This is a genomic window from Microvirga yunnanensis (genome assembly GCF_025460875.1).
The window spans coordinates 567-47213 of the sequence record NZ_JAMXFI010000060.1; the positions used below are offsets into that span (position 1 = coordinate 567).

Below are 46647 nucleotides of genomic sequence, written 5' to 3' on the forward strand. Positions count from 1 at the left end.
ATCGTCTTATCCTCGGGTTCGGATGCGCGAGCGACGGGAAAGCGGATATGATCGGCGAGAAAACGGGGCGGATGGAGGCGATGGACGATCGGCGGACTACCGCATTCGAGGCGCAGCGCAGCCGCCTGACACGCCTGGCCTATCGGATGACGGGCTCGCTCACCGAGGCGGAGGACGTCGTGCAGGACGCATGGCTGCGGTGGGTCGGGGTGGAGGGTGGCATCGATTCGCCTCCCGCCTATCTCACCCGCATCGTCACACGCCTGTGCCTCGACCGCCGCCGCTCGGCGCGGGCGCGGCGGGAAACCTACGTCGGACCCTGGCTGCCAGATCCTCTCGTGGGATCCGTGGAGCCGGACGAGACGGTCGCCGACGACGTGACGGTCACGTTGATGCTGGCCCTCGAGCGTCTGTCGCCTCTGGAGCGGGCCGCTTTCCTTCTCCATGACGTCTTCGACGTGCCGCTGACCGAAGTGGCCATCACCCTCGGCCGCGAGCCGGCCGCGGTTCGTCAGCTCGCGGCGCGTGCCCGCAAGCACGTGCAGGCGGCACGTCCCCGCTTTACCGTCGCACCTGCGGATGCGGACCGGATCACCCGTGCCTTCTTCGCCGCGGCGCGCGACGGGGACGTGGCGGCGCTATCAGTGCTGCTGGCACGGAATGTCGAGATCCACACCGATGGCGGCGGCAAGGTCCTTGCCTTCCGCAATGTCATCCGGGGCGTCGAGCGGGTCCTGCGCCTTTTTGCCGGGCAGCGGCGCAAGGATGCCGTGCCGCCGACGCTGCTTCGTGTCATCACCATCGACGGCCTGCCAGGCTATGTCAGCCTCGATGGAGGCGGCGTGCTTCAGACAACCGCGCTCGACATCCGCGAGGACGGGATCGCCGCGATCTACATCGTCAAGAACCCGGACAAGCTGTCTCACTTGGCGGCAGAAGTGCACCTTCCAAGACGCATCGCGCCGATACCACCAGCCTGATGAGCCGTCTGTGTGACTGCGGAAGTTTGGCTTTCGTCTGCCTCGTGCCATTAACCTACCTTCCTGGTTCAGATGTGTAATCCCGCGGAAGGCTATATGGAATCGCTGCTTCGGATGACGAACGCTCAGTGAGGAGCCTTCTTTTGCGCAGCGACCTTTTCGTATGCGGCCTGAAGCTCATGCAGCACCGAGCGCTTCGGAGCGGTCGCGCCGAGATGCAGCGCACGGAGCTCCGCCATAAAAGCACCCCACAGCGACGGACCGCCCTCCTCCAGCAATTGAGCGCGGATCGACAGCTCTTCCGAGACCGGCCTGTGGCGCCGCCCCCAGGTTCCCATCTGCACGAGCAGGGGCACGAGCTGAATGGCGGGCTCGGTCAGGCTATAGATGGCCTTCTGCTGGTGGGTCGGATCGTCGGTTTTCGTGAGCAGTCCGGCCTCCATCAACCGCTTGAGCCGAGCGGCCAGAATATTGGAGGCAATCCCCTCCTCCGAAAGGTTCAGCAACTCGCGGAAGTGGCGCCGATTCCCGAACATGATGTCCCGGATGACGATCAGGCTCCATCGGTCGCCCAGAACTTCGAGAGTCAGGTTAATCGGGCAACCGGAGCGGTGCGCATCGTCCATGGCGCGGTCCTCATCAGAGACTGCTTGCAAAATAGGATCGGTCGAGCTACCAATCAACCAGTTGCATTATGCAATCAGATGCTCCGCTCGCGAGGTGACGATGACGTTGACGCTCTATGCCCACCCCTTTTCGTCCTACTGTCAGAAGGCCCTGATCGCGCTCTACGAGAATGGCACCCCATTCGAGTACCGGATGCTCGACAACGAGCAGGCGAACTCGGAATTGGCAGCGCTCTGGCCGATCAGGCGGTTTCCGGTCCTGGTGGACGACGGCTGCCCAATCGTCGAGACGAGCGTCATCATCGAGCATTTGGACCTCCATCACCCGGGATCGACGCGCCTCGTTCCTGAGGACGCCCGAGCCGCTCTCGACGTGCGCATGATAGACCGCTTCTTTGACAACTACATCATGACTCCGGTGCAGCGGATTGTGTCCGACAGCCTGCGATCCGCGGAGTCGCGAGATCCGCAGGGGGTGGCTGAGGCCCGGGCGATGCTCGATAGATCGTATGCGTGGCTTGATAGGGTCATTGATGGCCGAGAATGGGCGACGGGTGAGGCTTTCAGCCTCGCCGATTGTGCGGCAGCCCCCTCTCTCTTCTATGCTGATTGGGTGCACCCGGTCAGCGAAGCGTTCGGCAATGTGCGGGCCTATCGCAGGCGATTGCTGGCGCGGCCGTCATTCGCCCGGGCTGTGGACGAGGCACGGCCGCATCGGCACCTCTTTCCGCTTGGCGCCCCTGATCGGGATTGAACGGGCTTTTGAATTCCTGTCCGCCCACAGAGGCCAAGGGAAGGATGCGATCCGAGCAACAGCGCCACCATCAGTAATGTCGCCACCATGAAGCGCCCCAGCTCTCGCCGACATGAAGCAGCGTAATGTCTGCATCGGGTCGAGCCTGTGTGAAAACTCGAGCAAGCTTATCCTTGGCGCACTATTCGTACAGTTTTATGCCTCTGTACCGAGGAATCCTCGGCCTATCCGAGGCTGTAAGACATAAAATTGCTCAAAGGCGCGGCCCGTCAGTGTTTTCACACACTCTCGGTCGATCTTTCACGTTCCGGCCGTCCCGACGAACGCCGGCACTTGAGTGTCGAAGCCGATCAAACGCTTACGTTTCAGGAGTGCCAGGAGCGACCTTTCGGTAGATCCCGATTGCGTGCCATGGCGGGCTCCGCTGGGCGCATTTCCCAAAGAAGGGCCGTCCAGCGCGCCGGGACACTCCCAGAGTGTAGGATCTAACAAGCGTGGGCTGCGCCTGCCCCATGTTTCGGTTCATCGGAGACTCCGATGAGAACGTTCGTATATTCCCGTTTCCATTCTCCTCCGCGTCGCAGGAAAAAGACTCTGGTGCTGCCCCACGCTTCTTGCTCTCGGCAGCCCCTAGCGGAGGCTCCATGAATTCGTCGAATCCGGAAAAGAAAATCGAACACGTCCTCGTCGCCGGCGGCAGCTCCGGCATGGGGCTGGCTCTGGCACGAAGCCTGCTGGCGGATGGGGCAGAGGTGACCATCGTCGGCCGCTCCGAGACCCGATTGGCGGAGGCACAGAAAAGCCTGTCGGACTTTGCCGGCTTACGGGCGATTGCCGCGGACGTGACCCAGGAGGACCAGGTCGCGCGCCTCTTCGAGAACACTGGCCCTCTCGATCATATCGTCACGACCGCTGCCGACATCGAAGGGGCTTACCAGCTCCTCCCGTCCCTCAAGATCGCAGCAGCGCGACGGGTCGTCGACTCGAAGTTCCTCGGCCCGCTGTTGCTTGCCAAATACGGCGCACCGGTTCTCTCGCCGACAGGCTCGATCACCTTCACCTCCGGGATCGCCGCTTATCGCCCGGCGCCGCGCGGCTCCGTCGTTGCCGCGATCAACGGTGCGCTCGCATCGCTCGCCGCAGCCCTGGCGGTCGAGCTCGGGCCGATCCGCGTCAACGTGGTCTCGCCCGGCTGGGTCGACTCCCCGATCTGGACACATGTCGCAGGGGACGCCAAGGCATCAACCCTGGACGCGATGGCCAAGCGCTTGCCGGTCGGCCGCATCGGTCAACCGGACGACATCGCCGACGCGATCCGGTTCCTCATGCGCAACGGTTTCGTCACAGGAACCGTGCTGCATGTCGAGGGCGGGCATCGTCTGGCCTGATTGCCGCGCTGCCTTGGCGTGCTGTATCGAGGAAGCTGCGAAGGACCGGCGGCTGGACACGCTGCCGGCGCCAAATCATGGAGACCGGAACGGACCTGACATCGCCGCCCCACGGCGATGCCGCAAGGCTGCCGTCGGCCTCGGACGCGACGAGGCGGGGAACGAGCGCGCAGCCGAGGCCGGACTCCACCATGCGCCGGGTCGCCGCGATGCTGCTGAACTCCCCGGCTATGCGGGGGCGGATAGTTCGTCCGGCGGGGAACGCGCTTTCGAACATCTGCCGGTAGATGCAGCCCGTCTCGGTGACCAGGAGAGGTTCGTCGGCAAGATCCTCGGCCTGGATCATCTCCCGTCCAGCAAGCCTGTGCCCAGGCGGTGCGATGACGACGAGGTCTTCCTCGGCGACGGTCTCGTGTTGCAGGTCCGGCTCGAAGGGGCCCGCGCCGAAGGCAAAACACACGTCCATGACGCCGCCCCTCACGCCACTGCGCAACGCGCCACTGCCTGCGGCCTTCACCTGGAGGCGGACGGCCGGGTGCCCCGCTTGATACGAGGTCAGAAGTGGCGGCAGCCAATTGGCGCACAATGTCTCCAGTGCCCCGATGGTAAGCATGCCTGTGCTGAGATTGGCCGCATCTACGACGGCAGCACGTGCCTCATCGGCAAGGGCCAACAGATCGCCGGCATACTCGAGCAGCCTCTGTCCGGCTTCCGTCAATTGCAGCCTGCGTCGTGAGCGGTCGAATAGAGCTGTTCCAAGATCGGCTTCCAGCGCCTGGATCTGCTCGGTCACGCTCGATTGGGCGAGATGAACATGCTCGGCCGCTCGGGTGATGCTGAGGGTCGAGGCCACGGCCATGAAGGTCTTGAGATGGCGGAGTTGCATGATTTCCTATCGCCAGGATGCCACCCTTGACAGGGCAGCCCCGCGCTCACGTTGCGTCAAAGCCGGGGTGAAACACGACTTCGCCCTTCGGAACGACGTCTGTGAAGCACAAGCGCTGAAAATACTCAGGCGGCACATCGCCGTAGCGGAGTTCAGGATCGCTCACGAACCCGAAGCGGCTGTAATAGCTGGGACTACCAAGCACCACACAGCCTTGGGCGTTCAGGTCCGTGAGGCGACTGAGGCCCTCCTGGATCAATGCCTGACCGATGCCTTTCCGCTGCTCGTCGGGCCAGACCGACACCGGGCCAAGGCCATACCAGCCGTTCGTCTCGCCATTGATCGTCACAGGTGAGAAAGCAACATGGCCGACGATCACCCCGTCCTTGGCGGCGACGAGGGAAACCGTCAAGGCGTCCGCGCTCCTCAAAGCGTCGACGATGGCGGCCTCGGTTTGGCTGCTGAAGGGCATGTGCTTGAAGGCAGCCGTGGTCAGGTTCCGGATCGTATCAACATCCCCGGGGCGCTCCGGCCGAATTTGTACGGTGAGCCTCCTCCAGCAGATCAGCTCGCCATCCTCCGGATCCAGCCGCTCACCTGCCTGTAGGAAGCCGTTGCGTTCCAGGGCGCGCTGCGAGGGATGGTTGTGGACCGACGTTTCCGCAGTGATGGCCATAACGCGAGGATCGGAGCACGCCCATTCCACGATAGCCGCGATCGCACTCCTTGCATGGCCGCGACCCTGGCGAGACGGCGCGATCCCATACCCGATGTCGATGACACCTTCAGACGGCATGCGGGTCAACGAGCACAGGCCGACGATTTCGCCACTCTCAACGATCCACCAAGCGGCCGGTGCGAATTCTGTGCGGATGCGTGCAGCAAGCTCACGCAGCATCTGGAGAACCGCCCGGGGTGCGATCTCGCTGTCGGGGAGAACGAGGCCGTGTGGAACCTCGCCATCGAGCAGGGCTGCGAAATCAGCATCTTCGGCGCTAATCAGCATGCTCCATCCGAAGAACTGGCAGAAGAGCTCGTGAGGGGACTTCCCTCCTGCCGGACGGTCCGTAGCCTGCGGTGCGCCTTAGCGGCATAGGGCAGCGCGAACATGTACAGGCCGGAGAACAGAAGCAGGAAGAGCGGGAGCAAGGGCGAATAAACCACCAGGGCGGGAGGCTCTCCCAATCCCATGGCGACGAAGTTGGCGACGACCGTCACCGTAAAGATGATCGACAGCCAGCGGTGCCCCTGCCGAATCCATGCGTTCAAGTGCATTGTGATTTCCTTTCGAAGATGAGCCGGGCGGATCGAGCGCCCCGCCCGGCAGTAGCCTTCAATCGAGGCGCGCCAAAACCTGCTCCAGGTTCGCAAGGAACCCCTGCCACCCCGCCTTGGCGCCGCCATAGGCCTGCTTCTGATCCGGCCGGAAGCCCACCTGCTCCATGCGCAGGAGCGTGCCGGAGCCCGCTGGGATCAGCGTGAAGGTGACCACGCTCTTCAGATCGAAGGCCGCATCCTCGTGCGTAAAATTCCAGGTGTAGGACAGCGTGGTGTGCGGCTCGACGGCGAGAACCTCGCAATCCAGCACGCCGCCCCAGTCGCCGCGAAGATTGAACCGATGCCCCACGACAGGCATGAAGTCGTTCTTCATGAGCCAATCGGCGATCAGGTGGGGTTGCGTGAGCGCGCGCCAGATCTTTTCGGGAGCGTGCGGGATCACCCGCTCGACGACGACGGAGCGCGTTTCGGTCACCATTTCGTTCATTGATCCATCCTTTTCAGCAGGTCTTCGAGGTCATCGAAACGGCCTTGCCAGAAGCCGGCCATTCGGCTCGTCCAGTCGATCAGCGGGGACAAGGCTTTGGGCTGCGCGCTGTAGTGCGTCTGACGTCCCTCGTGGCGGTCGCGCACCAGCCCGGCCTGCCGCAGGACGGCGAGGTGCTTCGAGACGGCCGGTTGCGAGACCCCCGCCCGAGCCGTCAGGGCCGCCACCGTCTGATCCCCATGGCGGCACAGCCGCTCGAAAATCGCCCGTCGCGTCGGATCGGCGAGCGCCCTGAACAGGACATCGTGGGATTGTGCCATTGCAAATGATAACTCGGTGGTTATTGATCCAAACCAATAACCACCGAGTTATGTGTGAGTCAAGCGAGGTCTGCGGGACAGGCGCGACAATCCTCGTGGCCGAAGCCTGCGTCCTCGACCGGGATTCGAGCCATGCGGGCTTTCGCCGTATCAGGCCGCGAGGGCCTGCTGGCGCAAGACCTCGCCCAAAGTGACCTCGCCCCGGAACCCGCCGGTGCTGGTTGCGGGTTCCCCACGTTCGATCGCATGCGCGAACCGGACGGCCGGATCCGCCTCGAGTTTCCCGAACAAGCGCTGCAAGCCCGGATAGTCGCGGCGATCGACAACGTCATGGTACTTGGTCCACCGCGCGATGCCGGCGAAGTAGGCGTCGGCGAACGTGGGCCGATCGCCCAGCAGCCAGTCCTTGTCTCCGAGCATCGCTTCCAGGTCGGCATGGGCCTTGGTCACCTTCGCCGCTCCGTAGGCCCTGAGGGCGTCCTTCTCGGGTCCTTCAAGGCCATGCTCGAAGACGTACCAAAGCGGGCCGAAGGCGGTGAAAAAACTCGTGTTCAGGAACGCCAGGACCCGGTTGAACCGGTCGAACTCCGGCGTGCCCTGGGCGAAGGACAATCCCTTGCCGATCCCACGCGCGCCGAGATGGTGGAGGATCGCCATGCTCTCGCTGATCCGCTCGCCCGTGCCGGTCAGCAGCGTCGGCGTCTCGCCGACAGGGTTGATCCGGCGATAGGCTTCGCTCTGTACATCCGCGGGCATCTCGATGCGGCAGAGCCGGTACGGCTCTCCGAGCCATTCCAGGGCAACGATCGAGCCGAATGAGCATCCCGACGGGACGCCGTACATGAGGGTTTGAACCATCTGTGTCTCCTTGTGTCTGTGACGACATCAAGATGGCGCTATGGACTTTGCGGCTGTAGTCCTTACTTCGAAGACCTAAAGTCCACAAACGTGAACGATGGCGCATGAGATTCAACTTCAACGATCTTCATATCTTCGTCCAGGCGGTGGACAACGGGGGCTTTGCCGCCGCCGCGCGGCATTTGGGTATCCCCAAGTCGACGGTCAGCAAGCGGGTCGCCGAACTCGAGGCTGATCTCGGTACCCGCCTGATCCATCGGACCTCGCGCAGCTTCGTCCTGACCGATGTCGGCCAGGACTTCTACGACCATGCGCGTGCGTCCGTCATCGAGGCGCAGGCTGCCGAGAGCGTGGTGCAGCGCCGGCAGGCGGAACCCGCAGGTACGGTGCGGATCACTGCCTCCGTGCCGGTGGCCCAGTTCCATCTCGCCGATCGCTTGCCGACGCTCGCCCGCGCCTATCCGAAGCTGGGCCTGCAACTCCACGTCACCGACCGCTTCGTCGACTTGGTCCGGGAAGGCTTCGACATCGCGATCCGGAGCCACTTCGCGCCGCTGCCCGATTCCGATCTCATGCAGCGCCGGATGAAGGTCGAGCGGATCACCCTGGTCGCCTCGCCGGACTACCTGGCCCGGCGGGGTACGCCCGGCCGCCCCGAAGACCTTGTCGGCCATGACGCGCTCCTGACGAATGCCACATCGAGGACATGGAAGCTTACGGACGATGAAGGTCGGGAGGTTCAGGTCGCGCCGAAGGCGGGGCTGGTTGCCGATGAATCCGTGGTGCTGCTGAGGGCGGCCGCCGCGGGACTTGGCATCGGCTGCCTTCCCGAGACGATGACAGCGGCCTTGGTCGGAAGCGGGGAATTGGCAACGGTGCTCCCGGACTGGACCGCCGGCATCGTGACCTCCACGATCCTGACGCCTCATCGGCGCAGCCAGCTCCCGGCCGTCAGGGCCGTCATCGATTTCCTGGCCGGTGCCTGACTTCGTGCTATTGATGGTTCCGGCGAGGACCGCTGCGGTGGATGCCGGATGTGTGGGACGGTCAAGGGACTCCCGCCGCCCCGAGTATCCTTGAGGACATCAGTTGGGTGCGTATGGACCCATGAGAACCCTGATTGCGCAGCTACACTGGGTCCGTGAATGCCTCTGTGAAATTCGCCGGGGTGTGTGGCTCAGTGAAACCGCTCGCCACGTTCAAGCTGCGCGAGGATCTGAGCCATTCTTTTCACTCGTGTCTCGGGCCGTTTCGCCGTTTGGAGCCGATAGTAGATCGCGTAAAGGTTCTTGCGGTCGAGCGTCTCGAAGAACGCCTTGGCGTCCGGCATCGTCTCAAGTGCATCAAGGAAGTCTTGAGGGATCACCATCGCCGCCGAACCTGCGTAGGCGCCTTCCCAGCGCCCATCCGCCTTTGCCGCATCGACATGCGCGAGCCCGGCAGGCGTCATCCGCCCTTCCCCGATCAGCCTTGTTGCATGCTCTCGGTTCCTGGCTGACCAGTTTGACTTCGGCTTCCGCGGCGTGAGGCGCTGGAGGAAGGACCTGTCATCGAGGGGTTTCTTCTGGCCGTCGATCCAACCGAACCGGATCGCCTCTACGACACAGTCAGTCCATGTGACGGACGGCCAGCCGGAGCCGGCCTTGAAGATCTGGACCCAAAGCTCGCTGCTGCTGTGGTGATGCTTATCCAGCCAATCACCCAGCTCCCGCGCCTCTCGAAACGCCAATGGCGTGCCTGATTTCTCAACCATGGTCATAGGTAGCAACTGATATCTCTTTTTGGAAGCAGCGAGGCTGCGCCAGAGGCGGATCACTTCCAGAACGGGCTCGCGCACTGGGCGCGAACCCGCGCTTCCCGAAACCTACGTCCGGTTTATGGAAACACCTCCATCGACGACAAAGGCGCTGCCCGTCACGAAACTCGAGGCATCCGACGCCAGGAACAGGACTGCCTTCGCGATTTCCGCCGGGGTCGCAAGCCGCTTGAGGGCATGCAGGCCCTCGACGAAGGTGCGGACTTCCGGAGGCGATCCCGGCGCGTTGACGATGTTCGACGGTGTATCGGTCCCGCCCGGCAAGATGGCGTTCACGCGAACGCCCCTGGCCCCGAACTCGGTCGCGAGAACCTGGGTCAACCCGATGAGACCCGCCTTGCTCGCGGCATAGGCCGCCATTCCGGGCATTCCAGCCGAGTAGCCGACAAAGGTCGAAGTGAAGATCAACGAGCCGCCGCCCCGGTCCAACATTGCGGGCACCTGATACTTTGCGCCAAGGAACGCGCTCGTCAGGTTGGTCTCGAGCGTATCGCGCCAGCCGTCCGCCGACAGGCCCGAGACCGCTCCAGTGTCGCCTACGACACCAGCGTTGTTGAAGGCAATGTCGAGGCCGCCGAAGCACTCGACGGCGGTTCTGACAAGTGTCTCGGCCAGTGATCCGTCCCTTACGTCGCCCGCAACTGCGACGGCAGCACCTCCGGCTTCCCTGATCTCCGCAACCAGCGCTTCCAGTTCATTGGATCGGCGCGCCGTGACGAGCACGTTCGCTCCTTCCTGCGCAAAGAGTTTGGCCGTCGCGTATCCAATGCCGGAGCTGGCCCCGGTTACGATGGCCGTCTTGTTCATGAGCGTCGTCACTGATGGAAATCCTTCTTGAGCCTGATGCCCATGACGGATTTCCCAGATCGGATCGTAAGCGGCGACCCGTTTCCTGCGCCCGATTCCTGTGATGCAGTCGTCCATCGCTCTCAACAGAGCCATCCAAACAGATACTGCTCCAGGCTCTGCTGCGACCACCGAAAGGTGCTCTCGGTCATCGAGGCTGCCGACCCAACGGACTCGGCTGCGCTTCATCAGAGAATTCAGGCCAGCCGGGACATGCGTCACGAACCGCGGGAGAGCCGGATCGTCAGCCGCGATCCCGTGCACGGCTGTGGAGAACTTGATCCGACAGCCGTCATACCGTCATTGTTGCTGTTGCAGGTCACTACCAACGTTCCGTGCGCCAGCGCCGCCTGAACTTATCCTCACCCTGTTCATGCGGGAGCGGTATGCAACGGCAATGATGCAGGTGCTGGCGATATTGGCACACACGCTTGCGACAATCGGCAGTGTGTAGCTTTGGGTGAGATCGAACGCGAATCCGGCAGCGCTCGGCCCGACAAGGGTTCCGAACGCGACGCTGGTATAAAGGATCCCGATGATCCCGCTCACGTTCCGCCCCCCGAACTCGTCCATCACCACGGCCGGGAGCAGGGCTACCCAGCCGCCATAGAAGAGGCCGTAGACGATCGCGAAGGTACCGAGTTGCCACGCCTGCGTGGACAACGCCCAAACCCCCATGGCGAGCGCCATGCCGGCGAACATCGCCACCCCGGCGCGTAAGGATCTGTGACCGAGAAAATCCAAGGAGCGCTTTGCTCCTCGATTCACAGAGAACTGGAATGTTCGCTTCTTGTCCGGTTCCACCCACCCCAGTAGCGGATAATCCGGCATTCGGCAGCAAAGACCACCAAGGGGCAAGCATGCTCCTGGCTGGATGCTTGGGGCATCGGGTCAACCTGGGAAATTTGCTGTCCATCAGGTATGTCTGGTGTTCCCTGCCAGAGCTGACATTCGGTTCAATCCCAAAGCGTACCACCGCAGAAGGCCTGCGGCCGTCCAGGACCGTCAGGGACAGAGATAGCCGCGGTTGCCGTCCGAGACGCACCGTGCCCCGTTGGGGAGGATGATCCCGCCCGTGCCGTCCGGCGGCACCACAACCCCATTCGACAGCGTGAAGCCGCCCCCTGGCTCTGCCGCCACGGTCGTGCCGTCGGGCATGGTGTACCTGCCGTCGTGGTAGGTCACATGTCTTGTGTACCTGGGGGCAGATGTTGGCGCAGGGGCGGCCGGCGCCCCTTGGGTCGCCCCAAGGTTCGCGGGCGGAACGGGCCCGGCCGGCGGCTCGCCGGACGAGACGCACGCGGACACGGCAAGGGACATCAACATCACGGACGGCAGGCGCACGAAGGGTCTCCAGGTTAGATCGGGACCGCGGCACGTCGGTTCGGCGCAGCCGCGGCCAGCAAGGAAGGGACGTCCGGGAGCTCAGCCCGTTCCCGCCGCGGAGTTCGGGCCACCGAACATCGAGAGCTTCCCATATTGCTCGGCCAGCAGGTAGTAGAGGGTGACCCTGTTCTTCGTCCGGTCGCCCTTCATCTTCTCGCCGACCGCCATGATCGCCTTGTCGAGGTCGGCATCGGAATCCGCCAGGCCGAGCTTCTTTTTCAGGAACCCCTCCCGCACACGGGCGACCTCCTCCCTGTCGCTCAGCGAGACCAGGGACGAATCCCGCTTTTGCAAGGAGATGCCACAGTGACGGACAATCCCGGCAATCGCATTCCGGTCCGCGTTCGGGGAGTATTTCTGCACGTCCAACGTCCAGTCTTCAGCCATCTTCTCCTCCCTTGCCTCTCAAGGTGAACATGAACCGGCCAATGGCACTCGCCTTGGATGCCGGATCAGGAACGCGGCGCCTCCGTTGCGTCGGGGAGGCGCCCCTCAGGCGTGTATTTGTCCACAGCCTCGGGCAAGGTCGTCGAGAGCCGTGACAGGAGCTCCTCCCGCGACAACCCCGTCTGTTGGGTCAGGGTCGCCAGCACGTCAGGGCCGATCGCCTGCTCGAGTTGATCGGGAGCGATGGGCTTGTTCGGTCCCGTGCCGACCCAGGACTCGGCAACGTCGCCTTGGCCCTGCTGCTTGAAGCTTTCCATCAACTCGCCGAGTCCGCCGCCAAGGAGACCTCCGAGGCTGCCACCGCCGAGTCCTCCGAGCAGCCCGCCCAGGCCACCCTGCGGATCGCCCGGGCCCGAAGTGCCGGGACTGCCGCCGCCCAAGCTCCCGAGGAGACCTCCCAGGCCACCCTGCTGGCCGGCCTGGTCCGGCGTGCCCGGGGCGCTCGATCCGGCTCCCCTCAGCATCTCGGCAATCTTGTCCCGGTTCTGATAGCCTGCGACAGCCAGCAGGCCCAGCAGGGCGGTCATCGATGGAAATCCGCGACTCATTGCGATGCTCCTTGGGTTGATGTGACGGGAGTGAAGTCAGTCCTTCGACGGGGTTCAGGCCGCTCCCGCTTTCGGACCTGAACGATCCACGACAATGAGGATTCTCACGGTGCCGCTCGTGGCGGTGGCCTAGGGGCCTCTCACCGGCGTGGTGCCGATGCCGGCGGCCCCCTGGCCGGTCGCCAGGAGGTCCCTGATCTCCGACAGCAGCTTCACGTCGGCCGGGATTTCCGGAGCCTCGGCGACATCGACCTTGGCATCCTCCTTCCGCATCATCCTGTTCATGGCGCGGATGACAAGGAACAGGACCCAGGCGACGATGAGGAAGTTCAGGGCGACCGTGATGAACTGTCCGTAACCGAGGACAGCTCCCTGCTTCTTGGCGTCGGCGTAGGAGGCCCCCTCCTGGACAGCCGAGGACAGCGGCAGATAGTAGTTCGAGAAATCCAGCCCGCCCGTGACCGCGCCGATGATCGGCATGATGATGTCCTGCACCAGCGAGGTCACGATGGCCCCGAACGCCACGCCGATGATCACGCCGACCGCGAGGTCGACCACGTTCCCTCGTAGGGCGAACTTCTTGAACTCCTCAAGCATGAGGCTGTCTCCATCCAGTTTGATCGGCGATTGGCTTCGGAATTTCGACCGCCGCAGATGGCGAACTTGCTCCCGAGGGAACCTGCGGTGCCTGTCTCATAGGGGCGTACGCCATCGGCATCACGCCAAGGCAGGTGACGACCGGCAACTCGGACCTGAACCTCATGTCGCGGTTCTCTCAAGGCAGGAACGGCGGTGCAACATAGGTTAAACTAGGGAGTGGGCCCTGTTTCACCATCAGGGGCGCACCGGCTCTTTCGGGGGAGGCTCCCGATCATCCCAAGCGCTGACACCAGCAGGGATGCGTCGCCGCGGGAAACCCGCGGCGTTCCTAGCTTCTCAGGTCGTCGGGGACCTTGCCGCCGCTCGCCGCGAGCTTGGCCATGACCTGCTTGTGCAGCCAGATGTTCATGGAGGCGGAGTCGGAGGTGTCGCCGGTGTAGTTCAGTTCCTTGGCGAGTTCCTTGCGCGCCTCGAGGCTGCTGTCGAGATCGAGCAGCTTCATCAGGTCGACGATGGACTTACGCCAGTCGAGCTTCTGACCCTTCTTCGCGGCGAGGCCGGTCAGCACCGCCTCGACATCGACCTGGGACATCGGCGCAGCGCCCGGTGCCGACGTGCTCGCGGTCCCCTGCGTGGTCGATGCGGTCGTCGACCCGGCAGGGGCTGCGCCAGCTCCCTGGGTGGGCTGTGCCGGGGCGGATGGTGCCTGCGGCGCTTCCTGCGCCGTCGCGGATCCGAAGATGGCGTCCTTGATCCTGCTGAAGATGCTCATCGTGTGTTTTCCTTGAGCCTGCGTCCCGGCAAATTGCCACGCCGTCGGGGAAGTAGAGCCAAGTTCGGGTGGGGCAATGACGACCGTCCAGGCGAGTCCGCAATAGCCCCGCTGCTCGGCAGGAAAGCACAGCGAAAACCACCTTGCTCTCGTCAAACTCGCTTCAGCCAAAGTCTGGATGCGCTTTACGGGTCGGTGAGCTAGAAAGGCCACTCGGACGCTCGAGAGGCGTTCAGGCAGGAGCCCGATCATGATCAAGATGAGCGTCTACTATCCGGCCGACGGCGGCTCGAAGTTCGATCACGACTACTACCGCACCCACCACATGCCACTGATCCAGGAACGGCTCGGCGCTGCCTGCCTGCGCTAAGAGATCGAAAAGGGCCTTGCGGGCCGCGAACCTGGAAGCGCGCCGGAGTTCGTCGCGGCGTGCCACATCTACTCGCCGACGCTGGGGACATTCCAGGAGGCGTTCGATCCCCACCGCGCGGAGATCGTCGCGGACGTCGCCAACTATACGGACATCGCGCCCATCGTGCAGATCAGCGAAATCGTTGGAGGATAGGACGCTTCGGCGCGTCAGGCGTGGCCGTTGAGCTTTCCAGGATCGGCGTAGTGCTGGCGCACCTGATCCATGGTAACGTAGCCGGGGCCGAACCGGTCGACGATCGGGAGCATGTGGTTGCCGTTGAAGCGAAGACCACCTTGCTCCTGTCAAACTCGCGTCAGCCAAAGTCTGACTGCGCTTTACGGGTCGGTCCCCTGATGCCCCAGCAGCGCTCCCGCTCGTGACGAGCCTGAGCCTGTTCAACGGCGTCGAGAACATGGACCCACAGGAGGAACACGGCCTCATCGTGGAGACGTCTCTGCACCGGGATCATCGGACCAACCGGCTTCTCGCCGCGCTGGAGCCGGCTGACTTTGCCGTGCTGGAACCGCATCTCGAGATCGTGGACCTGCGGAAATGCACGGTGCTCTACGAGGCGGGCGAACCCATTCAACACACGTACTTCCCGCACGATGCCATCGTGTCCCTGGTCGAGGACATGGAGGATGGGCGCGTGGCCGAGGTGGCGTTGTTCGGGTGTGAGGCGGTGTTCGGTCTTCTGAGCACTTTCATCAGCGGTGAAGCCCTCGGACGCTACGTGGTGCTGGTCCCGGGCACCGCCTCGCGGATTCCGGTTGAACAGATGCGCAGGGCTCTCGTGTTGCGCTCCAGGCTGCGACGGATGGTGGCCGCTTTCAACGAGGCGCTGCTCGCCCAGGTGTTTCAGGCCGTGGCCTGCAATGCCCTTCACCCGGTCGAGGCCCGGTGCTGCCGCTGGCTTCTCAACACTCATGACCGGATAGACCGGGACACCCTGCCCCTGACCCATGAGACGCTGGCCGAGATGCTCGGGGTCCAGCGCTCGACAGTCAGCACCGTCCTGGGCGCCCTTCAAGCCGCCGGCCTGATCGCACAACGCCGTGGCGGCATCGTCGTGACCGACCGCCTTGCCCTCGAGCAAGCCGCCTGCGAGTGCTACAGCAAAGTTCGCCTCCGCGTCGGGAAGGTACTCCCCGGCACCTATGACCGTCCCGATCCGAACAAGCTGTACCAGCCTGCGAGGCCTGTGCGGCTGCCAAGCTCCACAATCAAACCTCGGCGCTGAGGTTGAGCCGAAACAGTTCGCCGTCGTGGTCGGCCCCGAGGTGCGAGCCGACCGGCATTCGGTAGCAAAAGGCACCAGGTGGCGCTATTGTTTGAAGCCGTGGAAAACAGGCGTTGCGGTTTCTCTGCCGGCCCGGGAGGCAGATATGAGGTGGCCCTGCGCGGTCGCAATGCTCCTTGCCTTTTGCTCCGCCGGACCAGCCGCCTTGCAAGCCAGGCAAGGAGCCAGGGAACGGTCAATCGATGAATTGCCCGTGACGGCGGAGGTGAAACGCACGGGCGACTTCGTGGCCTGGGGCTTCGACGCCCTCTGGATGATGACCGCCGTGACGACGGTGCTGGTGAACGGCGAGCGACAGGTGGTGGGCCCGGCCCTCGTTCGGGTCGATGGCAAGACCGATCAAGCCGAAGACAATCTGATCGAGGAGGCGACGGCAAGCGTGCGAGGCCTGGCCGTTGGCGAAGGCGCGGTTTGGATCCCGAATTCGGGCAGGGAACAGATCTTCAAGTTCGACCCGGTCGAGAAAAAGGTCGTGCTGACGATCCCGGTCCACTTCAGCGGCACCGAGGGAAGCATTGGCGTCGGTGAGGGATCGGTCTGGATCACGGCGCGGGGCAATGTCCTGACCCGTTTCAACGCCATGACCGGGACGGAGGAGGCGGCCATCAAGTTGCCGGGCTTGGCACCCGCGGCCATCGTCGACAATGGCTTCGTCTGGGTGACGGGATTCGAGCGCGGCGAGCTGTACAAGTTCGATGCAAGGGCGAACGCCCTCGTCCGGACGATCCCCCTTCGTCCGGGTCCACGGTTCCTGACAGCGGGCGAAGGCTCCATCTGGGTTCACAATCAGGGCGACAACTCGGTACAGCGGATTGATCCAGCGTCCGGCCAGGTGATCGCCACCATCGAGACAGGTCTCTCGGGACGGGGCGGGGACATCGCCACGGGCGGAGGCTATGTCTGGCTGACCCTGAAGGATACGCCGCTCATCCAGATCGATCCGAAGACTAATACGGTTGCCGCGATCTTCCAAGGCACGGGATGGGGAGACGCCATTCGCTTCGGCGGCGGATCGCTTTGGATCTCAGGACATTCGATCCGGCGTCTCACGCCGCCGGATTGAGTCTTTCCGGCCGCTTAGGAATCTCCTTTCGATGATCGGCGGCGCAGGACTTTCCCGTAGTCGTGATCAGGTGACGACCTTGGTTGGACCGAAAGGGCTCCTCCTTGCGGCAGGCCATTGAGTTCAGCTGGCGGCTGTGCCGCCGAGGGCGACCTTGCACGTGGCCTGGGTCTTGGCCCTGATCTCGTCCACGCTGACGCCGTCAGCGAGTTCGATCAGGGTCATGCCGGTGCCGCCCTTCTTGTCGATGGAGAAGACGCCGAGATCTGTGATCACCAGGTCGACGACGCCGGTCCCCGTCAGCGGCAGATTGCACGCCTTCAGGAGCTTGGGATCCTCGGAGCCATCCTTGGCCTTGGCCACGTGCTCCATCACGACGACGACGCGCTTCACGCCCGCCACCAGGTCCATGGCGCCGCCCATGCCCTTCACCATCTTGCCCGGGATCATCCAGTTGGCGAGGTCGCCGTTCTCGGCCACCTGCATGGCTCCTAAGATCGACAGGTCGATATGCCCGCCGCGGATCATGCCGAAAGAGTCGGCGGACGAGAAATAGCTCGTCGTCGGCAGCTCGGTGATCGTCTGCTTGCCGGCATTGATCAGGTCGGCATCCTCCTCGCCCTCATACGGGAATGGACCCATGCCGAGCATGCCGTTCTCCGACTGCAGCTGCACGCGCATGCCCTTGGGGATGAAGTTGGACACCAGCGTCGGAATGCCGATGCCGAGATTCACGTAAAAGCCGTCGCGCAACTCCTTGGCCGCGCGCGCGGCCATCTGGTCACGGGTCCAGGCCATCAGATTTCCTCCCCTGCGCCCGCGGTGGCGGCCTCGGCGCGCTTGCGGGTCGTGCGTTGCTCGATGTGTTTGACTGGGTTCGGCACATGCACCATGCGCTTGACGAAAATGCCCGGAGTATGAATGCAGTCCGGATCGATCTCGCCGGCCGGCACCTGATGCTCGACCTCGGCGATGGTCATCCGCGAGGCGGTCGCCATCATCGGGTTAAAGTTGCGGGCGGTCTTGCGGTAGACAAGGTTGCCTTCCGTGTCGCCCTTGAAGGCATGGACGATAGAGATGTCGGCAAACAGCCCCGTCTCCATGACGTATTTCTCGCCGTTGAACTCGCGCACTTCCTTGCCCTCGGCAATCAGGGTGCCGACGCCGGTCTTGGTGTAGAAGGCCGGGATACCCGCGCCGCCGGCGCGGATGCGCTCGGCGAGCGTGCCCTGCGGGTTGAATTCCAGCTCCAGCTCGCCGGAGAGGTACTGCTGGGCGAAGAGCTTGTTCTCGCCCACATAGGACGAGATCATCTTGCGGATCTGGCGGGTTTCCAGGAGCCGGCCGAGGCCGACGCCGTCGACGCCCGCATTGTTGGAGATGAAGGTCAGGTCCTTCGCCCCCGAATCACGAATCGCCTCGATCAGCGCCTCCGGAATGCCGCAGAGGCCGAAGCCCCCGGCCATGATGGTCATGCCATCCTTGACCGCGCCAGCCAGCGCTGCCCGCGCATCAACATATACCTTGTTCATGGGTGATCCTCTCCATGGATTCTTGCTCGACGTGCAGGGTGATGATCGGCCAGATGCGGGCCGTCCCCGCGCGATTGGCGATCTTGAAAGCGGCAAACAGCGTGCTCGTGCCGTGGCGCTTGTAGTTGTGAGGTGACCCGTGAGGGCGCAGCCGTTCGACAGTTTGAGATAGCCCTGAGCGTCACTCCGCTTCAAACGGGAGTGAGGTTCAGGATGGCGCGAGCCTCGGCGGGAGTGGCGGGCCGACAGCCGTGGCGGCCGATCACCTCGACCGCCAGGCCGACCAGTTCCGCATTGCCGGTCGTCAGCCGGTCCCTGTTGACACGGATGTTATCCTCCATCCCCGTGCGAATGGCATCCGCGCCCCGGACGAGCGCCCACTCCATGACCCGCATCTGTTCGCGCCCGATGCCAGCGGCCGTCCACGTCGCGCCGGGAATGACCCGCCTCGTTTCGGCTAGCAGGACGTCGAGCAGCACTTCGTCTGCCGGCATCGCATTCTTGACACCCATCACAAACTGAATGTGCGGACTTGGTCCGATCATCCCCTCGTCGATGAGGCGGCGTGCGGCATGAATATGGGAAAGGTCAAAGATCTCGATCTCCGGGGCGATCCGATGCTCCCGCATCCGCGCAGCGAGATCGTTCACCAGGCTCGTCGGATTCTCGTACACGATCGTCGGAAAGTTCACTGAGCCTGTCGAGAGCGAGGCCATGTCGGGGCGATGTACGAGGCTCAGGCCGCGCGCCGCCGGATCCCGTCCACGACCTCCGGTCGAGAACTGGATGATCATGCCCGGACAGACCTCGCGAATGCCGGCCTGCACCTGCGCGAAGCGGTCCGGATCGGACGAGGGGGTCTCGTCGTCATGACGGACATGGATGTGCACGAGGCTGGCGCCGGCCTCGAACGCAGCGCGGGTCGAGGCGATCTGCTCGGACGGCAGAACGGGCAGGTTCGGATTGTCCTTCTTTCGCGGCACGGAGCCGGTGATGGCGACCGCCACCACAACAGGACGAGTGGTCATGGCGCCTGTCATCCCTGGTCTCCGCCGCCGGCCGGAAGCACTGTTCCGTTGATGTAGGACGCATCGTCCGAAGCCAGGAACAGGATGGCGGCCGCGATCTCGTTCAACTGGCCGTAGCGGCCGAGATGCGAGGCACGCAGGGTCTGGTCGACGACCTCCTGCATCCACTGCTTGTCCGCCTCGGTCAGCGGGTCGGTTCCCCGCGGAATCCGGCGGGGCGGAGCATCCACGCCACCCGGTGCCACGGCGTTGACCCGGATGTTCGTCCCCGCGAGTTCGAAGGCGAGCGAGGCCGTGAGCGCGTTCACGCCGCCCTTGGCCGCCGAATAGGGAATGCGGTTGATCCCCTTCGTCGCGACCGAGGAGACGTTGACGATCGCGCCTCGCTTCTGTTCCAGCATATAGGGCAGCACCGCCCGACACCCCCACAGCGTCGGAAAAAGTGAACGGTTGATCTCCGCGACGATCTGGCGTTCGTCGAATTCCTGGAAGGGCCGCATCCAGATCGCGCCGCCTACATTGGTTACCAGCACGTCGATAGAGCCGAAGCTATCTTTCGCGCGCGCCATCACCTTCTCGTTCCCGGCGAAGGTCTCGAGATCTTCCTCCAGCGCGATGACGCGTCCAGGCCCGTGAGCCGAGGTGATCTCCTGCGCGACGTCCTGCACGACGGCCGAGCGGTCGACAATCGTCAGGCTGGCTCCCTCGGCGGCCGCATCCAGCGCCACCTGTTTGCCGACGCCCTGTGCCGCACCTGTGACAACGAGGTTACGTCCTTCGAACCGGCGGCTGCGCGTGGGTTGCTGCGGCATGGCTTGATCTCCGGGATAATTCTGCCGTGAAGGCGGAGGTTGGACGGTTCGGCGCCGTATTCAGTCATGCGGGCAGCAAAGGCCCGCCGCGCCGAGCCGTTCGTTCTTGGGCTCTACAATCGCTAACCGCGCGGTACAAAGAAATCGCCCTTGCGCCGATAACATTTTCCGTCGCAGCCTGCGACGGAGCGCCGTGGTCTGGCGCAGCAAGCAAGCCGTCAGCCGGCGGTGACGTGGGCGCGATTGACCGCCGTCTGGGGCACGCCCTCGCGCTCCTTCGTCAACACGACGTCGAAGGTTGCGCGGGCGAACGGACGGTTCAGCCCCGCATTGCGGATCGCATCGCCGTCAACGACGCGGTCCAGTGTGACGACGAGTTCATCCCGTGTACCGAAGGCGAAGTCCGTATACAGGTATTTGTCGCCCGTGAAGTTGAACTGCGTCGTCAGCTGGCGGTAGCCCGGTGCCGAAATGAAGTAGTGGACATGCGCCGGGCGTTCCGCATGCCGGCCGAGCGCGGTCATCAGCTGGCGCGTCGCGCTTTCGGGCGGGCAGCCATAACCGTTCGGCACAATCGTGCGGGCGCGATAGCGGCCCCGCTCATCCGTTTCGATGCGGCGGCGCAGGTTGTAGGGCGCCTGCTCGCCATCGATGAAGGAATAGCCGCCTTTCGAATTGGCGTGCCAGATGTCGACGATTGCGCCGGCAATCGGGTTGCCATCCTCATCCGAAACCTGACCTTCGATGATGAAGATTTCGCCGGGATCGGTGCCGTCATCCATGCGGGCCTCGCCCTTGCACAGCGGCGCGCCGGGCACATAGAGCGGCCCTTCGATGGTACGCAGGGTGCCACCCTTGAGACCAGCAAGCTTTTCGGCCTCGTCGAGACGCAGGTCGAGGAAATGCTCGAGCGCGATACCGGGGACGAGCAGGCCGAGTTCGTCATTCTTCGCCGCCTGGCCGATGAAGGCGACGGACGCCCAGAACTCGTCCATCGTGACATCGCACTCGTCGATCACCTGCATGATCCGGTAGAGCAGCTGGACCGTGACGGCCTTGACGCGCTCGTCGCCCTTGTCATTGTCCATTCCGGCCGCGCGGGCGGCGAGATCCTTCTTGGCCTCGTCGGAGATCAGGTTGGTAGGCATGTAGTTTCCTCCTTCTTTGGTGATTGGCAGTCATTCGGGAATGGCCGCGACCTCGGTCAGCGGTCGTCGTCATGCACGGACGACGGGTGGCGGCAAAGTGCCGTGACCTTGACGTCCATGAATGGAAACAGGGGCAACTCGGAGAGAATGTCGTGCAGGGCCTGCGAGCTCTCGACATCGAAGATACTGGTGTTCGCATAGCGCCCCGCATGACGCCAGAGATGCCGCCAGAGGCCGGCCCGCTGCAGCTCCTGCGCGCGCTGGCGTTCGGCCGCCTTCAACGCCTTCGCCGTCTCGGCCGGTAGGTCGTGTGGGATCTGCAAATTCATTTCGACTTGGAACAGCATCGCTTCACGATCCCATCTTGGCGCGCGGCAGCACATGGAGCGAACGTTCGGCGCGGTCGCGCCGGAAGCGGTTCAGTTGCGCCTCGGATAGCATCACACCAAGGCCTGGCGCCGTCGGTACGGCGAGGCCGAAGTCGGCATAGTCGAGCGGCGTTTCGAGAACTTCCTCGGTCAGCAGTAGGGGCCCGAACAGCTCCGTGCCCCAATCCAGCTTGCCGATGGTTGAGAAGAGATGGGCCGAGGCGGCGGTGCCGATGCCGCTTTCGAGCATCGTCCCGCCGTAGAGTCCGATACCGGCTGCCTCAGCGATCGCGGCCACCTTGGCCGCAGCGAGAAGCCCGCCCGACTGTTCGATCTTCAGCGCGAACACGTCAGCGCCAGCCTGGGCGGCGATGGCAAATGCGGTTTCCGGACCGTTTAGAGCCTCGTCCGCCATGATCGCAACCGGCGTCTCGCGGGCCAGCCGGGCCAGCGCGCCGAGATTGAGCCGCGCAACCGGCTGTTCGATCAGCTCGACACCCGCAGCCGCCAGGGCCGGCAGCATCGCGGAGGCGGTCGCTTCCGACCAGGCTTGGTTGATGTCGACCCGCACCGAGGCGCGATCGCCGAGCACGCGCTTGATCTCAGCGACATGCGCGACATTCGTGGCGGGGTCGCCCTTGCCGATCTTCAGTTTGAAGATGTTGTGACGGCGGCGCGCCAACATCTCCTCGGCTTCGTTGATGTCGCGTGCAGTGTCACCGCTGGCCAGGGTCCAGGCCACGGGCAGCCGATCATGCTGGCGACCGCCGAGCAGTTCAGAAATCGGCAGGCCGACGCGTTGTCCCAGCGCATCGAGCAGGGCTGTCTCGACGGCGCATTTGGCGAAATGGTTGCCCTGGATCGAACTGGCTATGGTGGCCATCGTCTTGGCGACGCGGCTCGGTACACTGGCAAGCAGGATTGGCGCGAAATAGGTATCGATCGCGAGCTTCATGCCTTCCGGGCTCTCGGGGCCATAGGCAAGGCCGCCGATCGTGGTGCCCTCGCCAGTTCCGACGATGCCATCGGACATGTGCAGCCGCACGATCATCAGTGTCTGCTGATGCATGGTCGTCATCGCCAGCTGGTGTGGGCGAATAGTCGGGAGATCGACCAGAATCGTCTCGACTTTTTGGACACTCGGATCTTTGGACACGTTTCGCTTCCGTATTGACTGAGAGAAAAATTAAGGTGTGCGATCCTGGAAGGACAGGATCAATTGAGTGTATTTTTATACCCGGAGGGTATGAAGTCTGCGGGGCCGCGCAGGCAGGCGCACCCGGCCAGGTGCGCTGCCGAAGGCCCTGGCGATCCGCTCGCGATCGGCTGTTTCGGCCACGAAAAAAGCACGCGGCCGGCCTCTCGGAGGTCGCGTGCCTGATTGCTGTCGCCGCTTCGCCGATGCCGAGCGGCATGTGCCTCATCGGGTGGCGGGGACGGCGGTCGTGGGCAGGCTCGACGCCGGAGCGGCGGCGGTCGTGTTCCGAACCATCAACGTGGCCAGCGCCGCAACCGCAAGCGGAATGGCGAGGGTCATGAAGTAGCCGGACGGCCCCGCGCCGGAAAGGAGCGTTCCCCCAACTGCGGAGCCGATGATAGCTCCCGAGCGACCGACGCCGATACCCCAGCCCGTGGCTGTTGCGCGCAGCTGGGTCGGGTAAGCGTTCGAGATCAGATAGTTCAGCACGAGTTGCTGGCCGCCGATCCCGAAACCGGCAAGGGCGATAAGAGAGAAGACCAGCGGCCAGCGGTCGCCTGCGAAGCCCAGCCCGAGTGCGACTGCGATCCCGACGGCGAACATACCGAGGAGGAGCTTGCGCGGGTCGACCTTCGGCAGGAAGGACGAAAGCGGCAGCGCCATGATGATAAAGGCGGCATTGACGACCACGGTGCCATAGGCGGCCTGGGCCTTCTCCAGCCCGAGCGTGGTGAGCGCGGTCGGCAGCCACTGCAGCAGCAGAAACCAGGCGACCCAGTTGAACAGGTAGATGGCGGAGATCGCGATGGTGGCGCCGCGGTAGCTGGGCTCGAACAAGCCGGCGATGGACCCGCCGTGCGCTACCTTGCCGGCGCTGACGAGGCGCACATGGTCGGGGATCGACCGGCCGGTCATCTGGCGAAGCAGGCGGCGCGCCTTGTCCTGGCTGTCGTTCTGCTTGCGCGAGACAAGATAGGCAGGCGATTCCGGCAGCAGGAAATAGGTGACGACCATCAGCGCGAGAGGCAGGACGCCGCCGAGCAGGAAGATGCCGCGCCATCCCATGACCGGCAGCCAGCTCGCGGCGATCAGGCCGCCGAGCATGGCGCCGGCAGGCAGGCCGAGCAGCACGCCGGTGATCATCATGCCACGCTTGGAGGCGGGGCTGTATTCGCCCGTCAGCGCCAGGAGCGAGGGCGTCGCCCCACCCATTCCGAGGCCAATGAGGAAACGCAAAATGATAATCTGCGTCGGCGAGGTGGCGTAGGCGCCCATGAGGGAGAACACGCCAAACAGGAAAAGCGCGATCAGGATCGCCTTGCGACGGCCATAGCGATCACCGAAGCTGCCGAGGCCGATCGCACCGAGCGTCATGCCGATGGTGCTTGCGGTGATGACCCAGGTCATGTCCGCCGGCTTCATGCCGAAATCCTGCGCGATCGCGGGTCCGATGAAGGCTATGGACTGGGTGTCGAAGCCGTCGAGCAGGGCGATAACGAAGCAGAGCGCGACGACCGCCCAGCGGCGGCCGGTCATCAAACCGTCGTCAATGATAGCCTTGATGTCTTGTGTCGTGGTTGGTGGGATGGACATGGGCGCTCCTTAGGATTGTGATTTTTGCGGGAATGAAACGGAGAGGTCGCGGCGCAGCTCGGCCGTGACCTGCTCGGCCTGCTCGATGGCGAGCAAGTGAGCGGCAGGCGTGAGCACGACGAGGCGTGAGCCGGCGATGCCTGCCCGTAGGGCCTCCGCCATCTCGACGGGCGTCGCGGGATCCTCGCGGCCGGCGATCACGGTCGTCGGAGCACTCACCCGATGCAGCAGAGGGCGCAGATCCATGCGGCCGATCGCCTCGCAGCAGGCTGCGTAGCCGTCCCGGTCGATGGCGGCGAACTCCTCGGCCACCGCTTCGGCGGCCCTGGGATGATTGTCGCGGAAGCCTGTGGTGAACCATCTCTGCATCGTGGCCGCAAGGATGGCCCGAGTGCCTTCGCGCCGCACCAGCCCAGCACGCTCCTCCCAGGCCTCACGCGTCGGCATGTGAGCCGTCGTCGCCATAAGGGTGAGGCCGGCGAGGCGCGCGGGGTACCGCATGGCGAAGGCCTGGCCGGTCATCCCACCCAGCGAGAGGCCGGCGACATGGGCGGGCGCCAAATCGAGGTGGTCAAGCAGCGCAGCGAGATCATCGGCAAGATCGGCGATCTCGAAAGGTGCGGGGCCGCGGTTCGAGCCGCCATGGCCGCGCGTGTCGTAAAGCACGCAACAATATTCCGCAGAAAGTTCGCCGACGATGGCGTCCCACATCCGATGCGTAGTACCGAGCGAATTGGAGAAGACGATCGCAGGTGCGCTGCCGGGGCCGGTGACCGTATAGAAGAGGCGCACGCCCGATTTGCTCTCGACATAAGGCATGATCAGATCCCTACTCTTCGGCCGCGACGCACGAGCAGGGCTGGCGACGCACTTTCCGGAAGCCGTGTTAGCGCGGATCCCAACGGTTCGATGTCAGACATGGCACTCCGACGGCTCTCATGGCCAGTTCAAGTCCGCTGCAGAGCTCAATCCTCCTGCGCGAACGCTTTTTCCCTGCTTGTAGGCTAGGTCTCCACGACGCTGCTGGACAGGATCGTTTTGGTGTAAATTAATACCCATACGGTATGGAAGGGCCACGCCTGCGCTCACACAATGTGGGATCTGGGGCATTCGCCTCGGAGCATGCGGCAACCGTCATGACGGTGGTCTCCGGGATGCAGCCGCCCGCGTAATTGGGGATTGGGAGGAGCAAGCAGCGATGGATCTACGTCATCTGCGCTATTTTACGACCGTGGCCGCCGAAGGCTCGTTCAGCCGCGCAGCCGAGAAGCTCCATATCGCCCAGCCGCCGCTCAGCCGGCAAATTCAGCAGTTGGAGGAGGAGCTTGGCGTGCTATTGCTCGATCGTGGCCGGCCGATCACGATGACAGAGGCCGGGCGCTATCTCTTCGACCAGGCGCTGCAGGTGCTGCAACGCGTCGAAGAGATGAGCGCCATGACCACGCGCATCGGCAAGCGCATGGTGTTACAGTTCAACATTGGTTTCGTCGCCTCGACGCTCTACGACACGCTTCCCGAGTTGATCCGCGATTTTCGCATTCTGGTGCCGGATGTGGAGGTGCAACTCCTCGAGATGACGACGCTAGAGCAGATTTCTGCGTTGAAGGACGGTCGCATCGATGTCGGCTTCGGGCGTCTGCGCTTCGATGATGACGCCCTGGTGCGCCGAGTGCTGCGCGAGGAAGGATTATGTGTGGCGGTCAGTTCGACCCATGCGCTGCTGACGAGGAGCAGGAAGCCAAAGCTGGTCGATCTCGAGGCGGAGCCGCTGATCCTGTATCCGAAGGCACCCCGACCGAGCTATGTCGATCAGGTCCTATCGTTCTATCGCGAGGCCGGGGTTAGGCCGCGCATCGGCATGGAGGTCCGGGACGTGCAGACCGCGCTTGGCCTGGTCGCTTCTGGGGTCGGGATTTGCGTCGTTCCGGGCTCGGTCCGGCGTTTTGGCCGCGACGATGTTGAGTTCCTCGACCTCGATGAGACGTTCTCCAGTCCGGTCATCATCAGTTATCGCAAAAACGATACTTCTGTGCTGTTGCAGCAGATCATTGCCTTGGCAGGCCAAGATCGTCATTGAGGCTTCATGGCCAGTACGCTTTTCGGCGTTTGATCTTGGCGGCAGGATTGGCCGCAGCGAAGAGGCCATGAAGCTCCTCGCGCAGCTCGAGGAATTCACGCTTGGGTGGAGGACGAGTTCAGCCGATGACGCTCCGGATATGATAATACGGCACCGTCATGTCTGGATGGCGCCCGTTTGGCAATGTGATTGTTGATGATGCTTGGGCCTAGCGGGGCGGGTGCGGTCATGTCTCCGGCCTTTGAACGCGGTACTTCATGACCGCTGGCCCTGATGTTTTGCGCTGGAATCTGGTCCCTCTCAACTTATCGCGCTTGGATGACGCAAGACGATGCCACGGGTTTGCCAGTTCCGGCGGTCCATATCCGCTTGGCTTCACATCATCTCATCATCACCGTGCCAACTGGGTTGCCCTGATAGGCGAATGGTCTCAACGGGTCGTCTATGATGCCGCCGATGCGGCAGCTTTCTGGGGCCAGCGCAAGATCTGTGTCCAACGATACGTCGGCATTATCAACCAAACGCAGCTACTTTCGAGAGAAGGTCGATCCCGCCGGCCTTGGTTCGGCGCATCTCGCGTCCCACGGCTGAGCGGAACACGGCTGGGAGCTGCAATGCTGGCGGTATGCGCGCCCACAAGGTCTTGGTTACTGGCCGTCCTTTGCGCGTTCTTCGCGGCGCCTGGCCTGTGACCACCCGCTGTGACCAGCGAAAGCCGATCTCATTGAAGTACAGATCTGCGAGATGTGGGCTGATGTGGTGGAACACACCTGAGACGGTGCGGCGGATGCGATCGTTGAAGCCTTCCGCCGAGTTGATGTGCACCGGCCCGCGGGCATACTCGCGGGCCTTATGGTGGACAGTGTCATGGGCCGCAAAGGCGCTGCCCAGAGAGACAAACGCTTTCCATTCATCGCTCATTAGATGAGCATTGGGCTCGACGGCTTCCGTGAGAACCCGGTCAGCCTCGGACTCCGACAGATCCTCAATCACAGCCGCCCGAACCTCCCCAGACGGCGCCCCAACACTAACATCCGGCGGCCGCTGCACGGCCACAAGCGCCGGTGTTTTCAATGTCTTCGGCTCACCTTTGCGTCCACGCCCGGGTGGAGAATAGTTCCGATCCCGCCGCGGTTTGCCGCCGACGTAGAGGCTGTCGATCTCAACCACACCATCAAGGGCCTGCTCGCGTCCGACCATCAGGCGCAGGGCATGCCCCATTCGCCAAGCCGTCGGCTGGCTGACGCCGAGCGCCTCCGCCAAGCGGATTGAGGAGATGCCCTTGTCCGACTGCAGCATCAGCCAGAGGCCCGATAGCCAGGTCCGTAGGGGCAGCTTCGTTGCATGCAGCGGCGTGCGGGTGGTGACGGTGAACTGATAGCGGCAGGTGCCGCTCGAGCATTGATAGAGCCTGGGTCGGGCCCGCCTCCCGTTCTCCCGGCCCATTAAAGCAATGGAGCGGCGATAGCCGCAGGCCGGGCAAATCCGCCCGTTCGGCCACACCATCGCCTCAAGCAACCGCCGGCAATGATCCTCATCCTGGAAGGCTCGGATCATGTCCGACACTGTAGTGACCCTACTCAGTGTCTCGCCGACAGACAGCTGCATGCTGACCTCCTGATCCGGCCTCGATCATGGGATCAGAATCGCACGCAAAAGCTTAGCTGCAAAGGAAAAGCTGCGTTTGGTTGATAATGCCGTCGTGTCATTGGGAACTGTATCGCGGTAGGGATGCCCATTGCTGGGCACCCCCCGCACAGATCCGGACGAGCGGAATTCCCGCATCCGGCTCTTACCTCGGGTGTTTGACGGCAAAGCGGATGCGCGGCCGGGGATGAAGGATGCGCGGTCGCGGGAGCCAGTCATTGGCCAGCCGGATCATTCGTTCACACATCAAGCGATGGCGCTGGCTTCGCCGCCGAAGCGTCTGGGCCCAGAGCCGGATGATGTGGTCACGAAAGGCACCGAGCGACCGATAGTTGGTCGGCACGGCGTGATACGCATAGTAGCCAGTGAGCACCTGCTTCAGCCATCGTCCCTGCTCGGGGATGGTCCAATACATGCGCCGTCGCAACTCGTTCTTGATCTCCTTCAGCTTTGCCACCCTGCGGTCCCTCCGGCTCTTCCGGAGGATTTGGAACCGGCCCAGCCGGGTCCTCCCGCAGATGTGGGTGAAGCCGAGGAAGTTGAACGTCTCCGGTTTGGCAAGCCCCTTCTTGTGACGGGTCTGAGCCGCATAGCGGCCAAACTCGATCAGTCGGGTCTTGTCCGGATGGAGCTGCAACGCGAACTCCTGCAGCCGGTCTCGCATCATGCTCAGGAAGCGCTGGCCGTCGGCCTCATGGTGGAAGCCCACCACAATAGCGTCGGCATAGCGCACGATGATCATGTCGCCAGTGGCCTCCCGCCGTCGCCAGCGTTCGGCCCAGAGGTCGAACACATAATGCAGGTAGATATTGGCCAGGAGCGGTGAGATCACCGAGCCCTGACCTGTACCCCTGTCACTGACCTGAACGACCCCGTCCTCCAGAACACCCGCCGTGAGCCATTTGCGGATCAGGCGGATGATGCGCGGATCGCCGATGCGGTGCTCCACGAAACGGAGGAGCCATGTCTGGTCCACCGTGTCGAAAAATCCCGCGATGTCGGCGTCCAGGATGAAGCTCACTTTCCGCGGCTCGATCCCGACATGGAGGGCGTCCAGCGCATCGTGCTGGCCGCCTCCGGGCCGGAAGCCATAGCTGAAGCCGACGAAGTCTTCCTCGTAGATCTGGTTCAGCACTGCTGCGGTCGCCCTCTGGACAAGCTTGTCTTCAAGGGCCGCCACACCCCCAGCGAACTGCACCTGGATCCAACCAACCTTTGGGATCGGCTGAGGTCATCCACCCGTTCCATCCGCTGCGCGGACAGCGGTTTGTCGTTCTGAAGGTCCGCCGCGTCTCGGGCGTTGAGACATTGAGCCTGCGCCACGCCGACCTCGGCTCGTTTGCCATGCCGCGGGACTGGACCGACTGGGCACGGCCAGAGGCGCAAGCCTCCGCCACGAACATTCCCTTGCTGATCGATGCGTTCGGCCTCGTCGCACTGGCCGAGCTGATCGACGCTCTCGCACACGACCAATCCGAGGTTGACCGATGACCCATCTTTTGATTCGCTCGGACAGACAGGTGAGTCGGTCCGATGGACATTCAACACCTTTCATCAGCGGCATTGCGCAAACGCCGCCACAAGCTCGCGCGCGGCTTGCCGCCCATCGAGCAGGTGCTGCGAGGCTCGCTGATCGAGACCTACAAACGCTGTGGGCGCCCAAACTGCCACTGCATGAACGGACCAGGTCACGGTCCGAAGCGATATTTGTCCATCCCTCAGCCCGGCGGTCGCCCCCGAAGGGACTACGTTCCCAACAACGCTTATCCGCATGCCGCGCAATTGATCGCCAATTTCCGCAAGCTGCGCGACGCGCTCGACGAGATTGGAGCGATCAACGCAGAACTGTTGCGTCGACGCGAAGAGATTGGATAGACCGCCATGGATCCGGCTCTCGTCGCCCTCGACTTCGCCAAGGCGGGCGCCATCGTGGCCGATATGGTCGTGTCTTATCTCGCCGCGGCCCCGCTCTCCGACTGGGAGGGGCCCGATGATCATGAGTGCGAAGATCGCCACACGACACTTGTCGCGGCAGGCTTGCATCTACATTCGGCAGTCAACGATGGGGCAAGTCCGCCTCCATCAGGAGAGCACGGAGCGCCAGTACAATCTAATGGCCCAGGCAACGTCGCTCGGGTGGCGGCCGGAGCAGATCCGGGTTCTCGACCGCGATCTTGGTCAATCCGGTGCCACGATGACGAACCGGGAGGACTTCAAGGTCCTGGTCGGCGATGTGGCGATGGGCCAGGTCGGGGCCATCTTCTCCTTGGAAGCACCCCGGCTGGCCCGCTCGAACCAGGACTGGCACCGCCTGCTCGAGCTGTGCGCCATCACGAACACCCTCGTGATCGACGAGGATGGCTGCTACGATCCGGCCGAGTTCAACGACTCCCTCGTCCTCGGCATGAAGGGGACCTTCGCCCAGGCGGAATTGCACATCATCCGCGCGCGCCTCCACGGCGGTAAACTCAACAAGGCTGCCAAGGGTGAGCTGCGCTTCGCCTTGCCGGTCGGGCTGGTTTGGGACGGTGATCAGATTGTGATCGACCCCGACCAGGAAGTCAGGGGTGCCGTGCGCATGGTGTTTGATCTGTTCGCCCGCGAGAGCACGGCCTTTGGCGTCGTCCAACGCTTTAACGAACTCGGATTGCGCTTCCCACGCCGGGCGTATGGCGGCGCCTGGGATGGCAACCTGATCTGGGGCCGGCTGACCCATTCGCGGGTGCTCGGCGTCCTGGCCAATCCATCCTATGCCGGCATGTATGTCTTCGGGCGATACCAATCGTCGAAAGAGGTCGAGCCCTCCGGGGAGATCCGCTCGCGGTCGCGCTTGATGCCGCAGGACGCCTGGCGCATCGTGATCCCCGATCATCACGAGGGCTATATCTCCGCCGACCGGTTCGTCGTCAACCGGGAGCGTCTGGCGGCCAATCGCACCAATGGCGAAGAGCTTCCTGGTCCCGTGCGCGAAGGCCTGTGCCTCCTGCAAGGTTTGCTCCTCTGCGGCGTGTGCGGTCGCCGTCTCAGCGTCCGATATACTGGCAATGGCGGCATCTACCCGATTTATCAATGTGTGTGGAAGCACCGCGAGGCTTTGGCACCCCGCGCTTGCCTCAGTGTCCCGTCAGCGCCGCTCGATCAAGCCATCACCGATCGCTTGGTCAGCGCCATCACGCCGGTAACGATCGAGCTCGCCCTCAAAGCGCTGACGAACCTGGAAGAACGGGATCGCGAGGTCGGCGCGCAGTGGCGGATGCGGATCGAGCGGGCGCGCTACGAGGCCGAGCTTGCGGAGCGGCGCTACGAAGCTGTCGATCCCGCCAACCGGCTGATCGCCGCGACGCTCGAAACACGTTGGAACGACGCCCTGCAGCGCCTGCATGATCTCGAAGCCGAACTCACGGCCTTTGAACACGAGACGATGCACGCCGTCACCGCCGAGCAAAAGCGCCATATACTCGCGCTGGCCCAGAACTTTCCTCGCCTGTGGTCGGCGCCAACCACGACGTCACGGGACCGCAAGCGCATCCTGCGCCTGCTAGTGCGCGACATCACCGTGACGCGGGGACCGGAGCCGAAGATCGTCAGATTGCACGTTAGCTGGCAAGGGGGCGAGACGGAAGTCCTGCCACTCCGGCTGCCACAGAACCGGGCTGAGGCAATCCGGTATCCCGAGGCCTTTGTCGCGCGCATTCGCGAGCTGTCAATCGATCACCTTGACGGTGACATTGTCGCCCTGTTGCGCGCGGAGGGTCAGCGCAGTGCGACAGGCAAGCCCTTCACGGTCGGCGCCATAAGATGGATCCGCTACAAGCACCGGATTTCTGCGCCCAAACCGCCGGCCGGCAGCCTCAGCGTGTGCCAAGTGGGGGAACGCTATGGCGTTAGCCTCTGGGTCGTTCATTATTGGATCGCACGCGGTATTATCTCCCCTACGCGAAGCAGGCCGAAAGGCCCGTACGCGATCACGATCGATGCCGCCTTGGACCAACGCCTCCGGACCTGGATTGCCAAATCAGGACACCTTCATCCGACATCCCCAACGCTTACTGCATGAGGTGCATTATGAAGCCTGCATCGCAACGGCCAGCGGGCGCTGCCGTCCATCCGGCTTCGGAATATACCGTCGCCGCGAGGGCAGCGGGCGATACGCCCCTCGGTGAACCCGGTCGTGCAGATCCGCAATCTTGCGATCAAGATCTGCCTCATAAGTTCGCCAGGTCATCCCATCCACCCCGGGAGCGGCCTCTCGCTTGAGGGCATAGAACGCCATTCTGAGGGCTTCCGGGTTGATGTGATGGAAGAGCGCCGTGAACTTCTCCCTCTTTCTGTGCCTTGCGGCTTGCCGTATGCGGTCCAGCGCATGGGACACACTTTCCCGGTCCTGAGCCCGGCATGTGCTGTGCTGATCCGCCTTCCCCTTGGTTCCTGCCCTTGGCTCCCCTTGCTCCGCCGCTGGTGACCCAGCTTTGTTCACAAGGTTCATGGCTACTATGGCAGGATCTGACTCCTCGGGATCGTTCATCATCGGCTTCGGCTCCTCGCCTTCCCGATGCGGACCAGCCGTGGCATGCCACGCTGGCCAATCCCGAGGCCTCCCGGTTCCCGTGCAAGGAGCGTCCATGCATGCCAGGGTCTCTGACCACGTCGGGTCGAGCCGGCCCTCGCGCTGTCGCGCCGGCTCATGTTGCCTTCCGCATACCAGAAGAACGTCGGCACCCGAGAAGCGTCACTTTCGCGGCTCAATGGCTGGCCTACATGCTCCCCTGTCAACGCTTCACGGGCGGCCTCACGACCGTCCGCGCATGACTCGGGGCCAATGTGGATCGCTACTCCTTCATTGCGATTGGACTTGCACCATCTACTCCTTGCCGGTCTCCCGGCGCACTCTTGCGCTGACCCCTACAAGGCGTCGTCCGCGATCTCTAGGATCGAGGCTGGGTCCTTTTTGAACCCCACACTGTCCCGTCCCCGCTGAGTAATCCGGTTGGAATGTTATTGGAGTTCAGGGTCACCCAAGAAAAATGCAGGTGTCTTGGGAACGTCTGCGTCGTCCCGCTTCAGCAGACATTCGACCTACTTCGCAGATGTGCCATCAGGAGGAGGTCCGTCCGCTAGCGCGTTTGCCCCCCGCTGGCGGCAGCGCAGACCAGCGTGGCAGCTCTGGTGAAGCTTTGCGCCGGCCCTAGGGGAGCGTCCGATAGTTGTTGACGTGTCCGGGATACGCGGGCCAACATTGCTTCATGAGTTCTCAAAACCTGCAACACCCTCCTCCGACAGCACAGGGGCACAACCATGCTCATCGAGGATCAAGCCGAAACCATCCGGTTCCTTGAGCAGCTTCTTGGAGAGCACTCGTCCGTGGAGATCCTCACGACCCATGCCTCGATGATCCTCCTGGCGGGGGACAGGATCTACAAGTTGAAACGGGCGGTTCGCTTTCCCTATCTCGACTACTCGACAGCGAAACAGAGGCACGCGGCCTGTCTGGCCGAATTGAACCTGAATCGCCGTACCGCGCCGGAGCTGTACCTCGGAGTCCGCAGCATCACGCGTGAGGCAGATGGGCAGCTTGCCCTCGATGGCGTTGGACCATTGATCGATGCCGTGGTGGAAATGCGTCGCTTCGATCAGGAGTGCCTTCTCGACCGGATGGCGCAACAAGAATCTCTGACACCCGCGATCCTGTCCGACCTGGCCCACCGCATTGCGGTCTTTCATCAGGAGGCGCCCGCCAGTTTGGAGTATGGCGGGGTCAGGGGGATTGCGGCCGTCCTCGACATCAACGAGCGATCGCTGCGCGCCACCAAGCTGGTCACGAATGAGGTGGCAGACGCGTTCGCCGCAAAGTTTCAGCGAACGCTCCACGGCCTTGCGGACGTGCTCGAGCGTCGTCGCCTGTCAGGCAAAGTCAGGCGCTGCCATGGCGACCTCATCCTGCGCAACATTTGCCTGTGGCATGGCGTCCCAACCCTGTTCGATTGCATCGAGTTCGATGAGGGCCTCGCCACCATCGACGTACTGTACGATCTGGCTTTCCTGCTGATGGACCTATGGCACCGCAACCAGCAGGAAGCGGCGAACATCCTGCTGAACCGGTACCTCGACGAAGCTGACGAAACTGATGGACTCGGTCTCATCCCGTTCTTCATGGCGGTTCGTGCGGCGGTCCGTGCCCATGTTACGGCTGCCCAGGCGGAGCATGCACCTGTGGGTGCTGTTGAAAGCCTGCTTGCCGAGGCGCGCCAGTACTTCGCTTTGGCCGAGTCGCTGCTGGAGCCGGCACGGCCCGTCGTTGTCGCCGTCGGAGGGCTCAGCGGAACCGGCAAATCTACGATAGCCTCGCTTGTTGCCCCCCATCTGGGGCCGGCGCCTGGGGCTCGAATTCTGAACAGCGACCGCATCCGGAAGCAGATCCATGGGGTGCCAACCAACACCCGCTTGCCGGATCAAGCCTATCGTCAGGATGTCTCCGATCAGGTCTATGCAACTTTGAGACAGGAAGCAGGGCGGGCGTTGCAGGGCGGGTTTTCCGTCGTTGTCGATGCCGTTTTCTTTCGGCCTCAGGAGCGTGAGAGGATCAAGCAGCTTGCGGTCGGGCGCGGCGTTCCTTTCACGGGCTACTGGCTCCAGGCTCCGATAGAGTTGCTCGTGTTGCGCGTGGCTGCCCGTCGGAACGATCCATCGGATGCGACGGCCGAAGTCGTGCACATGCAAGCCGAGCGGAACTGCGGGGCGATTGATTGGACCCATCTCGACGCGTCGCGGGAACCACTCGTCACCAGGGATGCCATTCTCCAGCATTCGAGCATCGGTCGAGGCGCATCCTGATCCAGGATGACTCAAAGCTGTGAACCGGCATGGCATCTAACCCTCTATCGGCGTGCAAGCATGATCCCGGGCAAAGTCTGAAAAGCAATAGAAGCACAGCGCCTTTGCCCGTCAGAAGGGGGCAGCCGTGCGTGCCGAATGAGAGGGCAAGTGCCACGCCGATGCATATCCCAGGGTGCCGCAACGGCTCTTTCAGCGGCGCTCCGGTCTCCAACAGGGTCCGATTCACACGCGAGCGGGATTACTCTTCCAGCCCCGGAAATCGTGTATAGCTTTGGCTCCCGGGGCGACAGCGACGATCCGTTGGCACGTGGCTAATCCCGTATGAAGGCTTGAATTTCCTCAGGTGTTGCTTTGCCATCCTTGTTGGCATCGACTCTGTCGAAAATCCGCTTGTGAATGGCCGTCACCTCGTCGAAGGAAAGCCCCCCGTCTCCGTTCGCATCGGCGATGGCGAAGAAGATCTTCATCGGCGCGGGTCCGGGCATGCCCATCATCCCAGGCTGCATCATGCCGCCCATCATGGCGGACTGGCTGGGTGGCATGCTGGACTGGCCGGGCTGCGCGCCCATGCTCTGGCCCATCATGCCGGATGGAGGCGTCGCCTGTGCGAGCGTCGTCTCGGGATGGTGCGGATCGGCCGCGATGGTCTGCGCTGTGGCCAGTGCCGTCATGCCGGCGGCGATTATCATGGCCAAGGCGGTTGTGCGTGACAGTGTGGGCAACGTCATGGCTTCCTCCTTGTTTTCAGGCGCTCAACGGAGCGCGTCGGTGACATCGGTGTACGGTTTATTCCAATGGGCTTTCGGCCTCCTCTGGCTTTATCGTGTCACAGCCCTCGCTCAGGCGAATTGCAAACCAGCACAAGCTTGCCTCTCACTGATCCCTGACCGAGCAATTCGTGCGCGCGACGCGCCTCGCTCAGCGGAATCCGCTCGGCGACCATGGGTTTGATTTTCCCGTCACGAAGCAGATCAAGCAATGCACTCAGATCCTCCCGGAACCACGCCGGTTTCCACCGCTTCAGGTTCTGGATGCTGTAGGGCAGGATGCGCCGTCTGCCGGGTGCCAGGAGAGCGCGGAGCGCGTACCACGCCGGCCGCACGATGCCGCGAAACCGGTAGCGCAAGCCACCCGCCAGCTGCCCCTGCTTCAGAAACGACGTAAAGCCATAGACGATGACACGGCCGCCCGGTCTCAGGGCCTGGAAGGAGCGCCAGACATTGGCTTCGCCAACCCCGTCGAACACGACATCCACGCCTTCGCCGGTCAGGCGGCGTATCTCTTCGACAAAGTCGGCTTTCTGGTAGTCGATGGGCGTGGCGCCCAAGTCGGAGACGATCTGATGCGTAGCCTGCGATGCGGTGCCATACATGACCAGGCCCGCCAGGCGGCCGAGTCGCAGCACCGCCGTGCCGACGCCGCCGGCGGCCCCATGAATAAGCCCCCGTTGCCCGGGTGCGACATGCACCGTGCGATGCATCATCTGATAGGCCGTGATGTAATTGAGCACGAGGCTGACGGCCTCGGCGCGATCAACGCCATCCGGAACGGGGGTGAGTTCACTCTCCGGCAGGCAGATGTATTGGGCATAGCCTCCATGAATGGGCAGAGCCGCCATCATCCGGCCGACCAGTGCTTGCGATGTATCCACTCCGACTCTGTCCACGACGCCCACGATGTCCCATCCCGGCGTGAATGGCAGCGGCGTCTTTTCCGGATGCAGCCCTTCCCGCATCAGCAGGTCCGCGAAGGACACGCCGGCAACGAGCACGCGCACGCGTACCTCACCGCGTCCCGGCTCTGGCGCCTCGTCCTCAACGGTCTCTAAGACCTCTGATCCACCGTGGCGGCGAACGATGACCCGGAGCGATTTCATTGACAGGTCTCGCCCTATCGTAACGTGGTCCGCGTCCATGCGGGCGGATCGCTGGCCGGGAACAACTCCAGATCGGCCTCCTCGACAAGGTCGGGAGCCTCCTCCACGTCGTCGGAAACCCTGATCAGATCGGTGTGCCCGAAGCCCTTGGAGTAGTCGAGCACCGAGATGACGGTTGGCGTCACACGGAAGATGCGGACCTCCTCCGGGCTCGGCATCGGCCCGGGCAGGGAGACCTGCTCCGGATACTTCCGCACGAGCATCTGCATTACCTTGCCCGCCTCCGCTCGGTCGGTCACCGCCTGCGCACGCCCCGCCATGGACAGGCCACTGATCGCCATGATGTCGGACGTGTCATGGTCAATCGTCAGCGACACTCGGTCGTCCCGCGCCAAGTTCGCCGCCTTCTGGCTGTTCAGGCCGCACAGGAGGTAAAGGGTAAGCTCCTCGTTCGCGTAGCCGACGGTCGTCGCGTGCGGCCAGCCGTCTGGCCTGAGGGTGGCAACCGTCATGATCCGGTGCTGATCCAGCAGCGTCAGGATCTTGCGTTTGATCTCCTTGTCCATCGGCCACCTCCATGATGGCGCGCAGCCCTCCGCGGAATGCGCGATTATACGCCCACCGACTTGTCCTGTCGCTCAGGGTGGGGCGTGAAACTCCATATTCAGGGCATGTCGGCGGGGGCGTTCGGCGCTTTCCGCCCGCTGGATCCGGATGACCCTGGACGATGGCGATGCGCCTGGTCGCCTACCCTGCCTCGGTCGAGATCAAGCCACGGCGGACTGGCCACACTGCTGCATCCAAAGCCTGTTCAGAAGGTCAACATAGGGTTGGCGTCTCTCGCGATACGCGGTTCTGAGCTTTGCCGTGATGTCCTGCTTGAGCTCTTCGGTAATCGCGCTCTTCTCGACCCGGTCCAGGTCAATCTCATGCTCGCAGTCGATGGTGCGGAGTGTGTGCATGACTTCCTGCATCGTCACGTCGAGGCTCGGGGAGCACATCCGAGCTTGACGGCTGGCATTGGCGGACACGGCTCCCTCCATGGCTTGGAGACCTGCTGATGGGAATGCCTCATCGAGTAGCATCCTTGATTTGGAGCCAAGTGAAAGCCCGTATTTCTACGGAGGCATGGCCCATGGAGTGCCATCTCCCATGCGGGCTGGGCACATCGAGTGGCGGTCTGGAGCCACGGGGGCGGATCGGGAAGCATGGCCAGGAGCAGGCTGGCCGCACGGATCACTGGCGCGGGTCACCCGGTCACCCAGCAACGCGCCGCGGGTCTCGGCCCGGTTCGCATCGGATGGGCATACAATCCTGACGTGTCGGGTTTCGTCGAGGATGGTGTTCCTCTTGAGCACCTCTCCGGCAAGATCGACAGGAGCATCCCCTGACATACAATTGACTCCGGCAGATCGTGCTCGCAAAGCCGACCACATCAGAGGCGGGGGGCCTGCGCAGCCGGTCCTGACATCAGAGGGGCTACCGATGATCGATCAGCAATATGACGAGTTCACCCGGAGGATGCTGGATGACGCCGCGGACCAGATCGAGAAGGGTTCCGATAACGAGGACACCTTGGTCTTCATGTCCAACACACTGTCTGATTGCGCCACGGCAATCGACGCCCATGCCGAAGGTGTCGAGATGTCTGCGCAGACCCTTAAGTCCCTGTGCAGGGTCCTCCATGCGATCCGCAGCAGGATCGATGTCGCCATCGCGCGCCCGGAGAGATGACGCCACAGGAACCCTTGGCGAGCCACCCATGCGCCTGACTGGTTCTCAGGGCAACGTCTGGCGTATTCCCGTGGAGGCGCTGCGCGGGATGGACCTGCGGGTCTCCCCCTTCTTACGTGGTGCTGTCCGGGCATGAAGGGGCCAGTACCGCTCCATGGCGAGATAGGTGAACGAGGCGGTCCAGCCGATCAGCAGCAGGCCGTTCAACGCCTCTACTCCGGCGATGAGCCGGGCGTGCGCAACCGGAATCTGGTCCCCGAATCCGAGCGACGTATACGTCACGACCGAGAAATACAGGCAATCCTGGAAGCTTTCGACCGGCAAGCCGGCAAAACTGCCAACCTGAAGCTTCAAGCTAAGGGCCCAGTATCCAAGAGCATATGTCCACACGGCTGCCGTGTGGCCGACAAAGGCGGCGAGCACGACCGCGATGATCCGCATCCGCGGCGGCACTGGCAGGTCGGCCAAGTGGTTCGAGGTCAGCCGCAGGGTCTCGTAGACGATCAGAATCGTGGTCACCACGAGCACCACGCTCGTAGCCATCGCTGCAATCATGGCGGCCAACCACCTCCCCTGATCGGATCCTCTCCGGTTTGGAGGGCGTCATGCTGCAGGCCTATATACTCTCATCATCAGCCGATCTCATTGAGGTGGATCAATGGGTCGATGAAGAGAACCTGGCCCTGCGCCAAATCGGCCAGTCGGCGCTGAGAAGGGCTACTTTGTTTCCGGGTCCAGGCGCGCGAGCAACGTCCCCGGCTCGATGACATCGTTTTCACCAACGGTGATCGAGAGACGTCCCTGCGCCGGGGCCGTGACCTCATGGAGCGCCTCTTCGATCCTGATGGTCGCGATGGGGTCGCCTTTGCGGACGGCCGCGCCATCGGACACCAGCCACCGTTCCAGCACGCCCTCCGGCAGTATGGTCGAGGCCCAAAGGTTGTCGGGCACTTTCAGATCCAGCATGCTCAGCTCCGTTGCGAGCCCCCTGCCAAACGCGCTCATTCTACCACGCCCGTGGAGTGAGGGGCGATTGGGATTGCCATGAGACAGTTTTGTTTAGTGGTCGTTGGCCCGTCCCAGCGCGCAGGTGCCCGTGGTATGCTCCGCGATGGCAGCCATGGCGTCATCGAGTGAGGCATAGGGTCCGGCGGAAAGGCCTTCCAGAACCGTGTCGGGAATGGCCTCGATGGTCACCTCATCCATGCGGATCCAGATATGGCCAACGATAGTCGTTGTGCCCACCGTCACGTCGTAGCGATGAGCTCCGGCGCGCCACACCAGCGTGTTCATGGCAAACCTCCAAAGATGTGGCTTCCAGGGCGGCCCCACGTTCGGATCCGTCGGCGAGCACGTGCATGATGTCGGCTATCGGGACCTCGGCAGGCGGTCGAGCCGGATCATCCGGCGGGAAGGCGCTCATGTGCGATGGTCAAGCCACGGGCGACGGGATCCTCGCCCTTGAGGATGTGCAGGTCGGTGCCGCAGATCGTGGTGGTGATGCGCACGAGCGCATCCAGCGGCCCGACGTCCGGGCTCAACGACGAAGGCGACTTTGATCTTGGGCACGATCATTCCTCCCAAGGTTCGTCTCCGCCAAGCAAGTCGGGCGGACACGTGAAGATCGATTCCGAGGTGAGCCTGGGTACGACGGTCAAGGACTACCTGCCCGTTACCTAGGAACGGACGAGGCGGCCGTGATTGTGGGGAGACGGCCGCTGTGCCGACGGCTGAGAGCTGCGAACTCGGCTACGGGGGCTCGAAGCCGACGCTGCCGACCCCGCACTGCGCCTGCTCATTGCCCGCCCTCGGACGAGACAAGCGCCGCATCCCTGAGGTTCTTCTGCAGGCCGCACCCCGGGGAAGTTCTAGAAAACTCCGGCAAGCCAGCCCTGAACCGTGGTGGGCAGCGGATGCTCGTTCCTCGAAGTAGGCAAGGCGGCCCGCTGCTGCACGCCTTCCAGGCGTGTTCTCACCTCCTCCGGCGCCGGCATGTCGGCCTGCCGGCCGATGGCGAGGGCGCCCTCAAGGGTCGCAAGACGCTCCCGGAACGACTGGCGCCATCTCAGGCGTGTGGTGATGTAGATTTCCCGCGCGCTCTCCACCTCCGGCGTGTCGGCGCAAGCCAGGCGGGCCACGAAGGGCAGCAGAAGCTGACGCTCCTCGTCGGTGGCCTCGTCGTTCAGCTGCATCGCCAGCGCGCAGATCGGGCGCGAGAAGCAGCCGGGCATGTCCTGCACGGAGCGGACGGGCCGGTACGCAAAGCCGGCCGCGACAATGGCGGCCTCGTTGATGCAGGTGCCGCCGTCCTTGCCCGGGAACGTGTGCGAGCCCTGTTTCAGCTTCCAGTTCAAGATGTGGTCGAAGGTGTCCATGGTGGCCATCCTCGTGGCGTGCCCCCACCCTCGGATGGTGATCCCCGGGCCTGATGGCTGTCAATCCGGCACCGCGCCACCTTGGACGCGGGCCGATGACCTTACCGGGTGATGGTCCGCGTCCATGCTGGCGGATCGCTGGCCGGGAAGGACTCCTCATCCGCCTCCTCCACAATATCGGGAGCCTCCTCCAGGGCACCGGGATCACCGACGAGATCGATATGGCCGAAGCCCTTGCGGTAATCGAGGACGGAAATCACCTCCGGCGTGATCCGGAACAGCGCCACGCCCTCCATGCCGTCAGGCGCATACTCGGCGATGCCCTCCGGGAACTTCCGCAGCAGGCGCCGTCCGGCCTGTTCAGCCTCGCGCGGATCGCGGACGAGTGTCGCCCGGCCGCCCATCGACAGGCCGCGGATCTCACCCCAGTTCGCATAGGGCAGGTTGATCGTGAGTGAGACCTTGTCGTGGCGCGCCAGGTTTCGGGCCTTCTGGGAGTCGCCCGCGCACCCGAAGTACAGCGTCAGGCCATCATGGGCGTAGCTGACCGTTGTCGCCTGCGGGTAGCCGTCGCTGCGGATGGTGGCGAGGGTCATGTCGTTCGCGCCATCCAGGATGGCGAGGATTTCGGTGCGAAGGGCGGGGTTCATGGCACAACCTCCGGTCACATGGCTTCAGGGCTGCCCCACGTGCGGATGCCAGGCGCAGGCTCGTGAAGGACGTCCGCGACCGGGACCTCTGCAGGCAATTGAGCCGGATCGTCCGGCGCGGGGCCACAGCACCAACATAGCCACGGTGAGCGTGAGCAGCATCCGCTGGCCCGCAGGGTGCGCATCCCATGGCCTTGCACCCAGTATAGCAGGGTTTCGTCCGGTTGGTTTGATCACGATCAATGCCGACGCGGGCAAAGCATCCCAGCCTTTCTGCACCGTTCCTGGTATGCTTACGGCAACCGCTGCAGCGGTCGGCAACAAGAGGTCTGCCCCATGAAGGCGATGGTCCTCCACGAGGTGCGCACGCCCCTGGTTCTTGAGGAGCGGCCTCTGCCCTCTCCCGCCCCGGGCGAGGTTCGCCTGACGGTGGAGGCCTGCGCCGTGTGCCGCACCGACCTTCACGTGGTCGATGGCGATCTTCCCAACCCCAAGCTGCCCATCATCCCCGGCCACGAGATCGTCGGGCGCATCGAGGCGCTCGGCGATGGCGTGACAGGCGTTCACATCGGCGAGCGTGTCGGCGTGCCCTGGCTCGGCCACACCTGCGGCCATTGCCCCTACTGCGCCTCGGGCCGTGAGAACCTCTGCGACGAGCCGCTGTTCACCGGCTACACCCGGGACGGCGGCTTCGCGTCCCATGTGGTCGCCGACGTGGCCTACGCCTTCCCGCTGCCGGACGGCGCTGATCCGGTCGCGCAGGCGCCCCTGCTCTGCGCCGGCCTGATCGGCTGGCGGTCTCTCGTGGCAGCAGGATCCGCCAGGACAATCGGCATCTACGGCTTCGGGGCGGCCGCGCACATCATCACCCAGGTGTGCACCTGGCAGGGCCGCCGCGTCTTCGCCTTCACGCGTCCGGGCGATGACGCGGCACAGGACTTCGCCCGCTCACTCGGGGCCGCCTGGACCGGCGGCTCTGACGAAAGCCCGCCCGAGCGGCTCGATGCGGCGATCATCTTTGCACCCGTCGGGGAACTCGTGCCCACCGCCCTCCAAGCCGTGGACAAGGGCGGCCGGGTTGTCTGCGGCGGCATCCACATGAGCGACATCCCGCAATTCCCCTACCGGTTTCTGTGGGAGGAGCGGCAGATCCTGTCGGTGGCGAACCTCACCCGGCAGGACGCTCATGAGTTCCTGTCCATCGCGCCGAAGGCCCGGGTCAGAACGGAAACGGTGACCTACCCGCTGGAGGCCGCCAACGAGGCCCTGGCTGACCTGCGGGCCGGCCGGCTTCAGGGTGCGGCGGTCCTGGTGCCGGACCATCAAGCAATGAAGGACGCGCCCGATCTGAACCGCGCGCAGGCCCGAGCCTGCCACAATCCTTAGAGGAGGATCCCATGCTCCAGAACATCCACAGCATCCTGATCGGCCTCACCAAAGAGAGCGACCCCGAGGAGGCCTCCTCCGCGCTGGCCTACGGCCTTTCGGTGGCCCGGGAGGCTAGTGCCCATGTGACCGTTCAGGCCGCCTCGCTGAAGCTCGTCCTCACCCATGCCTTCGTCAGCAAGATCGCCGCCGGGCTCGTGGCCGCCGAGAACCGCCGGCTCGATGCCCTCGCGCCCGCCGTGGCGGACACGGCCCGGCAAGAGGCTGCAACCTCGGGGCTCGCCTGCACCACGGAAGCGCCACAGCTGGCATATCCGGATCTGGTGAGGGGCTTCGCTTCCCTTGCCAGGATGCACGACCTGACGGTGTTGGACGCGGAGCCCGTCGCGCTTGCGGTGGACCGGGGTCTCATCGAGGCGGTCCTGACGGACAGCGGACGTCCCCTGATTGTTGTTCCGCCCGGCCGGGAGGCGTTCGCAGCGACACGTATCGTGGTGGCGTGGGACGGCAGCGCCAAGGCAGCGCGGGCGCTCAACGATGCCATGCCCTTCCTGCGGGCCGCCTTGCAGGTGGAACTGGTCAGCGTCACCGGCGAGAAGGATCTGGAGAAATCGGCCCCGGGCGCCGAGATCGCCCCTCACCTCGCGCGCCATGGCGTCAACGCAGCGGTCATGAACCTGCCGGTCCTGGACGGCGATGTGGCCGAGACGCTGCGCAACCATGCCACCCTGACCCGTGCCGACATGATCGTCATGGGAGCCTTCGTGCATTCACGCCTGCGCCAGATGGTGCTCGGCGGCACGACCCAGTCGCTTCTTAAGCAATGTCCGGTGCCGCTGTTCCTGTCCTACTGACGACAAAGGACAAGGCGTTTAGGGACTTCACTCCTCGCTTGAGGGAGACCTACATGTACAGGAACATTCTGATCGCCACTGACGGCTCGTCCCTGTCTGCCCGCGCTGTTGAACACGGAGCCAACCTGGCGAAAGCTCTCGGGGCGACGGTCCTGCTCCTGACCGTCACCGAGCGCTTTCATCTCTTCGCGGTCGACGCCGACCAACTGGAGGAAACGCCGACCTCGTTCCGGGAGCACATGCAGAAACAGGCCGAACGCACGCTGGCCGAGGCCGCGGAGATCGCCGCAAGGATCGGTGCCGACGCCACCACGGTTCATCTGGAGGATGATGTGCCTTATCAGGCCATCATCCGCACGGCGGAAAGCCAGCGGTCCGATCTCATCGTCATGGCGTCCCACGGGCGCGGCGGGGTCTCAGCCCTCCTGCTGGGCAGCGAAACGATGAAGGTGTTGTCCCATTCCAAGATCCCGGTCCTTGTTGTCCGCTGAGCGCTGGGAAGCGCGAGCGCAGCAACCTGAATCGCGAAATTCGAACTGAACGCGGGCACTCTACGGACGTCCGCATCGTGTGACCAAGAAGCGTTCGGGGTTCAAAGTGCAACATCAGGTGGAGGTCGCCATGCCACGCTTCTATTTCGACCTGCGGGATGGGGCGAAGTTCACGCCCGATGATGCGGGCGTTGAACTCGACAGCCTGGAGACCGCTCAACGCGTGGCTGCGGAGGCAGCGGCCGAGGCGGCGGCCGGGATTGGGCGGGATCGCTTGCTCCAGGATGACGCTCAGGACGTCCGGGTCGAGGTGCGGAACGAGCATCGCCAGCGGGTCCTGACCGTCACGGTGTCGCTGGAGATCCACTGGGTCGAGCCGCCCCTCGCGCGTGAGGCATTCGGTTCCATACCGCCGAACCCGCGAACGGGAAGCTAACGGGTCAGGCCATTTATGGAAGCGGTTTGGCGATCTTCCGTCACTGTTCACGCCAGCCATTGGGTCGCCTGGGCTTTGGCGCTGGGTGGACAGTCAAGCTGCCTCGGGTCTGGCCGTATTATCTTTATTATCTTTGTGGGTGTTGAGAATGGCTTGGCCCGGGTCACCGTGTCCTCAACCCACCGTGCGAACCCACAGATCCGGCTAACGCAGACCTCGGATATAGGCCAGCACGTCCGCGATCTCCTGGCGTGTTAGGCTCATGTTCGGCATCGGCGGATGGGGATTCGTCAGGAACGCCGCCAAGAGCGCCTCCGACAGGTCGTCCCGTCGCGCGACAGAAGCAAAGCTGGGGACATCGGCCGAGGCCTCGCGCTGTTCGGGGCCGACCAGGTGGCATGAGGCACACCATCGGTCAGCCAGCTGCCGGCCACGCTCCGGATTGCCGGCTGACCAAGCCGGTCCAGAGAGAAGCGTCAGGACTAAAGCACCCGCGAGATCAGGAAGGCCTCTCATCTCTCACCTCTGTTGACCGGCCGACAGAGCGCAGACAAACAACCTGGACCCTCAGCGTCGCAAACGCCCTTGGATCCATCCCCGTTCCTTGCGGTGCCCGGTCGTGGGAGATGCCTCACCCATAATGGTTGTTTCGGCCTTGAACCCATTGAGCGCCCAACGTCATGGTCCTCCATCCAGGGCGTTGACGATCCTTCCGGATTGTCCTTCCATGACGGCTCGCCCGCTGGAACATGGCCGCGGAGGAGGAACCCATGGCCCGTCTCACAGGGACGCTGATCCTTCTTCTCCTCGTGGAATCGCTCCCCCTGCACGCCCAGGAGGGTGGGGATCCGCGGGCCGGCCTGCGGCTGGCCCGCGAGGTCTGCGCCGCCTGCCATGCGGTGCTGAAGGGAGAGATGGACTCACCCCGCCGACAGGCGCCACCGTTCGAGCGGATCGCGCAGGTGCCCGGCATGACCACAACCGCGCTGACGGTCGCTTTGCGGACCTCTCACGAGACGATGCCCAACATCATGCTGGAGCCGAAGGAACTCCGGGACGTGACGGCCTACATCACAAGCCTGCGAAACCGTCCTTGAACGCTGTCTGGCTGGAAAGGAAGCTCGAATCGCCGAGAGAGTGCCGGCTGTAAGAACTGAACAGCATGGAGACCTAAGGCTGAACTTTGCTGTGCTCCTTTTGCCCCGAATCGCCGATGGCGCACCAATCTACCCCTCGTCAAAGCACTCCTGAGGGGCGGATTCTCCACACCGCTGGGCTGCACCTCATCCGGTTGTTCAAGATAACAGGAAAGCGGCTCCCGTCAGCGCCTTGGCAGAGCAGCCTGTGGGCTCCTGCTCACTCAGGGTTCGCTCGATGCACCCGATGGAGAATCTCTCGCCGCTGTGCCTCAAGGATCGTCATGGCGGCTCGGGCCCCCACAGCGCCCGCAGCGCGTTCAGGATCACGGCGACATCGATGGCCTCCTGGATCAGGGCCCCCTGCACCGGCGTCAGATAGCCCAGCCCGGCCGCCACCATCCCGACGACCGAGAGGCCGATCCCGGCATAGACGCTCTGGAGCGCGATGCGCCGCGACCGCCGTGCCGCTTGAACGGCGACGGGGATCTTGTCCAGCCGGTCGACCAAGAGGACCACGTCGGCGGCTTCGGCGGACGCTGCGGCGCCCTTCGCGCCCATGGCGACGCCAAGGTCGGCGGCCGCAAGCGCCGGGGCATCGTTGACACCGTCGCCGATCATCATGATGTCGGGCAGCATTGAATGCTACCCCTCGCGCCGACAGCCATTAAGTGCGTGGCTTTGCTGGCGAATTCATAGCGTCGG

At 63.7% G+C, this 46647-nt stretch carries 53 protein-coding genes and 4 pseudogenes; 19 read left to right on the forward strand and 38 right to left on the reverse strand.

What is annotated here, in order from left to right; translation table 11 throughout:
* The coding region (sigJ, locus tag NF876_RS25165) for an RNA polymerase sigma factor SigJ (RefSeq protein WP_373696718.1) at positions 1–980 on the forward strand (980 nt) is incomplete at its 5' end.
* A 125-nt stretch (positions 981–1105) separates the two neighbouring features.
* On the opposite strand, the gene NF876_RS25170 is transcribed toward sigJ, so the two are convergent.
* Entirely contained in the window at positions 1106–1606 is a 501-nt protein-coding gene (locus NF876_RS25170; protein ID WP_262266194.1) for a winged helix-turn-helix transcriptional regulator, read from the reverse strand.
* A gap of 100 nt (positions 1607–1706) precedes the next feature.
* Between NF876_RS25170 and NF876_RS25175 the strand changes: the two genes are divergently transcribed.
* Entirely contained in the window at positions 1707–2360 is a 654-nt protein-coding gene (locus tag NF876_RS25175; RefSeq protein WP_262266193.1) for a glutathione S-transferase family protein, read from the forward strand.
* Positions 2361–3004: 644 nt separating this feature from the next.
* The gene (locus NF876_RS25180; protein WP_262266192.1) at positions 3005–3748 is read left to right on the forward strand and encodes an SDR family oxidoreductase; all 744 of its coding nucleotides are present in this window, start codon (positions 3005–3007) and stop codon (positions 3746–3748) included.
* Here NF876_RS25180 and NF876_RS25185 read toward each other — a convergent pair.
* The 6 genes from NF876_RS25185 to NF876_RS25210 form a co-directional block, all read right to left on the reverse strand.
* Positions 3702–4634: a LysR family transcriptional regulator gene (locus NF876_RS25185; protein ID WP_262266191.1), complete on the reverse strand. Its 933-nt coding sequence runs from the start codon at positions 4632–4634 to the stop codon at positions 3702–3704. The genes NF876_RS25180 and NF876_RS25185 overlap by 47 nt on opposite strands.
* Before the next feature lie 46 nt (positions 4635–4680).
* The gene (locus tag NF876_RS25190; protein WP_262266190.1) at positions 4681–5640 is read right to left on the reverse strand and encodes a GNAT family N-acetyltransferase; all 960 of its coding nucleotides are present in this window, start codon (positions 5638–5640) and stop codon (positions 4681–4683) included.
* The gene (locus tag NF876_RS25195; protein WP_262266189.1) at positions 5634–5909 is read right to left on the reverse strand and encodes a hypothetical protein; all 276 of its coding nucleotides are present in this window, start codon (positions 5907–5909) and stop codon (positions 5634–5636) included. Before NF876_RS25195 ends, NF876_RS25190 begins: the two co-directional genes overlap by 7 nt.
* 58 nt (positions 5910–5967) lie before the next feature.
* Entirely contained in the window at positions 5968–6399 is a 432-nt protein-coding gene (locus NF876_RS25200) for an SRPBCC family protein (protein ID WP_262266188.1), read from the reverse strand.
* Complete coding sequence (locus NF876_RS25205) at positions 6396–6719, reverse strand: ArsR/SmtB family transcription factor (protein WP_262266187.1); 324 nt, start codon at positions 6717–6719, stop codon at positions 6396–6398. The genes NF876_RS25200 and NF876_RS25205 overlap by 4 nt, the downstream gene beginning before the upstream one ends.
* Before the next feature lie 150 nt (positions 6720–6869).
* Positions 6870–7577 carry a glutathione S-transferase family protein gene (locus NF876_RS25210; RefSeq protein WP_262266186.1) on the reverse strand — a complete coding sequence of 236 codons (708 nt, stop codon included), beginning with the start codon at positions 7575–7577 and terminating at the stop codon, positions 6870–6872.
* Positions 7578–7681: 104 nt separating this feature from the next.
* Between NF876_RS25210 and NF876_RS25215 the strand changes: the two genes are divergently transcribed.
* A complete protein-coding gene (locus tag NF876_RS25215) occupies positions 7682–8563 on the forward strand; it encodes a LysR substrate-binding domain-containing protein (protein WP_262266185.1) in 882 nt (293 codons plus the stop codon).
* Positions 8564–8754: 191 nt separating this feature from the next.
* Here NF876_RS25215 and NF876_RS25220 read toward each other — a convergent pair whose 3' ends face one another.
* From NF876_RS25220 to NF876_RS25255, 8 genes are all read right to left on the reverse strand, one after another.
* Positions 8755–9414: a YdeI/OmpD-associated family protein gene (locus NF876_RS25220; protein ID WP_262266184.1), complete on the reverse strand. Its 660-nt coding sequence runs from the start codon at positions 9412–9414 to the stop codon at positions 8755–8757.
* Between the two features lie 27 nt (positions 9415–9441).
* On the reverse strand, positions 9442–10200 hold the full coding sequence (locus tag NF876_RS25225; RefSeq protein ID WP_373371184.1) for an SDR family oxidoreductase: 759 nt from the start codon (positions 10198–10200) through the stop codon (positions 9442–9444).
* 339 nt (positions 10201–10539) lie between these two features.
* Positions 10540–10983, reverse strand: a complete 444-nt coding sequence (locus tag NF876_RS25230; RefSeq protein WP_315974903.1) for an MFS transporter — start codon at positions 10981–10983, stop codon at positions 10540–10542.
* A gap of 261 nt (positions 10984–11244) precedes the next feature.
* Positions 11245–11583 (reverse strand): hypothetical protein, encoded by a 339-nt coding sequence (locus NF876_RS25235; protein WP_262271194.1) that lies wholly within the window; start codon positions 11581–11583, stop codon positions 11245–11247.
* An 81-nt stretch (positions 11584–11664) separates the two neighbouring features.
* Positions 11665–12012, reverse strand: a complete 348-nt coding sequence (locus NF876_RS25240) for a DUF2853 family protein (protein WP_262266181.1) — start codon at positions 12010–12012, stop codon at positions 11665–11667.
* Between the two features lie 65 nt (positions 12013–12077).
* Positions 12078–12620 carry a YidB family protein gene (locus NF876_RS25245; protein ID WP_262266180.1) on the reverse strand — a complete coding sequence of 181 codons (543 nt, stop codon included), beginning with the start codon at positions 12618–12620 and terminating at the stop codon, positions 12078–12080.
* A 129-nt stretch (positions 12621–12749) separates the two neighbouring features.
* On the reverse strand, positions 12750–13217 hold the full coding sequence (gene mscL / locus NF876_RS25250) for a large conductance mechanosensitive channel protein MscL (RefSeq protein WP_262266179.1): 468 nt from the start codon (positions 13215–13217) through the stop codon (positions 12750–12752).
* Positions 13218–13548: 331 nt separating this feature from the next.
* Complete coding sequence (locus NF876_RS25255) at positions 13549–13992, reverse strand: DUF3597 domain-containing protein (RefSeq protein WP_262266178.1); 444 nt, start codon at positions 13990–13992, stop codon at positions 13549–13551.
* 250 nt (positions 13993–14242) lie between these two features.
* Between NF876_RS25255 and NF876_RS25260 the strand changes: the two are divergent.
* From NF876_RS25260 to NF876_RS25270, 3 genes and pseudogenes are all read left to right on the forward strand, one after another.
* A pseudogene (locus NF876_RS25260) lies at positions 14243–14557 on the forward strand (EthD family reductase).
* Between the two features lie 223 nt (positions 14558–14780).
* The gene (locus NF876_RS25265; protein WP_262266177.1) at positions 14781–15644 is read left to right on the forward strand and encodes a Crp/Fnr family transcriptional regulator; all 864 of its coding nucleotides are present in this window, start codon (positions 14781–14783) and stop codon (positions 15642–15644) included.
* A gap of 253 nt (positions 15645–15897) precedes the next feature.
* Positions 15898–16767 carry a Vgb family protein gene (locus tag NF876_RS25270; RefSeq protein WP_262266176.1) on the forward strand — a complete coding sequence of 290 codons (870 nt, stop codon included), beginning with the start codon at positions 15898–15900 and terminating at the stop codon, positions 16765–16767.
* 123 nt (positions 16768–16890) lie between these two features.
* Here NF876_RS25270 and NF876_RS25275 read toward each other — a convergent pair whose 3' ends face one another.
* The 9 genes from NF876_RS25275 to pcaD form a co-directional block, all read right to left on the reverse strand.
* Complete coding sequence (locus NF876_RS25275; protein WP_262266175.1) at positions 16891–17565, reverse strand: 3-oxoacid CoA-transferase subunit B; 675 nt, start codon at positions 17563–17565, stop codon at positions 16891–16893.
* Positions 17565–18299, reverse strand: coding sequence for a CoA transferase subunit A (locus NF876_RS25280; protein ID WP_262266174.1), 735 nt, complete (start codon positions 18297–18299; stop codon positions 17565–17567). Before NF876_RS25280 ends, NF876_RS25275 begins: the two co-directional genes overlap by 1 nt.
* A gap of 191 nt (positions 18300–18490) precedes the next feature.
* Entirely contained in the window at positions 18491–19327 is an 837-nt protein-coding gene (locus NF876_RS25285; protein ID WP_262266173.1) for a 3-oxoadipate:acetyl-CoA acetyltransferase, read from the reverse strand.
* Positions 19328–19335: 8 nt separating this feature from the next.
* A complete protein-coding gene (gene benD, locus NF876_RS25290; protein WP_262266172.1) occupies positions 19336–20139 on the reverse strand; it encodes a benzoate diol dehydrogenase BenD in 804 nt (267 codons plus the stop codon).
* A 218-nt stretch (positions 20140–20357) separates the two neighbouring features.
* Entirely contained in the window at positions 20358–21287 is a 930-nt protein-coding gene (locus NF876_RS25295) for a dioxygenase family protein (protein WP_262266171.1), read from the reverse strand.
* A 56-nt stretch (positions 21288–21343) separates the two neighbouring features.
* On the reverse strand, positions 21344–21634 hold the full coding sequence (catC, locus tag NF876_RS25300) for a muconolactone Delta-isomerase (protein ID WP_262266170.1): 291 nt from the start codon (positions 21632–21634) through the stop codon (positions 21344–21346).
* 4 nt (positions 21635–21638) lie between these two features.
* Positions 21639–22811: a muconate/chloromuconate family cycloisomerase gene (locus NF876_RS25305; RefSeq protein ID WP_262266169.1), complete on the reverse strand. Its 1173-nt coding sequence runs from the start codon at positions 22809–22811 to the stop codon at positions 21639–21641.
* Positions 22812–23075: 264 nt separating this feature from the next.
* Complete coding sequence (locus tag NF876_RS25310) at positions 23076–24446, reverse strand: MFS transporter (RefSeq protein WP_262266168.1); 1371 nt, start codon at positions 24444–24446, stop codon at positions 23076–23078.
* Between the two features lie 9 nt (positions 24447–24455).
* A complete protein-coding gene (gene pcaD, locus NF876_RS25315) occupies positions 24456–25265 on the reverse strand; it encodes a 3-oxoadipate enol-lactonase (RefSeq protein ID WP_262266167.1) in 810 nt (269 codons plus the stop codon).
* Between the two features lie 379 nt (positions 25266–25644).
* On the opposite strand from pcaD, the gene NF876_RS25320 reads away from it, so the two are divergent.
* Positions 25645–26523 (forward strand): LysR substrate-binding domain-containing protein, encoded by an 879-nt coding sequence (locus NF876_RS25320; protein ID WP_262266166.1) that lies wholly within the window; start codon positions 25645–25647, stop codon positions 26521–26523.
* Positions 26524–27036: 513 nt separating this feature from the next.
* Here the strand turns inward: NF876_RS25320 and NF876_RS25325 are convergent.
* On the reverse strand, positions 27037–28131 hold the full coding sequence (locus NF876_RS25325; RefSeq protein WP_262266165.1) for an IS1595 family transposase: 1095 nt from the start codon (positions 28129–28131) through the stop codon (positions 27037–27039).
* Positions 28132–28315: 184 nt separating this feature from the next.
* Entirely contained in the window at positions 28316–29368 is a 1053-nt protein-coding gene (locus NF876_RS25330) for a reverse transcriptase domain-containing protein (RefSeq protein WP_262266164.1), read from the reverse strand.
* A gap of 17 nt (positions 29369–29385) precedes the next feature.
* Between NF876_RS25330 and NF876_RS25335 the strand changes: the two genes are divergently transcribed.
* The 4 genes from NF876_RS25335 (at position 29386) to NF876_RS25350 (ending at position 35001) form a co-directional block, all read left to right on the forward strand.
* Positions 29386–29661: a Y4bD/Y4pK family protein gene (locus NF876_RS25335; protein ID WP_262266163.1), complete on the forward strand. Its 276-nt coding sequence runs from the start codon at positions 29386–29388 to the stop codon at positions 29659–29661.
* A 42-nt stretch (positions 29662–29703) separates the two neighbouring features.
* Positions 29704–30045, forward strand: coding sequence for a DUF6788 family protein (locus NF876_RS25340; RefSeq protein WP_262266162.1), 342 nt, complete (start codon positions 29704–29706; stop codon positions 30043–30045).
* A 121-nt stretch (positions 30046–30166) separates the two neighbouring features.
* Positions 30167–32227 (forward strand): recombinase family protein, encoded by a 2061-nt coding sequence (locus NF876_RS25345; protein WP_262266211.1) that lies wholly within the window; start codon positions 30167–30169, stop codon positions 32225–32227.
* 1238 nt (positions 32228–33465) lie between these two features.
* A complete protein-coding gene (locus NF876_RS25350) occupies positions 33466–35001 on the forward strand; it encodes a bifunctional aminoglycoside phosphotransferase/ATP-binding protein (RefSeq protein ID WP_262266160.1) in 1536 nt (511 codons plus the stop codon).
* A 314-nt stretch (positions 35002–35315) separates the two neighbouring features.
* On the opposite strand, the gene NF876_RS25355 is transcribed toward NF876_RS25350, so the two are convergent.
* The 4 genes from NF876_RS25355 to NF876_RS25370 all read right to left on the reverse strand — a co-directional run bounded on the left by NF876_RS25355 (position 35316) and on the right by NF876_RS25370 (position 37911).
* Positions 35316–35732 (reverse strand): EF-hand domain-containing protein, encoded by a 417-nt coding sequence (locus NF876_RS25355; RefSeq protein WP_262266159.1) that lies wholly within the window; start codon positions 35730–35732, stop codon positions 35316–35318.
* A 98-nt stretch (positions 35733–35830) separates the two neighbouring features.
* Complete coding sequence (locus NF876_RS25360) at positions 35831–36919, reverse strand: medium chain dehydrogenase/reductase family protein (protein WP_373696719.1); 1089 nt, start codon at positions 36917–36919, stop codon at positions 35831–35833.
* A complete protein-coding gene (locus NF876_RS25365; protein ID WP_262266157.1) occupies positions 36895–37446 on the reverse strand; it encodes a pyridoxamine 5'-phosphate oxidase family protein in 552 nt (183 codons plus the stop codon). Before NF876_RS25365 ends, NF876_RS25360 begins: the two co-directional genes overlap by 25 nt.
* A 201-nt stretch (positions 37447–37647) precedes the next feature.
* Entirely contained in the window at positions 37648–37911 is a 264-nt protein-coding gene (locus NF876_RS25370) for a hypothetical protein (RefSeq protein WP_262266156.1), read from the reverse strand.
* Positions 37912–38088: 177 nt separating this feature from the next.
* Between NF876_RS25370 and NF876_RS25375 the strand changes: the two genes are divergently transcribed.
* Both NF876_RS25375 and NF876_RS25380 read left to right on the forward strand, forming a co-directional pair.
* Positions 38089–38271 carry a hypothetical protein gene (locus tag NF876_RS25375; protein ID WP_262266155.1) on the forward strand — a complete coding sequence of 61 codons (183 nt, stop codon included), beginning with the start codon at positions 38089–38091 and terminating at the stop codon, positions 38269–38271.
* A 94-nt stretch (positions 38272–38365) separates the two neighbouring features.
* Positions 38366–38614, forward strand: a complete 249-nt coding sequence (locus NF876_RS25380; RefSeq protein ID WP_262266154.1) for a hypothetical protein — start codon at positions 38366–38368, stop codon at positions 38612–38614.
* Between the two features lie 45 nt (positions 38615–38659).
* Here the strand turns inward: NF876_RS25380 and NF876_RS25385 are convergent, their stop codons facing one another.
* The 6 genes and pseudogenes from NF876_RS25385 to NF876_RS25410 form a co-directional block, all read right to left on the reverse strand.
* Positions 38660–39157, reverse strand: a complete 498-nt coding sequence (locus NF876_RS25385) for a potassium channel family protein (RefSeq protein ID WP_262266153.1) — start codon at positions 39155–39157, stop codon at positions 38660–38662.
* Positions 39158–39331: 174 nt separating this feature from the next.
* A complete protein-coding gene (locus tag NF876_RS25390) occupies positions 39332–39580 on the reverse strand; it encodes a lipoyl domain-containing protein (protein WP_262266152.1) in 249 nt (82 codons plus the stop codon).
* A 93-nt stretch (positions 39581–39673) separates the two neighbouring features.
* On the reverse strand, positions 39674–39907 hold the full coding sequence (locus NF876_RS25395) for a hypothetical protein (RefSeq protein ID WP_262266151.1): 234 nt from the start codon (positions 39905–39907) through the stop codon (positions 39674–39676).
* A 125-nt stretch (positions 39908–40032) separates the two neighbouring features.
* Positions 40033–40155: pseudogene (locus NF876_RS25400) on the reverse strand (NAD(P)-dependent alcohol dehydrogenase); the annotation flags it as partial.
* A gap of 327 nt (positions 40156–40482) precedes the next feature.
* Positions 40483–40989, reverse strand: a complete 507-nt coding sequence (locus tag NF876_RS25405; RefSeq protein WP_262271196.1) for a hypothetical protein — start codon at positions 40987–40989, stop codon at positions 40483–40485.
* 101 nt (positions 40990–41090) lie between these two features.
* On the reverse strand, positions 41091–41639 hold the full coding sequence (locus NF876_RS25410; RefSeq protein WP_210811708.1) for a pyridoxamine 5'-phosphate oxidase family protein: 549 nt from the start codon (positions 41637–41639) through the stop codon (positions 41091–41093).
* A 336-nt stretch (positions 41640–41975) separates the two neighbouring features.
* Between NF876_RS25410 and NF876_RS25415 the strand changes: the two are divergent.
* The 4 genes and pseudogenes from NF876_RS25415 to NF876_RS25430 form a co-directional block, all read left to right on the forward strand.
* Positions 41976–42956: pseudogene (locus NF876_RS25415) on the forward strand (zinc-dependent alcohol dehydrogenase family protein); the annotation flags it as partial.
* A gap of 80 nt (positions 42957–43036) precedes the next feature.
* The gene (locus NF876_RS25420) at positions 43037–43879 is read left to right on the forward strand and encodes a universal stress protein (RefSeq protein WP_262266380.1); all 843 of its coding nucleotides are present in this window, start codon (positions 43037–43039) and stop codon (positions 43877–43879) included.
* 53 nt (positions 43880–43932) lie between these two features.
* Positions 43933–44370 (forward strand): universal stress protein, encoded by a 438-nt coding sequence (locus tag NF876_RS25425; RefSeq protein WP_262266379.1) that lies wholly within the window; start codon positions 43933–43935, stop codon positions 44368–44370.
* 130 nt (positions 44371–44500) lie between these two features.
* Positions 44501–44806 (forward strand): DUF6894 family protein, encoded by a 306-nt coding sequence (locus NF876_RS25430; protein ID WP_262266378.1) that lies wholly within the window; start codon positions 44501–44503, stop codon positions 44804–44806.
* Positions 44807–45010: 204 nt separating this feature from the next.
* Here NF876_RS25430 and NF876_RS25435 read toward each other — a convergent pair whose 3' ends face one another.
* Positions 45011–45322, reverse strand: a complete 312-nt coding sequence (locus NF876_RS25435) for a c-type cytochrome (RefSeq protein ID WP_262266377.1) — start codon at positions 45320–45322, stop codon at positions 45011–45013.
* A gap of 254 nt (positions 45323–45576) precedes the next feature.
* Between NF876_RS25435 and NF876_RS25440 the strand changes: the two genes are divergently transcribed.
* Positions 45577–45903, forward strand: coding sequence for a c-type cytochrome (locus NF876_RS25440; protein WP_262266376.1), 327 nt, complete (start codon positions 45577–45579; stop codon positions 45901–45903).
* A 321-nt stretch (positions 45904–46224) separates the two neighbouring features.
* On the opposite strand, the pseudogene NF876_RS25445 reads toward NF876_RS25440, so the two are convergent.
* Positions 46225–46569: pseudogene (locus tag NF876_RS25445) on the reverse strand (heavy metal translocating P-type ATPase); the annotation flags it as partial.
* Positions 46570–46647: the final 78 nt, after the last annotated feature.

Bases quoted from the DNA above. Each gene is read 5' to 3' on its own strand.
- NF876_RS25440 (WP_262266376.1), top strand. From the start codon at position 45,577: ATGGCCCGTCTCACAGGGACGCTGATCCTTCTTCTCCTCGTGGAATCG.
- NF876_RS25325 (WP_262266165.1), bottom strand. From the start codon at position 28,131: ATGCAGCTGTCTGTCGGCGAGACACTGAGTAGGGTCACTACAGTGTCG.
- NF876_RS25345 (WP_262266211.1), top strand. From the start codon at position 30,167: ATGAGTGCGAAGATCGCCACACGACACTTGTCGCGGCAGGCTTGCATC.
- NF876_RS25225 (WP_373371184.1), bottom strand. From the start codon at position 10,200: ATGAACAAGACGGCCATCGTAACCGGGGCCAGCTCCGGCATTGGATAC.
- NF876_RS25280 (WP_262266174.1), bottom strand. From the start codon at position 18,299: ATGAACAAGGTATATGTTGATGCGCGGGCAGCGCTGGCTGGCGCGGTC.
- NF876_RS25185 (WP_262266191.1), bottom strand. From the start codon at position 4,634: ATGCAACTCCGCCATCTCAAGACCTTCATGGCCGTGGCCTCGACCCTC.
- NF876_RS25285 (WP_262266173.1), bottom strand. From the start codon at position 19,327: ATGACCACTCGTCCTGTTGTGGTGGCGGTCGCCATCACCGGCTCCGTG.
- NF876_RS25430 (WP_262266378.1), top strand. From the start codon at position 44,501: ATGCCACGCTTCTATTTCGACCTGCGGGATGGGGCGAAGTTCACGCCC.
- NF876_RS25350 (WP_262266160.1), top strand. From the start codon at position 33,466: ATGCTCATCGAGGATCAAGCCGAAACCATCCGGTTCCTTGAGCAGCTT.
- NF876_RS25200 (WP_262266188.1), bottom strand. From the start codon at position 6,399: ATGAACGAAATGGTGACCGAAACGCGCTCCGTCGTCGTCGAGCGGGTG.
- NF876_RS25195 (WP_262266189.1), bottom strand. From the start codon at position 5,909: ATGCACTTGAACGCATGGATTCGGCAGGGGCACCGCTGGCTGTCGATC.
- NF876_RS25410 (WP_210811708.1), bottom strand. From the start codon at position 41,639: ATGAACCCCGCCCTTCGCACCGAAATCCTCGCCATCCTGGATGGCGCG.
- NF876_RS25180 (WP_262266192.1), top strand. From the start codon at position 3,005: ATGAATTCGTCGAATCCGGAAAAGAAAATCGAACACGTCCTCGTCGCC.
- NF876_RS25365 (WP_262266157.1), bottom strand. From the start codon at position 37,446: ATGGACAAGGAGATCAAACGCAAGATCCTGACGCTGCTGGATCAGCAC.
- NF876_RS25405 (WP_262271196.1), bottom strand. From the start codon at position 40,989: ATGGACACCTTCGACCACATCTTGAACTGGAAGCTGAAACAGGGCTCG.
- NF876_RS25240 (WP_262266181.1), bottom strand. From the start codon at position 12,012: ATGGCTGAAGACTGGACGTTGGACGTGCAGAAATACTCCCCGAACGCG.
- NF876_RS25390 (WP_262266152.1), bottom strand. From the start codon at position 39,580: ATGCTGGATCTGAAAGTGCCCGACAACCTTTGGGCCTCGACCATACTG.
- catC (WP_262266170.1), bottom strand. From the start codon at position 21,634: ATGCTGTTCCAAGTCGAAATGAATTTGCAGATCCCACACGACCTACCG.
- benD (WP_262266172.1), bottom strand. From the start codon at position 20,139: ATGCCGCAGCAACCCACGCGCAGCCGCCGGTTCGAAGGACGTAACCTC.
- NF876_RS25255 (WP_262266178.1), bottom strand. From the start codon at position 13,992: ATGAGCATCTTCAGCAGGATCAAGGACGCCATCTTCGGATCCGCGACG.
- NF876_RS25375 (WP_262266155.1), top strand. From the start codon at position 38,089: ATGGCCAGGAGCAGGCTGGCCGCACGGATCACTGGCGCGGGTCACCCG.
- NF876_RS25320 (WP_262266166.1), top strand. From the start codon at position 25,645: ATGGATCTACGTCATCTGCGCTATTTTACGACCGTGGCCGCCGAAGGC.
- NF876_RS25275 (WP_262266175.1), bottom strand. From the start codon at position 17,565: ATGGCCTGGACCCGTGACCAGATGGCCGCGCGCGCGGCCAAGGAGTTG.
- NF876_RS25295 (WP_262266171.1), bottom strand. From the start codon at position 21,287: ATGCCTACCAACCTGATCTCCGACGAGGCCAAGAAGGATCTCGCCGCC.
- NF876_RS25385 (WP_262266153.1), bottom strand. From the start codon at position 39,157: ATGGCTACGAGCGTGGTGCTCGTGGTGACCACGATTCTGATCGTCTAC.
- NF876_RS25380 (WP_262266154.1), top strand. From the start codon at position 38,366: ATGATCGATCAGCAATATGACGAGTTCACCCGGAGGATGCTGGATGAC.
- NF876_RS25190 (WP_262266190.1), bottom strand. From the start codon at position 5,640: ATGCTGATTAGCGCCGAAGATGCTGATTTCGCAGCCCTGCTCGATGGC.
- NF876_RS25360 (WP_373696719.1), bottom strand. From the start codon at position 36,919: ATGGACGCGGACCACGTTACGATAGGGCGAGACCTGTCAATGAAATCG.
- NF876_RS25340 (WP_262266162.1), top strand. From the start codon at position 29,704: ATGGACATTCAACACCTTTCATCAGCGGCATTGCGCAAACGCCGCCAC.
- NF876_RS25170 (WP_262266194.1), bottom strand. From the start codon at position 1,606: ATGGACGATGCGCACCGCTCCGGTTGCCCGATTAACCTGACTCTCGAA.
- NF876_RS25435 (WP_262266377.1), bottom strand. From the start codon at position 45,322: ATGAGAGGCCTTCCTGATCTCGCGGGTGCTTTAGTCCTGACGCTTCTC.
- pcaD (WP_262266167.1), bottom strand. From the start codon at position 25,265: ATGCCTTATGTCGAGAGCAAATCGGGCGTGCGCCTCTTCTATACGGTC.
- NF876_RS25175 (WP_262266193.1), top strand. From the start codon at position 1,707: ATGACGTTGACGCTCTATGCCCACCCCTTTTCGTCCTACTGTCAGAAG.
- NF876_RS25425 (WP_262266379.1), top strand. From the start codon at position 43,933: ATGTACAGGAACATTCTGATCGCCACTGACGGCTCGTCCCTGTCTGCC.
- NF876_RS25355 (WP_262266159.1), bottom strand. From the start codon at position 35,732: ATGACGTTGCCCACACTGTCACGCACAACCGCCTTGGCCATGATAATC.
- mscL (WP_262266179.1), bottom strand. From the start codon at position 13,217: ATGCTTGAGGAGTTCAAGAAGTTCGCCCTACGAGGGAACGTGGTCGAC.
- NF876_RS25215 (WP_262266185.1), top strand. From the start codon at position 7,682: ATGAGATTCAACTTCAACGATCTTCATATCTTCGTCCAGGCGGTGGAC.
- NF876_RS25245 (WP_262266180.1), bottom strand. From the start codon at position 12,620: ATGAGTCGCGGATTTCCATCGATGACCGCCCTGCTGGGCCTGCTGGCT.
- NF876_RS25210 (WP_262266186.1), bottom strand. From the start codon at position 7,577: ATGGTTCAAACCCTCATGTACGGCGTCCCGTCGGGATGCTCATTCGGC.
- NF876_RS25310 (WP_262266168.1), bottom strand. From the start codon at position 24,446: ATGTCCATCCCACCAACCACGACACAAGACATCAAGGCTATCATTGAC.
- NF876_RS25395 (WP_262266151.1), bottom strand. From the start codon at position 39,907: ATGAACACGCTGGTGTGGCGCGCCGGAGCTCATCGCTACGACGTGACG.
- NF876_RS25420 (WP_262266380.1), top strand. From the start codon at position 43,037: ATGCTCCAGAACATCCACAGCATCCTGATCGGCCTCACCAAAGAGAGC.
- NF876_RS25205 (WP_262266187.1), bottom strand. From the start codon at position 6,719: ATGGCACAATCCCACGATGTCCTGTTCAGGGCGCTCGCCGATCCGACG.